This is a genomic window from Nostoc sphaeroides (assembly GCF_003443655.1).
Lineage (GTDB): Bacteria > Cyanobacteriota > Cyanobacteriia > Cyanobacteriales > Nostocaceae > Nostoc > Nostoc sphaeroides.
The window spans coordinates 2,912,501-2,970,171 of sequence record NZ_CP031941.1 but is presented as its reverse complement, the minus strand read 5'-3'; the positions used below and the strand labels follow the sequence as shown (position 1 = coordinate 2,970,171).

Here is a 57,671-nt window from a genome sequence, read left to right as displayed (position 1 = left end):
GATCGCTTCTCCCCCTGATGCTAACAAAGGTATACCTGCATAAAATCTTATGCAAATTTCAGTATAAGTAACTAGATGATTCGGAGCAAATCGTTCATCAGCTAAGGTATCGGGAATAATTAAAACTTCGCCACTTTCTATACAAATCGGGCAGAAACCAGTATCTCGTGGGATTTCCTGTACATCTAACCCTACCTTGGCTTTGAACCACTGACGGTTAGCGTCAATTAGATTAATCAAGGCGATCGGTGTGTTACAAATCTGTGCGGCTAAGAATGCAATATCGTCGAATGCTTCTTCTGGTGGAGTGTCGAGAATCTGGTACTGACGCAGAGCCTCAAGCCTCGCGGCTTCATTGTTACACACTAAAGATTTCATTAAATCCTTCCTAACTCTTGTTGAATGACAGCTTGCCCTCGTTTTACTAAAAAATGTCCATTTACAGCGCTTTCTCTAAGGGATTCATCTTACTGCACTTGATAGCTCAATGAAGTCATTATCAGATTATTTAAATAACTGAGCAAGCATATAGCTTGATGGCTTTAATTATACTAGTATGCCTTAAGAGGGATGAACAAGAATTTTGCTAATTTTAAGTTAATTTTAGAAGATTTACAGCTTTATAATTTTTTGTAAACAAAGAAAATTACTTCCACTAAGATTAAGTAGGCGGTAATATATGCAACTATGTTGATAAATTTAAATTGTCAGGTGCGATCGCAGTAAGCACGATATAGGGGACTTCCAAGTAAAAAAATATTCCATTGCTATTGTTCACTGTTGACCGTTGACGGTTCACGAGTTTTTAGTCAACAGTCAACAGTCAACAGTCAACGACTTGAATGTGGAATAATTTATTTTTTGGAGTTCCCTAGGACTAATATTTGATTTCTGAAAAAGCTCCGTACAGATCGAAAAGCCTAATTCCCTACTCCCTACTCCCCACTCCCCGCCCACATAGATAATTTCAAAAATCAATCAAATACGATTCCTATAATATCACTAATTTAGTTTTACGTATTTTCATTTAGCATAAAAAATAATAATTATACATTAAAATCCGTAGTTTAGATTTTTCTTGCCCACTTAACTTATGGTGCTTTTATCCTAAAAAATCCTTGTTTTGCCTAAAACCATTAGCAAGAGCAAGTAAACATACACCAGCAGCGTTTTGTTCAGGGACAATAGAAAAAGCCTACATAATACCAACGCAGTTATGACAACTACACTTACCTCTGCTGTTAAACCAAAAGCCGAAGATAGTTTTGCCATTAGCTTTGCACCATTGTCTCTTGAAGAAATCTATGCTTTGTCTGACGATCCAGCCAACGGTGCTGTGGTTATGATGAGTGGCGTAGTTCGCAATCAAACTGATGGTAAACCTGTAGTTGCTCTAGAGTATCAAGCTTACGAACCTATGGCATTGCAGATATTTTATCAAATTGCTGCTGATATTCGTTTATCTACGCCTGATGTGAATCGGGTAGTGATTCATCATCGCACTGGACGTTTGCAAGTTGGAGAAATTAGCGTTTTAGTCGCAGTCGGTTGTCCTCATCGGAGTGAGGCGTTTGAAGCTTGCCAATATGCTATTGATACCCTCAAACACAATGCCCCCATTTGGAAAAAAGAACATTGGGAAGATGGTTCTAGCTGTTGGGTAAGTATTGCTGCTTGTGAAACATCAGGAGAGAATTGTTAAAATAATTCGTAGGTTGGGTTGAGGCTTTACGTTACCCAACAAACCCAGGAAAATGTTGGGTTTCGTTCCTCAACCCAACCTACACATTTCTATTTTTTATGCAAAACCTACGCAGTATTGACAGTGTACTAGCTTTTTTGTATTAATCAACATTTTAACTTTTGAACTTTTAGTTTCCCCGAAGATAGTAATATCAACCAATACAGTTCAATTAACCCCCAAATGCAATGCAAGAGACGAAGAAAAGTAACGTCTCTACATACCTATCAATACCAAAAATCCTTAACTGAACCGTATTGTAATATTAACGACAAAAAGTTCTTGGACAAATACTGTGATTTACTTTTAGTGCAAAAACGAACTGAGGCAATTTGCAATGTGTTTTTTGATTTGCGTAAAAAATACGTGACTTTTTTATTTGTCCAAAATCTAAACCAATTAGTTAGTAATCTCTAATTCTCAAATCCCTACTTAACAAAAATATTTAATTATTATTAAAAATATTTATATTTGCAAAACAACAATTTATGTTGCATTTGTTTACAGAAAAGGCATGACTCTATTGAGGTTTGTAAATAATTTGTATTTCTATAAGTAATATTCCTTTAGACTGATTTTCAACAGGAAAATGTGGGAATAAACACAAATGCATTCGTTAAATATATTTTGTCACGAATTTGTAGTTGCTGTTTCCTTTGTAGCTTGCATTGTTGGGCTGGTGTTACTGTGGGACAGTAAGCAGCAAAAAAATGATGTAGAAGAAACAGAGCGGATTTTATTTAGAATGAGCTTTACTTACTGGCTAGTTTACTGTGTAGCCTTTGGTATAGAAAAAATAGTTTTACCCGACTGGGAATCTATAGTCATGACTTTGAGAATAACTACAGCTTTGTCATATTTCTTAACTTTTTCTTGCATTGTTAGTCTGCCACTACACAAATTTGCAGTCCACCGTGTCGAAGAATAGTTATGGGGCATGGGGAATTGGGAATTGGGCATGATTATTTCATAGCGATCGCTAATGCCGTTTCCAATTCTGACTGCACCAAAGGGGTTAAAATAAACACCTCTTGTACCGTCTTCCCCTGCCGTGCGATTACTTTATAGCCGCCGCGAATCGGTACTGAAACGCGCAGTTGCATTTTCGGGCAATGGCCTTTTGCCCGCCCAATCACTCCTGGTGTCACTGTTTGGATGCTATCTTGTTGACAAAGACGTTCTAAAATGGGGATAAGACCATCAAGGTGGGTCGAGTGATTCCAAACCAGTCTGCCAGCTTTTTGCGTTCGCGTAGCGTCTCTAAGAGTTGCCGTTCGGAGAGAATCTGCGGTGGGTTTGCCCATGATAATTAAGCTGCTTCTAGAGGTGCCATTGTCAAACCTGCTCGGTGCAGCTGCTGGTGATAGAGTTCCGCAGGTTCTTGGGGCCCGACCCAGACGATCGCTTGACCTTCATAGTGTACCTGATTAGTTAGATCCCATGCGCGATCGCCAGTCATCCCTGGAATATATTTCATCAAACATTCACTCACATGTTGGAATGTATTAAAATCATCGTTTAATACAATCACTTTGTAATTCGGATAAGTCTTACGGGTAACTTGATTAGACCGTTCAGGAGCTTTAGTTGGTGCTGTGGCCATCCCGTAAACATCTGCTGAAAGTATCATAACCATAGAACAATTAGTCAAGATAATTTTACAAAACTACACTACAAAGAACTAGTTTAGTTCATTGTCAGTTGTCATTCGTCATTTGTCCCTTGTCCGTTGTCCTTAATAAATGACCAATACTTCTCTTCTTAGGCTGTGCCCTAAGCGTAGCTGTGCCGCAGGCTTTACGGCAGCTCTTAGAGACGCACTCGCGTTCACTCAGTACAAATGACAAATGACAAATGACAAATGACTATCTATCGCCAATTATCCCAGTTTTCGTTAAAAATGGATGTATCGGGGAAGGCTGTGGGGTTACCATTTTGTTGCAAAAGCCGTTTGAGAGCTTCGAGTTGTGGCTCTTGTTTGGGTAAATTATCGACTAATTGGTAGGGTGCGATCGCATTTTTAAGGGCAAAACTAGCAACAGTTCCCGCAGCTGCGCCAGAAGACCATTCAAAGGAATGGACTCGATAGGCAGCAGCAGCAATATGACTAGTAGCAATGCTTTTGCCACCTACTAGTAAATTATCAATTTTCTGGGGAATCATTGCCCTCAAAGCAATTTGGAAAGGATAAGCAAGGCCAGCACCACGCCTTTCACCTGGACGTTCTGTATTACCAGGGGCTTCTGGGGGACTATTCACCATACAAGGATGGAAATCTATAGCGTAGTGACCAATACCCACAGCATCGGGGAAGATGGTAGAACGAGTCCGTCGCATTGCTTTGTCTGGTGAAACTTTACCTTCAATTACTGATACTGCTTCCAAACCTGCAAGTGCTGCTCGTAGTCTGCGATACATATCTGCTGGTAGAGTCTGGGAGTAATACTGATCATTGTAATCGCGGCGAGAAATATCAATTTCCCAAATACCAAAGCCACCAGGTTGTCCCCAACTGGGGCGGCCAATGATGCGCCGTCCTTCGCGCATATAGGGATATTTCGATAAGCCATGCACTGTCCCCATTGGTGAATTTAACCCGGAAACAAAGCGGTTATTGCTTTGCTGCTGCTTTACACCCTCCCCCAACTGGGAATCTGTAGTCCCAGCTACCAACCAATAATAGAAAGAAAGGGCATTTTCTTCAGCATTGCGGAGGGTTTCTGTTCGCAATCCTCCCATCCAACCACCTGGTTTTAACTGCCCAGTACCTTGTAACTGTTGGCGACTGTAAACTAAGTTATCCTTAGCTGTTCCGGGGCGGTAGTCGTTACCCCAAGTCCAGTTTTGCATGGAAATATCCCCTGGTGTAGCAGCAGTAAAACTGACACCGCCAAATTTTACTGGTTTCCCTTTGTTTGGACTCCAAATGCGCCGATAGGTGAAAACTAAGTCAAAGTTCGCCAGTCGCTTTAATTCATAGCTAAAATATGGTGCGTATTGTAAATAAAATGGGGGCATCGTCTGCGGTTGCGGTTCCTTAGTTGCCTCCATTGCAAAGGTGTAGGTAAAGCCTTGAGGGCAATAAGGATCATTGTTGGCGCCAGAAGCAGAAGGTTCTAGGTAAGAACGGGCATCAATACCCAATCGATAGGGAACATCAGCAAGGGCAATAATTTCTCCAGTTTCGCTCGCGTCTACGACATACCATTTAGGAGCATCCCCTTTATCTGCCTTGGGGAGGAAACGGAGAATAGTTTTGGTAAACCGAGATGAGTTTTCGTAGCTGTAAGAATCTTCAATACTTTGAGATAAAGTAAAAGTATTGAGCGGTGGTGCTAATTTTGCTGGTTGATGTTGAATTGCGATCGCACCATTAATTATTTTGCCATCAGTAGCGATTTCCAAATCCTTAATTACGGTGTTGGGAAACCATTGCAACTTCCCTTTGCCTTGCTTCTCGGCATCTTTGAGCATCTGAACCAAAATGGCGTGAGCATCGCGGGGAAGAAAGCAGGAGTCACTTACCCAACAGTCACCTGGGTTAAGTTCACCGTATTTGCGCCCAATGCGGTTTCGCAATTCCATGTAGCCACGAGAATAGAATTTGAGGGCACGCTGAGTTGGGCGTTCGTCTAACGCAGATGTCCCTTGAGAAGAAATTTGTCCTCCCAGCCAGTCGGTAATTTCTGTGAGACAAACCGTTCGTCCGGCTAGTAACCCCTCGTAAGCTGTGGCAGCACCGGATAGTCCACCACCCACAACTAAAATCTCGCAATTGACAGTTTTATCTGGGGTTCTTGGTGGTGTTGCGATCGCTCCATCAAATCCAACAAAAGTAGATATTAAATTGAAACTGATCAGCGATGTCAAACTAAAAGCTATTTTGTGTCTACCGTTCATGGTTAAAGAAACCCCTTCAACTTCTGTTCCATTTTGTAGACGGTAGCATCTAGCAAATGTTTAACTCAAGCAATTCTTTACAAGGTAATCTACGCAATATAGTGTGGGATTAAAGTTTTTGAAGCTAATAGCACGCTCGACAAGTGAAAATTTTAAGAAAATAAGTGTGAAACCTTGTTGAATTCCTCACTTCACCCCAAGTCTTGAATATGAGCAGCATTCAGCTATTCAATTGTCAGAGTCTCGTTTAGCTTAAGCAGCCATTGATAACATGGCTCATCAATTGGGGCAATGTCCCTACGTCGCTGCGCTAAAGATTCTGTGTAAGCTATGAGCCAAGCAGATGCAAGTTCTTGCTCAGTTGTAGACTCTTGTCCCAATGTCCGAGCAAATTGTAGCTCTACCCATTCTTTAAAAGTAATTATTTCCAGGGATATCCCAAATATTTCTTCAATTTCATTACATCTAGGCATCAGTTCATCAATTCGTTCAGCTTCAACACTTGTAACGAAACCAGCCTTTCTAAGGGCGGGATGTACTTCCAATTTTTCTGATAATTCCTCAATCTCATCTCGCAAGTATGACTTACCATACTTGGCATCCCAAGCTTCCACAATTTGTCTATCCTCTAAAAGCTCAATATCACCAACATTGCCATGCTTCTTATTGGCTGAACGCATTTGTGAAAGTGGTTTTAGCAACCTGTGGGGAAAAACTTGGTATTCTTGCATAGCCTGCATTAAGCTATGCATTGCTATCTCCATTAAACGAGCCGCATAATCAGATTGATTAATGTGACGCAGTATGATACTTAATAGAATGCCTTTATCAACAACTGTTGCTCCCAGAAATAAGGTCAGAGTCTCAAGAGTTTGTAAAGCTAATCTTCTAAAGTTATCTGCTTGATTGAGTAGTTGCGAAAGAAGATAGCGCAGTGCTACTTCAGAAACTACTTCGTCTTTCTCAATTGCCTCAACAAGACTTACCCACTCAGAACGTGCGCCTCTCATGTTGGCTTTATATACAGATGAATACGGGTAATTTTCTGCTAAACTGCGTGTCATCATGAAACCATCCGCATTCAATCTCAGTAGTTCATATTTTCGTAACACAGGTGTAATGTATTGCTTATCGAGAGAACGCATAGAGATACCATCACGCCAAGAAAAGTCTCTTGTAGCCGTACTCCCTTTGTGTAACCTAATACTCTGCTCTGGCTCAATTGCTTTAATGCACAACTGTAGAATTGACAAACCTACTAATGCTCTACCAACTTCGCTGGTCACTGACTGTACAAGTCTATCTAAAAGACATTTATGCGTTTGGTTCAAAATCAAGAAATCAAGATTCGATGAATAATCTCTGCAAAATAAAATCTGTCTTTCCAAGTAACCTGTAGATAGTTCTACTGCTATTTTCTTGTACCGTATCTTTGCAGCCTGACTCATTCCTCCTTCTTGAAAGTATTGAATTGTTCCATCAGGTAAAACCAACTCACTTCTATTTGTATAAACTCTCAGGTGTATCTCATTCATAATCTGTTTATAGACTTTTGCGAAGTTGCACGCTTTTAGGGTTTAGTGTGGGAAAGGCGTAAGGAATCAAATACTCACCTTTGGAAATTTGTGAGTTTGTGTTGTGATTTCTAACTTCGTAGCCCATAGTTCGCAGAGACTGAAGATAGGAAAAGACATCTTCTGCTTTCACACCCCATCGGTCTGCAAGCTCTGTGGCTGAAAGTTGAGCAGCAGTACCAATACACCTCGTCACACATTGGATTACACGCCAAAGTGGTTTAACTTTCAACTGAGGATGAAAAGTTATTATTCCACTAATTTGGGCATTGTATTGATAATATCCAGATAACTGAACTAAATCCGCTTTTCCTGTAACTTCAGTTAACTTTTCTTCAAAAGCTTTCCAAAGAGATGTATATAACTGTGTATCAAGAGCCTTAGCACAAAGCTTAACTGAACACGTTCCCAGAACCCATTCATCATGACCACAAGACGGATTAACATCTACCACATATTGATCTTCTTCTTCGCAATTATCATTGATACCTGCTGTGAACAACCAGCATGAATCATTCAAATCGTAAGATATATAAATTTTTACACTTTCATAAGTTTGTTTTGTTGTCCAAGAAAAATCAGCAGATAAAAATCTGATCATTTTTCCTTTGTCTTCATATTTAAAACGAGGTATAGATAAAATTTTTCCTGCTTGACGTAAATCTGCAATTGCAGATTTAGCCTTCTGAGAATAAATTTCTGTTAACTTTCTTTTTCTCTGCCGAAAACCTAGTTTTTTATTTTCAGGTAAGTAACTTATAGGGAAAGGTAATTTAAATTTAATTACTTGTTCTAAAATACTAAGAGCTAATATTCGCCCAAGTTGAGGAGGCACTGAATTTCCAATTTGTTCAATAGAAACCTGTCTATTCCCAATAATTTCATAGGCATCAGGAATAGTTTGTAATCTCTTTAACTCTGCAATAGAGAATTTCCGATTTCCCCAACTGAAAGGCCCGGTATATTGTCCTCCCTGCGCTTTAATTGTCCGTACTGGATTTGTTGGATCTGCTTTATACAAGAAATCTGAAAATTTTGATCTCCAGCTAAAGATTGGGTTAGGATAACCCATTTCTTTTGTATAAAAACTATAGTTAAGTCCAGGTGGAATATGTTCGAGTAGATGTCCAAAACGTCCGCCTAGACCTGTTTCCATTTCTGAAATATCAGCGCCTTCTACAGCTTCTCCTGCTGAATAATAAGGATTTTGATTTAGAGAATCTGGGCCATGAGTAGGATAGGGAAATAAATATTCCCCTTCTTTTAATCCAACAATAAATAAACGTTCTCGATGTTGAGGTACTCCATAATCAGCAGCATCAAGAATCCGAAAATAAATATTATAGCCAACTTCTCTAAAAGCTTTTTGAATTTCTTGCCAAGCTTTCCCTCCATTAGCACCAGTTATTCCATATACATTTTCAAATAAGAATCCTTTAGGCTTAAGTATATTGAGAATACGAACATATTCTTGAAATAATGTACCTCTAGCATCAGTTGTTCCAGACACTCCAGCAGCTCTACGTCCGGCAGCAGAAAAAGTTTGACAAGGGGGGCCTCCAATAATAAAGTCTACTGTCAGATGAGATTCAGGTAAATAATCTCTAATATCAATGCAGACAGCTTCAGAGCCTTCTAGCCATTTCTCTGGTAAAGAATTCCTTTGTAAAGTTTGAACATACTTAGCTTCAAGCTCTACCATTTGAATGATTTCAAAGCCAGCATCATGAAATCCAATGTCTAATCCACCACCACCTGAAAATAAACTGAGTGTTTTAATGGGAGTATGTCCCTGTTCCATCAGCCATTGGCGGAGAAATTTACCAAAATTGTCAGTCCATGCTGGTTCTTGCCTGACTTTAAGAATGGCTAAAATATCTTGGAACCAAGTTGTATTAATTGGCTCGGAGCTAGACAAATTGAGGAAAAGAGACAACTGTTGCATTGCGTAATCTAAATATAGCGGTTGGAGGTTGTGTACAATATTCTTTGGTAACACAAAGTTGCCTAAAAACTAGAATAGTGTATTCCATCCATATACCCGTGAAAAATCTGCCCAAGTTCAATACCTATCCAAAAGATCAACCGATTTTTGTTTATTTCGTCTCTTTTTCTGAAATTAAAAACTGCTCTTGCTAAAAGTAGACAAGAGCAGTTTTTAATCGCAAAGCCCAAAATAAGAATTTAGGCATCTTCAAGTTCAAACTGAGCCACCGTAACGGCGTTAAAAGCAAAAGCCAAAACTAATGGCATTGGTGACTGCAACCAAAAGGTACAGAGAACAGCTAAAATTGTGCCAATTACTGCGGACATCGACCACAATCGTTCTTCAAAAGTCAACCCCTTCTCGGCTTTAATCACCCTGAGAACGTGAACTGGAATTGGTTCCGGCATTACCCCACCCGGCGGGAAAGCCCAGAAGTTGTTACGTCGCTCTACAAATAAATCTGTCCAGCCATTTTCTTGGCACCATGCCTCAATCCATTGAAGTGAGTAATGATTCATCATCGGGTTTGGGAGTTCGGTTTCTAGAAGTTGTGTACTTGGAGAATGTAAGCTCTTGGAGATTCCTGAACAACTAACTAATCGCTATAAAATTAACGCTAATTATCCAACTTTTAAGCTTTGTTAAGCAGTTGAAACGCATATAATTACGCTCAAACCGTGCTTTCATTAATTAAAAGACTAACAGTTGATGGGGGCTGTTGAATTTAAAAGACAATAAACTTTACTTGAAACATTGAAAATCAAGAATTGTAAATAAGCCCATGAGTATTACTGCTTAAGAAAACTCTTTATATCCTGAAATTTAAATCTAAAAATGAATAATTGTAAACAAATATCTGAGCGTAGGCTCAGTTAAAGGGGAAATAGAATTGCGGGTAAGCACAAAAGGTAAATTTTTAATTAATTTTCCTTCTCAAGAAAGATGATTTAAATTTTTAGACATCTCTGAGGGTAAATAGAATCAAAGTGAAGCTAGGAGTAAAATATCTAAAGAAATAAAAACTTACTTGATTGAAATCAAATATATGTTAAGTATACTTTGGGGTATTGTTGTTGTACTGATTGCTTTTTGGGCATTAGGACTGGCACTTCATATTGCCGGAAATTTAATTCATGCAGTGTTGCTTTTAGCGATCGCTCTTGCTATCTATAATTTTTTCAAAGCGCGTGATGTGTAAATATAGTGGTTCCCAATCTGGTAAGGTAGGTTTTCAAAGTTACTAACCTTGGTAAAAAAGATTTGAGTGTACCTAAGTTGCTTAGGCAGGGAGTAGGGAGTAGGGAATAGGGAATAGGGAATAGGGAATCAGCCTTTTCGAGTTGAGGGCGAGTTTTCTCACGCACTCAAATAGAGTCCTATTATCTATTTAAGTGCGAACGCTCCTAATATTGCCATTCTCTAGCTAAGGGTGAGAAGCGATGTCTACTAAAGGCTACGCATCCACCCTTTTTGCGTTACAAAATATTAAGCTAGGGAAATACATGTTCACCAAGTCCAGTAGCAAGGCTGGGAGTCTTAATTAAGATGAGCCAGTCTTGCTAATATTCAAATGCGGTAATTAAATGCAGCGATTAGACACCAAATTGACTCTCGATATGTTATGGCGGCAAGGGTTGGCGTTCCTTCTAGGAATTATTATATGGTGCGTGGCTGATCCCGCACTGGCAGTAGACTGGACTCATCCGCTTTCATTTAGCAATGCAGAGTTGTCAAGACGTGATTTTTCTGGTGACAGCTTGCAAGCTGCGGAGTTTTCTAACGCCAATATGGAACTGGCTAACTTTTCTAACGCTGACTTGCGGGGAGCAGTGATGAGTGCTTCAGTGATGACAAATGCAAATCTCCACGGAGCAGATTTAACTAATGCAATGGTTGATCAGGTAAACTTGACTAAGGCAGATTTGAGCGATGCAGTTTTCAAAGAAGCTCTTTTGCTCCGCGCCATATTTAATGATGTGAATATAGACGGTGCAGATTTTACAGATGCAATTTTGGATAGAGCGCAAATCAAAGAACTGTGCGGTAAAGCCAGTGGTGTGAATTCCAAAACAGGCGTGCAAACTCGTGATTCTTTAGGATGTCAATGAAACGTGTTGGTGTAATTGGTGGCGGACAACTTGCCTGGATGATGGCGGATTCAGCACAGAAGCTAGGAGTAGAATTAGTAGTACAAACTCCAAGTGTTCACGAGCCGGCTGTGTCAATTGCCAAAGAAACTGTTTTCGCCCCAGTTGATGACGCAATAGCTACGAAAATATTAGCTCAAAAGTGCGATGTCATCACCTTTGAAAACGAATTTGTTAACTTAGATGCTTTATCTGTTTTAGCACACCAAGGCGTTTGTTTTCGTCCCAGGTTAGAAGCCTTAGCTCCTCTTTTAGATAAATATCATCAGCGTTGCTATTTACGCGACTTGGGTTTACCTGTCCCCCAATTTGTCGCCCTTGACGAGGTAGAAAATCTCCAATCAAAAATAGAATATCTAGGTTTTCCAGTAGTCCTCAAATCCCGTCGCCACGGTTATGATGGTCAAGGTACTTTCATAATTCAGGATTTTGCTACTTTAGAGCAAACCCTAAGTGATGAAACCACAACAACTTTAAATCAATCACTTTTTTTGTTAGAAGAATTTATCCCTTTTGAAAGAGAACTAGCAATTATTGCAGCTCGTTCTGTAGAGGGAGAAATTGTAACTTATCCAGTGGTAGAAACCCAACAAGAACAACAAGTGTGTCGGCGGGTGATTGCGCCAGCCGAGATTACGCCTAATCAAGTAGCAGAAATTCAAGCGATCGCACATACTCTATTAAATAGTCTACAAGTAGTAGGCATTTTTGGAATTGAGCTATTTCTGGGTACTAATGGCAAAATCCTGGTAAATGAAATTGCACCCCGTACCCACAATTCTGGGCATTTTTCCCTTGACGCCTGTGAAACTTCGCAGTTTGAGCAGCACCTCAGAGCAGTTTGTGGTTTACCTTTAGGAAATCCGGCTTTGCAATGCGCCAGCGCTGTGATGGTGAACCTACTAGGGTATGAAAACTCTCACAGCGACTACCAAAGCCAGCGTCAACAAATAGCAGAAATTCCCCAAGCGCACGTTCACTGGTATGGAAAGACTCAATCACGTCCTGGGCGGAAGTTAGGACATGTTACCGTTTTGCTAGATAATCAGAATCGAGAGCAAGCGATCGCCATCGCCCACAGCATAGAATCTATCTGGTATCCCAGGTAAATTTTCAGAAACTTTCGATGTTGAACACACAACATCTTTTTGAAAGCTATAATGAGTGAAGTTGCACTACGACGTTGGTGACTGCCATCAAGTTTTTTGATCTATGCCTTTAATGACAAGGGAGTCAACTGTTCTCGTGGCAGTAGACCGGGCATGTACCCGGAAACTTCAAACGAGGAATTTAGGTTCCCACCTGGATAAACCCAGGTCATAAACTTAGGTAAAACGGCGTCGCGGTGAACTTAAAATTATTAGCTCCCAAAGTCAGTTAGAACTTGGGAGCTTTAATTATTTAAATCAGTTTAAAATAAGCGAACTAACAGTAAAGATTGCCATGTTTTTGGGAAACCTAGATACTGAGGTCTCAAGAATTAAACCCTATGGTCAGCATTCCCGGATATCATGTTAGCAAAGAACTCTACAACGGTTCTCGAACCTTGGTTTACCGCGCTAATCGAGAAACTGACCAAAAATCTGTAGTGATTAAGCTGATGAAAACCGCTTATCCCAGTTTCAGCGAATTGGTACAGTTTCGCAACCAGTTCACCATCGCCAAAAATTTGAATCTACCTGGAATCATCCAAACCTACAGTCTGGAATTCTATCAGAATGGCTATGTGTTAGTGATGGAAGACTTTGGGGGAATTTCTCTCAAAGATTATTTGACCTCTGTAGAGACGCGATATATCGCGTCTCTGATGGAGTTTTTACAAGTAGCGATCGCACTGTGCAATACATTAGATATTCTAATTCGTTATCGGATCATTCACAAAGATATTAAACCTGCCAATATTTTAATTCATCCAGAAACTAAAGAAGTTAAGTTAATTGACTTTAGTATTGCATCTTTATTGCCACGAGAAACTCAAAGCCTCATGAGTCCTAATGTCCTAGAAGGGACACTCGGCTATTTGTCTCCAGAGCAAACTGGACGAATGAATCGGGGAATTGATTACCGGACTGATTTTTATTCTCTAGGTGTAACTTTTTACGAGTTATTAACAGGGAAATTACCATTTCAATCACACGACCCGATGGAATTGGTACATTGTCATATTGCCAAACTTCCGCCTTTAGTGCATGAGATTAACCCACAAATTGCACCTGTACTCTCATCTATTGTTAGCAAATTGATGGCAAAAAATGCCGAAGACCGCTATCAGAGTGCATTTGGGCTGAAATATGATTTAGAAAATTGTTTACACCAGCTAAAAGAAACGGGGGAAATTGTAAGTTTCCCAATTGCTCAACGGGATGTGTGCGATCGCTTTATTATCCCAGAAAAACTTTATGGTCGTGAGCATGAAGTTAAAACCCTACTCAAAGCATTTGACCGCGTTACCAACAATCAGACAGAATTAATGCTGGTAGCTGGTTTTTCTGGTATTGGTAAAACTGCTTTAGTTAACGAGGTTCATAAACCTATTGTCCGGCAACGGGGCTACTTTATAAAAGGCAAATTTGACCAATTTAATCGGAATATTCCCTTCTTTGCTTTTGTACAGGCGTTTCGAGACTTAATGGGACAATTACTGAGTGAAAGTGATGTTCAATTGTCAACTTGGAAAAATAAAATTTTACAAGTGCTGGGCGACCAAGGGCAAGTCATTCTTGAGGTAATTCCTGAATTAGAAGAAATTATTGGTCAACAACCACCTGCAACGGAACTTTCACCAAGTGCAGCACAAAATCGCTTCAATTTACTCTTTCAAAAGTTCATTCAGGTATTCACCACCAAAGAACATCCATTAGTAATTTTCCTCGATGATTTGCAGTGGGCTGATTCTGCATCACTCAAATTGATGCAGTTGTTGATGAGCGAGTCAGGAAGTGGAGCTTTACTTTTAATTGGGGCTTATCGAGACAATGAAGTATCTACCACACATCAGTTGATGTTGACTTTAGCGGAGATTCGCAAAGCCAATGCGACAATTCACAGCATTACTTTAGCTCCGTTAAGTAAAGCTAGTTTAAATCAATTGGTGGTTGATACCTTGAGTTGTTCAGATAAAACTGCCCAACCTCTAACGGAACTCGTCTATCAGAAAACTCAAGGAAATCCATTTTTTGCAACACACTTTCTCAAAGTATTATATGAAGACGGACTGATTAGTTTTAATTTTGCTCAAGGTTGCTGGCAATGTGATATTGCTGCGGTAAAGGCACTTGCCCTTACCGATGATGTTGTAGAATTCGTAGCGTTACAGTTGCAAAAGTTGCCAACAACAACGCAAAATGTGTTGAAATTAGCTGCGTGTATTGGCAACCAGTTTGATTTGCAAACCTTAGCAATTGTTTCTGAACAATCGGAAACCGAAACGGCAGCATCTTTATGGAAAGCTTTGCAGGAAGGATTAATTTTACCTACTACTGAAGTTTATAAATTCTTTCAATACAGTGGTCATGATTCTGACTCAAACCCATTAAATTGCAATTTCCAAGTCCCCATCTACAAATTTTTACACGATCGAGTACAACAAGCGGCTTACTCTCTAATTCCAGAGAAAGAGAAACAATTTACCCATCTTAAAATTGGTCAATTACTCTTGCAAAATACCTCTGAGTCACAGCAAGAGGAGCGAATTTTTGAGATTGTCAGTCAGTTAAATCGGGGAATATTGCTAATTACCCAACTGACTGAACGTCAACAATTAGCTCAGTTAAATCTGAATGCCGGTCGAAAAGCGAAAGAAGCTACCGCTTATAGTGCAGCAATTCATTACTTCTATTCTGGAATGCAGCTGCTACCGATTAATAGTTGGGAAATCGCATACAAATTGACTCGAAGTTTATACGAAGAAGCTGCCGAAGCCGCTTTTCTCAATAATGAATTTGAGCAGATGGAATCTCTTATCCAGTCCGTCATCGAACAAACAACCACCTTACTGGATAGAGTCAAAGTTTATGAAGTTCAACTCCAAGCCGATCAGGTGCGGAATCAATCATTTAAAGCGATCGCAATTGGGCGTGAACTTCTGGCTCAACTTGGGGTAACATTACCTGAATCAGTAACACCTCAAGATATTCAGCAATCTGTAGTAAACACGCTCTCCATCTTAGCAGGCAGAAGTATTCAAGGCTTAGTTGATTTGCCATTGATGAATGATCCCAAAGCTTTGGTTGCTTTGCGGATTATGGCTAGCATTGCTCCCGCCATCCATCAGGCTGCGCCTTATCTGTTCCCAATTATTGCCTGCGAAGAGGTGAATGTATCTCTTAAATACGGCAATGCACCACTTTCTGCACCAGGGTATGCAGATTTTGGAATTGTACTTAATACTTGTAACCAACTGGAGTCAGGCTCAGAATTTGGCAAACTAGCTTTAATGCTTGTGGATAGATTTCAAGCAAAATCTGTTCAAAGTATGACTATATTTAAGGTGGGTGCATTAAATCAATTTAATCAACAACATATTCGCACCTCAATTAGTTTATTACAGGAATCCCATAGTCTTGGATTAGAAACAGGCGATTTTTTTCATGTGCTAGCATCGATGATTTTCAAGTTATTCTATGTCTATTTAAGTGGCACAGAAGTTTTGGAAATTCTCTTAGCAGATATCAAAGCCTACGAGTCTAATTTCGCTCAAAATCAGCGTTTATTAAATTGGTCGAATATAATCTGTCAAAGCATTAACAATTTAACCGAATCTAGCGATAATTCAGAGTGCTTCATTGGTGAATATTATCAAGATGAACAACTATTATCTGCGCTCATTAAAGAAAATGACGAATTAACACTCCATGTATTTTTCTTAAGTAAGTTAATACTCAGTTATTTGTTTGAGAATTTTCCGGCGGCAGTTGAAAATGGAAATCAGGGAGAGCAATACCTCAACGGTGGCGCAGGAATGCTATCTGTGCCTGTTTTCTACTATTACGATTCTTTGTCTCGGCTGGCTGTCTATCCAACGGCTGAACCATCTCAACAAGAACAATTACTCTTAAAGGTTGGCGAAAATCAGGAAAAATTGCAGTTTCGAGCCAATTTTGCACCGATGAATTTTCAGCACAAATTTGATTTGGTGGAAGCAGAACGCCATCGGGTTTTAGGCGAAAAAATAGCAGCAATAGAATTGTACGATCGCGCCATAACTCTAGCGAAAGAAAACCAATATATCCAAGAAGAAGCGTTGAGCAATGAACTAGCTGCCAAGTTCTACCTCGACTGGGGCAAAGAAAAAATCGCTCAGGCTTATATGCAAGAAGCTTATTACTGCTATGCCCGTTGGGGCGCTAAAGCCAAAACTGACAACTTAGAAAAACACTATCCTCAACTTCTTGCTCCCATCTTACAAGCGCAACTTAATCACTTTCAACTGAGTTCAACCGTCGATGGATCATCATTCCCACATCAAACCATCCACACAAACCTTTCTAGCAGCAGTATTTCTCAAGCCCTCGATTTTGCCACCATCTTTAAAGTCTCACAAGCTCTCTCCAGTGAAATTCAATTAGAGCAATTGCTCACTACCCTCTTGCAAGTGGTGATGGAAAATGCTGGAGCGAAAAAAGCTGCCCTACTTGTACTCGAACAGGGCAACTTAGTGGTTAAAGCTGTAGCCACCATCAATGAAGGGGTGACTCTAGTATCTGTACCATTGTCAAGCAGCCAAAACATTCCGATCGCATTGGTAAACTATGTCAAACACAGCTTAAAAACTGTGGTGCTTGATGATGCAACAGTAAAAAACGATTTTATTACTGACCAATATTTGATGCAGCAACAACCCAAAAGTGTGTTGTGTACGCCGATTTTGCGTCATGGCCAATTAATCGGGTTATTATATCTGGAAAATAAGTTGACGATTGGCGCATTTACGAGCGATCGCCTAGAAGTTATCCAACTGCTATGCGCTCAAGCCGCCATCTCTCTAGAAAATGCTCGTCTTTATCAAGAATCTCAAAATTATGCCCATCAACTAGAGCGATCGCTACAAAAACTTGAGCATACCCAACTACAAATGGTGCAAAATGAAAAAATGGCAACCTTGGGCAATTTAGTTGCTGGGGTGGCACATGAAATTAATAATCCGATTGGATTTCTCAAAGGCAGCCTTAACAATGCCAAAGAGTATACTCAAGACTTACTTGCTCATATCCAATGCTATCAACAACATTATCCCAATCCGGCGATCGCAGTCATTGAGCATGGCGAAGAAATTGATCTAGAATTCCTGACTGAAGACTTACCAAAGCTAGTAGACTCGATGAAGGTGGCAAGCGACCGGATTGAAGACATTAGTACCAGCCTTCGCACCTTCTCCAGAGCCGATACAACCGAAAAAGTTGCTTGTAACCTCCATGAAGGGATTGAGAGTACCCTGTTGATTTTGAAGTATCGCCTCAAAGCTAACGAAAAACGTCCAGCAATTGAAGTCATCACCGAATATGGAAAATTACCACCAGTTAAGTGCTTTTTAGGACAGCTAAATCAAGTATTTATGAACATCCTTGCTAACGCAATTGATGCCTTAGATACATCCGGCGAGGGGCTTTCTTTTGCCGAAGTGGAAGCTGAACGTCAGCAAATATTAATTCACACCGAAGTATCCAGTGAGCAAAACATGGTGTTAATTCGTATCAAAGATAACGGTCAGGGAATACCAGAGGAGATTAGATCGCGGATATTTGACCACCTATTTACAACAAAAGAGGTTGGGAAGGGAACAGGATTAGGATTAGCGATCGCTCGTCAAATTGTCGAGGAAACCCACAATGGGCGGTTGAGTTGCAATTCTGTGCTTGGCGAAGGAACAGAATTTGTCATTGAGATTCCAGTATTTTAACTAATTTGCGATTTTTCTCTCAATGCATAACGCTTCTAATTTAGGACTTACGCATGAGTTACGGAATAACGAACCGCTCCAGGCGCAGTATTTCGACAACTCTTGGAGACACTACGCGAACGCTCAATAACCGGGCACAGAGAAATGAGAGTTTGAGAGATATTTTGCGTAAGTCCTATAATTTTTCGGTAATCTGGAGGACAGGAATAGCATAATTCTACTAAATCTGTATAACTTGATTCTAAATTAGGTATCGTTCAGAGTTAAGATGACAAAATTATCTGAAATTGTGGTTAAAGCTACAGAAAATTGTCACAAAAACTAACTAATACAGTATTTCCAGCCTCGGTCTTCCGACTAGACAGTGGTTTAACTTTTATTCATCAAGAGATTCCCACTACTCCTGTAGTTGTGGCGGATGTTTGGGTACGTGCTGGAGCAAGCCTAGAGCCAGAACCGTGGTTTGGCATGGCGCACTTTTTAGAACACATGATTTTTAAAGGTACGGCGACGCTACCCCCTGGAATGTTCGATTCTAAAGTTGAAAACCGGGGTGGCGTGAGTAATGCGGCGACAAGCTATGATTATGCTCATTATTCTCTCACCACAGCTGCCCCTTATTTAAAAGATACTCTGCCCTACTTGGGAGAGCTACTGCTGAATGCGGCAATTCCAGAAGATGAATTTAGCCGCGAACGAGACGTGGTGCTAGAAGAAATTCGTTCTTGTCAGGACGATTCTGACTGGATAGGCTTTCAAGCGCTGATTCAAAGCATCTATCCGCATCATCCTTACGGACGTTCGGTGTTGGGTACTGAGCAAGAACTGATGCAGCAATCGCCAGAAGCAATGCGCTGTTTTCACCGCACTCACTATCAACCGGAAAACATGACGGTGGTAATTGCAGGAGGTATAGCCCAGCAACCAGCTTGGGAAATGGTAAATCATTCATTTACTGATTTTGCCGAACGCTCGAATTGTCCGCAGTTTGAGAAAGTGGCGAAGCCAGTAATAACAGGTATTCATCGTCAAGAACTGTATTTACCACGCATAGAACAAGCGCGATTATTGATGGCGTGGCTGGTTCCTGGAGTAGAAGAAATTCGCGCCGGCTATGGTTTAGATTTGTTGTCAGTGTTATTGGCAGAAGGGCGAACTTCGCGTTTAGTGCGTGATTTACGAGAAGACTTGCAATTGGTACAGGGAATTTACAGTAGTTTTTCTCTACAACGGGAATCGAGTTTATTTACAATTACTGCCTGGTTGGAACCAGAAAATCTGGAGGAAGTTGAGTCCTTAATTTGCGCTTATTTGGATGATTTGCAGACTACAGGAATTAGTGAACAGGAACTTGCTCGTACACGCAGACTGCTATGTAATGAGTATGCGTTTTCTACCGAAACGCCAAATCAGCTTACAGGGCTTTATGGGTATTACAATACCATCGCCCAAGCTGAATTAGCTGTGACATATCCCCAGCAGATTCAGTCTTTTGATGCCAAAGAACTGCAAAAATTAGCTAAAGAGTATCTTTCCCCAGAGAATTATGCGGTTACTGTACTTAAACCGTGTTAGTCATTAGTTATTAGTCATTAGTCATTAGCAAAAGACAAATGACCAATGACAAAGGACAAATGACAAAGGACAAAAGATAAATGACAACCTTGCTGCAAAAATCGCCTATCCATCGTACCGTATTGAATAATGGCATTGTCGTGCTGGTGGCAGAAAATTCTGCTGCGGACATTATTGCGGCGCGAATTTTTGTGCGTGCTGGCAGTTGTAATGAAAACCGGGAGCAAGCAGGGTTGGCACATTTGCTATCAGCAGTGATGACAAAGGGATGCGATGGTCTTTCTAGTTTGGAAATTGCAGAAAAAGTCGAGTCTGTAGGAGCGAGTTTAAGTGCAGATGCTGGCACTGATTATTTTTTGCTATCTTTCAAGACGGTAACATCCGATTTTGGAGAAATTTTAACATTAGCAGGGCAGATTTTGCGATCGCCTACTTTTCCCGAAACTCAAGTGGAACTAGAACGGCGTTTAGCACTCCAAGATATTCGTTCCCAAAAAGAGCAACCGTTCAATGTCGCCTTTGAACAAATGCGGCAGGTAATGTACCAAAATCATCCTTATGCTATGTCAGTGCTGGGAGATGAAACCACTATGAGCCGCTTAACCCGTGCGGATTTAGTGGATTATCACCAAACTTATTTTCGTCCAGATAATGTAGTAATTAGTATTGCAGGTAGAGTCACACCCACAGATGCAGCCGCGTTGGTAGAAGAAGTTTTTGCTGATTGGCAAGCGCCAGCCCAAGCACTACCAATACTAAATTTACCTGAGATTAAGGTGGAACCACAGGTAAGGCTGAAGCCAGTACAGACACAACAATCAATCGTGATGCTTGGTTATTTGGGAACATCGGTTAATTCTGTTGACTACGCCGCCCTGAAGTTACTGTGTACCTACTTGGGAAATGGGCTTTCTAGCCGCTTGTTTGTCGAATTGCGGGAAAAGCGCGGTTTAGCTTACGAAGTATCCGCCTTTTACTCCACAAGGCTATTTCCAGCCTCGTTTGTGGTTTACATGGGTACAGCACCAGAGAATACCAGCATTGCCCTAGAAGGACTGCGTACTGAAGTAGATTTGTTATGTACCACCGAAGTATCTGATAGCGCACTCCAGGCTGCTAAAAATAAGATTTTGGGGCAGTACGCTTTGGGTAAACAAACGAACGGGCAAATTGCTCAGATATACGGCTGGTATGAAATTTTGGGCTTAGGAATTGATTTTGACACCAAGTTCCAAGAATTGATTGCGGCGGTGAGTGCCAAGGATGCCATCGCAGCAGCTTGTAAGTATTTAAAAGAGCCTTACTTGTCTTTAGTTGGTCAAGAAGAAGCAATTAATGGTGCGATCGCATAACTGAAAATGTAGATTCGTAAAATGCAGCAGCTGTTTTTTAGACCAAGCGGCTGTACTATTAGCATGAGAATATTCTGGGAGTAAATTCCATGCAAAGCAGCCTGACAGCAAGTATTTTGAGTTACTTAAAATTACTAGACCCAACTGTAAATCGCTGTAGAATGGAAAAACGGCCAAAGAGGTCTAAATCTTTCTCAGCCATTGAAATACTCTTGTTCTCCACTACGCCTCTTTTGATTGCCTCAACGGCTGTAGTATCAATAGCAGCGCCACCAAAAATTGCCCAAGTAAATCCTGGAAATAGCATTAACCGCCCTATCCTCAAAGTTGGTAGTCAAGGCGAACGCGTATCTGAACTCCAGGCAGCTCTAAAACTTTTGGGTTTTTATTCTGGTGCTGTAGATGGTACATATAGTGAGAATACAGCCAATGCTGTTTCCCGGTTTAAACAAGCTGCTGGTTTGAATCCAGATGGCATTGTGGATGCTAGCACTTGGCAACGACTTTTCCCTAATCAACCAGTAGCAGCATCAACCATCCCTTCATCCCAGCCAAGATTTAACTCAGCTACTAATTTTCCTGTTCCAACCCAGGCTAGCAATGTCACCAAGGTTATAAATTCCAACCCTCCAAGACAAGCTGTAACACAAGTTCCGACTAACCCCGAACCAAGACCTACTACCCCAAGACAAGCTGTAACACAAGTTGCGACTAGCCCTGAACCAAGACCTGCTACCCCAAGACAAGCTGTAAGAAAAGTTCCGAACAGCCCTGAACCAAGACCTGCTACCCCAAGAAGAACTACAACTTCAAGCACACAGAAAATGCCGAATCGGACTACATCAACTACTCGAACTCAGTCAACTACACGCACTCGGCAAACTACTCGAACTCAGCCAAACACAACTACTAAGCGAACCCCTGGTATTCAATACACCTCAGAAGGATTGCCAATTTTGCGTAGAGGATTACGTGGTTCTGAAGTTGTTAAGTTGCAACAACAACTGAAAAAGCTTGGTTTATTGAAAGGCGATGTTGATGGAGACTTTGGCGAGACAACCGAAGCTGCTGTGAAAGCTGCACAAAAGCGCTATGGTTTAGAAGCTGACGGTGTAGTTGGTGGTTCTACTTGGGAAGTTCTTTTGCGGCGTTAACCTTATCCCTACCTTCAAGCTTGCTAATTGACATCCTCCCCACCCTACTTCGTTGAGGGTGGGGATTCCAAAGATCGCTCTCTGGGTTTCCTCTTTCCACGAGTTGACTTGCTTGAAGGAGTTTCCTCACTCAAGTATTGGTCAGTCTCTCCAGAGGCGTTAGTTCCGACGTGACCCGCCGTACTCAATCCTTTTTCTAATATGTTCCGCGCTGCGTTCCAATCCCTGTCTTGGGTATGCCCACAATGAGGACAAACATGAGTTCTGGTTAAGAACGTCTTTTTGACAACCTCGCCACAGTTAGAGCAATTCTGACTGGTGTAGTGAGGTGGAACGGCAACCGTGACCACACCAAACACCTTACCGAAATACTCAACCCAATCACGAAACAACGACCACGAAGCATCACTAATAGACTTAGCCAAGGGGTGATTTTTCACCATATTCCGCACCATCAAATCTTCATACGCTACAAGGTCGTTAGACCTCACCACGCACCTTGCTGTCTTAACGGCAAAGTCTTTACGCTGGCGACTTACTTTGAGGTGTTTCCGTGCAAGTTTATTTCTAAACTTAATTCTGTTTTGAGAACCTTTTTTAGTCTTAGACATCCGGCGTTGCAACCGCCTCAAAGACTTCTCACTCTTGCGAAGATGTCTAGGATTGGGGACTGTCTCTCCGTTACTATCGGTGTAGAAATGGTTCAGTCCAACATCAATACCAATAGTTTTTCCTGTTGGTTCTCGTCTTTCAACTCGCTCTTGGTCAATGCAAAATTGGCAATAATAGCCATCTGCACGACGTACAACCCGCACCCTTTTAAACTGTTTAAGCTGGTAGAAATGCAGGTCACGAGTTCCCCAGAGTTTAAAGGTTCCTGCCTTAAATCCATCCGAGAAAGTGATATACCTGCGGTCATCAGAAAGTTTCCATCCACAGGTTTTGTACTCAACAGAACCATGCGTTTGTTCTTTCTTAAACTTTGGAAATCCCTTTTTCCCTGGTTTACCTTTTTTGCAGTTATCAAAGAACCGAGCGATTGCAGACCACGCCCTTTCAGCACTGGCTTGTCTTGCCATTGAGTTCAGCTTGTCAACCCAAGGAAACTCAATACTGGCTGCAAGTACAGCGCAAAATTTATTTAGGTCATAGCGTCCAATGCCCTTATTGTCCATCCAGTATCTCAGGCAGCTATTACGCACAAAACGAGCAGTACGAATCGCTTCATCAAGCGCTCGATACTGCTCGTTTTGTCCTTCAAGTTTTGCCTCAAATACGATCATTTATGTCTATTCTTGCTACATAAATAGTAGATCATGATTGTCAAAAACTCAACTACCTTCTTCCCTAATTTCGCTTACGCTCAATTTTGGTCAGAAGGTGTTTCGTTTTTGACCGCTTTACATCCACGAACTACGAAGCGTTGAGGCAGGGGTATTACAGCGATTTGATAAACCATCTCACCTCACGCGCCCGTAACCATAAGCTGCATTTCTTGAAAATCCCCAAAGTACAGAGGTTTTTCAACTTTGAGAAACCTCTGTAAGGGTTTCGCGCTTCACAGCATTTTTTATGAATTCATTGCGGTACATCCTGCAATACGATAAAGATACGCTGATTAAAAATATCTTTTTATGCCTGCACTAAAAAATTACATTGCTTTTGTCCTAAAAAAGATGATGGCAACTTTAAAAGTCAAGCACAATGACACCTAATCGTGTTACAGATCACAGCTGTAAATAGTGAAATTAATTAAACTTACTGTTAATTCCTCTAAAAAAACTTATGAAACACTTTTTATTAACTTGGCTCGGTACTGCGGTGGCGTTATTTCTGACTGCCAATATCGTTCCGGGATTCTTTATCAAGAATTTTGTGACTGCCTTGATAGCTGCCCTTGTTATTGGTCTGGTTAATGCTTTTGTTAGACCAATTTTACAGATTTTGACTTTTCCAATTACCTTGCTCACTTTTGGTTTATTTACGTTGGTAATCAACGCTTTAACCCTTTGGTTAGCAAGTGCCTTAACTCCTGGTTCTGGTTTTGAGATTCGGGGGTTTTTACCTGCTTTGTTAGGTTCAATTGTGCTAGCTATTGTTTCTAGCATAATTAACTATTTTTTGAGAGTTGTTGACTAGAAAATTAGTTAAGTTTTGTAATACTCATAATAAGCTGTTACGCAAATAATATTGTACATTTACCTGATGACTGATGACTGATGACTGATGACTGATGACTGATGACTGATGACTGATGACTGATGAGTGATGAGTGATGACTGATGACTGATGACTGATGACTGATGACTGATGACTGATGACTGATGAGTGATGAGTGATGACTGATGAGTGATGAGTGATGAGTGATGACTGATGAGTGATGAGTGATGACTGATGAGTGATGAGTGATGACTGATGAGTGATGACTGATGAGTGATGAGTGATGAGTGATGACTGATGAGTGATGAGTGATGACTGATGACTGATGACTGATGACTGATGACTGATGACTGAAAACCCGTCAACAGTCAACAGTCAACAGTTAACCACATCAAAAGTGTTTATATAGTTTAGACGCGCATCAGCTTATTTGAGGCTTGGGCAACAGCTAGCGTTACCGCTCCTGGTTGCCCTTTTAGCTGGAAAATTTGTTTAGGAATTAGGAATCTCACTCCCAATGCTTCTGTATTCGTAAAAGGGGAAGCAGTCAACAACGGGATTTGAGTGGCTGCAAGAATAGCAGCTGCCTCTGCTACGCTAGGTGTACCTACTTTATGGTCGATAATTGTGGCAGGGTTGGGGACACAGACACAACGAAGGATTTGGGCAGAAAAGGTTTTTAGGGGGAAATTGCGTAGGTTGCAAAGTTCAACTAAACCAACTTCTGAGGCTTTAGTGTCAATGGTAGCAAGACCTGCGATCGCACTTTGAAAAAGTTGATTTTCTCGAAAGACTTGCTCAATTGCCCCATCAATCAACTGCCATGAGGTTCCCCGTTTACAACCGATTCCTACCCATAAAACCTGTTGCACTTGGTGTATTTCCTTATTCAATTCTTCAGGATTTGATTTACTCCAACAGCCAACCAAATAAATCTCCTACTGTCAGCCTCAACTCACTTGCAAAATCTGGCACAGGCAGTAAACCTTCTAATTCATCCAACATGACTGGCTGTTGATTGCGGATGTATACAAATACCGTTTGTTCTTCTGGATCGATCAGCCAACCCATTTGTGTTTCATAATTCAGACAATGGAGAATATTTTTTGTAACTTTCGTTTGTCTTTGGTCAGGTAATAAAATCTCAATAGTCCAATCGGGAGCTGCTGAAAATAAATTTGCTACCCTGCCATTTTCTTTGCGAGGTATTCTCTCCCAAGTAAATACCGCTACATCCGGGATAATTGATCTGCCACCAAAAGTACACCGCAGTTCTGGATATGCTCGTGCAACTTTTTGGGGTTTCAAGACAGCATTAACAGTAATAATCAGTTCGCCTTGAATAGTGCTATGTTCACCCTGTGCCATTGGTTTTTGAATAATTTGACCATCGATGTATTCACTAGCGGGCTTTGTTTCTGGTAACATGAGAAACTCTGCCAAAGTTATGCTTTTTGATGGTGTCCGTACCATTTGCGCTCGCCTCCAACTCAACTAATTTAAATTACGAATTACGAATTACGAATTACGAATTAGTATTACATCCTCTCCAATACCTCAATTCCCAACAACTCCAATCCCAACTTCAGAGTTCTAGCAGTCAAATCACACAGAATCAAGCGTGATGTCCGTTGCGGTTCCTGTGCCTCCAAAACCTGAACTCCCTGATTGCGATCATAAAACTGATTAAACTTCTTACTCAGTTCATACAAATACTCACATAAACGATTGGGCAGCAAATCTTGCTCTACACTATTAATAACTTCATCCAATTGAAGTAAATATTTTGCCAGCGCTAATTCTGTTTCATGCTCCAACAAAACAGCATTATTTCCCAACTCCTTAAAGTTAATATCACCCTTACGGCTAATTCCCTGAATCCGCGCATAAGCATATAACATATAAGGCGCAGTATTCCCTTTGAAATCCAGCATTTTGTCGTAGCTGAAAATGTAGTTACTAGTGCGGTTTTGGCTTAAGTCTGCATATTTAACTGCACTGATCCCAACTACCCTAGCAACTTCATTAATAAAGTCTTCAGTTTCTTGGCGTTCTTCTTCTTGTAATCTAGTTTTTAGGTCAGCATGGGCACGAGAAACAGCTTCATCCAATAAATCCCGTAACCGCACAGTATCCCCAGAACGAGTTTTCAATTTCTTCCCATCTTCTCCTAACACCAACCCAAAGGGCACATGCACTAATTCCACATCATCGGGAATCCATCCAGCTTTGCCTGCTACCTGGAAAAATTGGGCAAAGTGGTTTCCTTGTCCAGAATCTGTTACATAAATTATCCGCTTTGCTTGATCCTGCTGAATCCGGTAGCGAAGTGATGCTAAATCAGTTGTGGCGTAGTTATAACCGCCATCTGATTTCTGCACAATTAAGGGCAAAGGTTCACCTTCTCTATTTGTAAATCCTTCCAAGAAAACGCATTTTGCGCCTTGATTTTCTACCAGTAACCCCGATTTATCTAAATCTTCCACAACTTTTGGTAACAAGGGGTTGTAAAAAGATTCGCCCCGTTCAGTTAACTTGATATCCAGCAACTCATAAATTATTTGAAACTCTCGCCGTGATTGTTCGCACAGCAGTTTCCAAGCATGAAGTGTATCTTCTGCACCTGCTTGTAATCTTACGACTTCTTGCCGTGCTGTTTCTTGAAAAGCTGCATCTGTATCAAACCGCAGTTTAGCTTTGCGGTAAAAAGAGACTAAATCACCAATATCTAAAGCATTAGCGGTAGTAAGCGCGTCTGGGTAAACTTCCCGCAGATAGGCGATTAACATGCCAAACTGCGTACCCCAGTCACCCACATGATTTAACCGCAAAACATCGTGTCCTTGAAATTCTAAAATTCGAGCGATCGCATCACCAATAATTGTAGAACGCAAGTGTCCAACATGCATTTCTTTGGCAATATTCGGACTGGAAAAATCGACAATTTCCCGCTTGGGCGTTTTCGCGGCGGGAACTCCCAACCTGGGATCAGCTTGAATCGCATTCAGTTGTGCTTCTAGGTATGCCGTTTTCAGTTTCAGATTGATAAATCCTGGCCCAGCGATTTCTGGCGGTTCGCAGATTTCGGATACATCTAGTTTATCAACGATCGCACCTGCGATCGCTCTTGGTTGCTTGCCTAACTTTTTACTCAGGGATAAAGCCACATTCGCCTGATAATCACCAAATTTAGGATTGCTAGCAGAAACCAAAATTGGATCTACTCCAGCCAAATCAGCGCCAAAAGCCGCAACTATTGCGGCTCCTAGCTGAACTTTTAGTTTTTCTTGTGTAGCGTTCATATATAAATTTTATCTGGGAGAGAGGGAATGTAGCTCTGCAAAAGCTTGATTATTAACTTTAGCATTTCATTTTGAGCCACTCGATTCATGAAGCGATCGCTCCCCATCACTTACTCCCCAACGCTAGTAGTCTGGTAAGCCAAATGTGGATGTGTCAATTGGTACTCTTAAAAATATCTGGAGACAAGCTCAATTGGAGGAAGAGTAATGCGTTATACAGTTGTGATTGAAAAGGGAGAAACTAGTTACGGCGCTTATGTCCCTGATTTACCCGGTTGTGTAGCTGTGGGTGAAACTTTAGAAGAAGTCAAGCAGATGATTGCAGCAGCGATTGAATTTCATCTAGAAGGAATGCTAGAAGATGGTTTACCTATCCCTAAACCTACAAGCATTGCTCATGAGGTTGAAGTTGCAAACTACATCAAAATATAATTATAAGACCTCTTGCAAAAGTCTATCCCCTTTTCCACATCCCGTCAAAAGTCAGGTTATGCGATCGCATTTGCTTGTTGAGCGATCGCATTTGCTTGTTAAGCGACAGCATTTGCTTGTTGAGCGATCGCATTTGCTTGTTAAGCGATCGCATTTGCTTGTTGAGCGACAGCATTTGCTTGTTGAGCGATCACATTTGCTTGTTGAGCGATCACATTTGCTTGTTGAGCGATCGCATTTGCTTGTTGAGCGACAGCATTTGCTTGTTGAGCGATCGCATTTGCTTGTTGAGCGATCACATTTGCTTGTTGAGCGATCGCATTTGCTTGTTGAGCGATCGCATTTACTTGTTGAGCGATCGCATTTGCTTGTTAAGCGATCGCATTTGCTTGTTGAGCGATCGCATTTACTTGTTGAGCGATCGCATTTGCTTGTTAAGCGATCGCATTTGCTTGTTGAGCGATCGCATTTGCTTGTTGAGCGATCACATTTACTTGTTGAGCGATCGCATTTGCTTGTTGAGCGATCGCATTTGCTTGTTGAGCGATCGCATTTGCTTGTTGAGCGATCGCATTTGCTTGTTGAGCGATCGCATTATATAATTATAGAAAATCACTAAATTAGCGTTAAACAATCCTTATAATAGACTCTGACAAAAGTTCGCACCGCACTTTTGGCTTACAATTTCACACCGGATACACAGCAGCTATTTGGTGTTGATGCTGGTGCTGGAGATTTTAAAGCACAAACAGCATTAGCACCTTGTAATCCTGGTCGAACATAGGTGTAAGCGGCACATTTGCTATCATTAATACAAGCCTCCTGGCAAACTGAAGCGGATGGTGAAGTCGTCACAAAAGTTGTGTAATCGCTACCTCCTCTATCTCTACCAAATTCAGCAGTTACGACATAACGTGGAATAGTGGTTGAGAGTGGACCCAGTTGAGCTATGGCAGGTTGAGCCAATGGTGTGAAGTTTACAGCCGTACTAAAACCTAAAATCAGTAAAAGTGCTAACCCAAAGAATATTATATTTTTTGGGAAAACAAAATTTTTCTTTGCATATTGCCAAGCTGCGACTATTGTTAATTTCATAAATCTCTCTTGGGTACACAGTATTATTAATAGCTGTATACATTACAGTTATTTGCTACCAAATACCAAAATTGTTAATAATTTTACATAGTTCATTCACTGTGTAGCTATAGCGATTCCCATTCAGATGCAGTACAACATTACATCACCAGGTGTAGGGGCACGGCACTGCCTATAGGTGTCAACTTAAGCTAAAAATAGCTTATCTGTTGGCTTCCACGCCCGCCTGGGAATAAATTCCAAGGCTCATAGCTAAAGTCTACTGAAGTAGACTAAAGATTTTTCGTATTATTTAGCCCAAAAACCTTGGTAGAGACGCGAAATTTCGCGTCTCTACAGGTCTAAAATCAGTACCAAAAATCCTTAACCCAACCGTATTGCCTATAGGTGTCAACTTAAGCTAAAAATAGCTTATCTGTTGGCTTCCACGCCCGCCTGGGAATAAATTCCAAGGCTAATAGCTAAAGTCTACTGAAGTAGACTAAAGATTTTTCGTATTATTTAGTCATCAATAGAAGACTTTCGCTATTATTCTTGGAACTTCAGTTCCTTGCGGGACATGGCTTTTACGTTAAGTTGACACCAATGGGCACTGCCGTGCCCCTACAGGTGTACCTCACGTAAACGATAACCGCTATACAGCTAAGGCAGAGGAGATGAAAGAATCGAGTTGTATTGAAGCTTCTCTGTTTCCGCCCAAGCAAGGCACAATTGACGGAAGCGATCGCCCCGCACCTCAAAATTCGGGTACTGATCGAAACTCGCGCAAGCCGGAGATAGCAACACTACACGCGCTTGATATTCTTTAGCTAATTCCGCCGCTCTCGGAACTGCCCTTTCCATCGTTTCCACAATTTCGTAAGAATGATACCCCACCTCTTGGAGACGTTGGGCAAATGTGGGTGCAGCAGAGCCAATCAATAACACAGCAGCAGCTTTGGTTTGAATTTGTGCAAGCCAGCCAGTATCATCACCTGCTTTAGCTTCTCCACCAGCAATTAAAATCGCTGGACTGTTAACGGATGCTAAACCAACTTCGGCAGCATCGTAGTTAGTAGCTTTGCTGTCGTTAATGAAATCAATACCTTCCCAAGTGCAGATATGCTCCAAACGATGAGCAACACCGGGGAATTCAACAATAGCATGTGCGATCGCATCACGATTAATTCCCGCTAATCGTGCCGTTGCTACTGCCATTAAGAGATTTTGCTGGTTATGCTCTCCCACCATCCGCAAAGTCGATACTTTCACAATCGGTTCTGGTGCAGAAGTTGCAGTCAATTTTTCTACAACCCAGTCGTCCTCAATGTAAAAGCCTTTTTCGCTAATCAGGAAATCTTTTCCTTTGACACTTGTCCAATAAGCATCAGGCCAAGCACTTAAACCTTGTTGCCTCAAGTAGGCATCATCGCCATTGAACACTTGCAACTCAGACTGACGCAACAGCTTGGCTTTGATGTTGTAATAGTTCTCTAAAGTCTTATGGCGACTAAGATGATCTGGTGTAAAAGTCGTCCAAACACCGATACGTGGTGCAAGAGAACTCGAAGATTCTATTTGATAACTGCTAATTTCCGCAATCACCCAATCGAGTGAGGAGTTAGGAGTTAGAAGTGAGGAGTTAGGAGTTAAAAGTGAGGAGTTAGGAGTTAGCAGTGAGGAATTATCAAATGCTTCCCCTGCTCCCCCTGCTCCCTGCTCCCTGCTCCCTGCTCCCCCTGCTCCTCTCCCCTTCCAAGATAGGGCAACTTCACTTGCAGCGTAGCCAATGTTACCGCAGGCGGGGGCATTTAAGCCTGCTGCTTGAAAAATGGCAGCAATTAAAGCTGTGGTAGTAGTTTTGCCGTTAGTGCCTGTAATTCCTACCCAAGGTAGAGATTGCAAATTTCGCCAAGCGAGTTCCATTTCCCCAATGGTTTCAATACCTAATTGGCGTGCCTTAATTAATACGGGAATATCCCAAGGCACGCCAGGACTAACGACTATTAATTCGGGTAAATTAGCACCATTCAATTCTAGGGATTGGCCTAGTTTCACGGTTATTTGCTCGGCGGCGAGTTCTTGTTGTTGTAGTCGGAGGGTTTCGGAGGTGTTGCTATCACTTAGCTCTACCTCCCAACCTTCCCGTTTCAACAATCTCGCCGCAGCAACACCGGACTTTCCCAATCCAATTACAGTAGCTCTGGACATAGATTGCAGCAGAGTGTCCCTGGTTAAGCACTCCCTATAGTAGCGTCTATTGGCAAAAATTACACAACTTTTTGTTGACCTACGCTACAGATTTTTGACGATCGCCCCAAAGTCAGCTAAAACACGGGCATGATTGCGAACTAATCCCAGTAAGTGCAATCGATTACGTTTAACTTCTGGATCGGAGTCCATAACTAATACGCTATCTGGCCCATCAAAGAAATTACTAACTGTCGGAGCAATTTTTCCTAGTGCTGCTATCAACAGTTGATAATTTCGTGTCTGCTGTGCTGCTGAAGAAAGCGGTACTGATTCGATTAAGGCATTATACAAGGCTGTCTCAGAAGGCTTTTGGAATAATTCTTGACGAACTACGGTTGTTGGTTCTAGCTGTTTTGTATCCAAATCACCTTGAGCGGCTAATCGTGTGGAACGGTTAACGGTTTCGTAGATGTTATCTAAGGTACTGTCGTTGCGGATTTGTTGTAAGTATAAGGCGCGATCGCGTACATCCAATAAATCTTTTAACGCCCGTTCTGTGTATTCTGGATCATTTTCTCCCAAAACTGCATTTACTAGGTCGTAATCAATCTTTTCTTCTTGTAGTAAGGTGCGGATGCGTTGCAAGAAAAACTCTTGTAATGCTGCGGTTAATGATGCCTGATCTTTATGATATTTTGCTGCAAAGTCTGTGGATATTTGCGCTAATAAATCATCTAATTTTATTGGCAAATTATAAAACCAAGTAATTTTAACTACAGCATTAGCCGCACGGCGCAAAGCGAAGGGATCAGAGGAACCGGAGGGAATTAAACCTAAACCAAAGATACTTACTAAAGTATCTAATCTATCTGCCAAAGCGACAATTTGACCCGTCAGCGTTTCGGGAAAATTATCACCGGCTCCCGTTGGCAAATAATGTTGATAAATTGCCTTTGCGACTTCTCCATCTTCACCACTGGCTAAGGCGTATTTTTCTCCCATAATGCCTTGTAATTCAGGGAATTCATACACCATTTGAGTTACCAAATCTGCTTTACATAATAAAGCAGCACGTTGGATTTTTTGGCTTTGGTTTTGGGCTAATTCTAATTGGGTGCTTATTTGCTCGGCAATCTTGACTACTCTATCTACCTTGGTACGCACCGAACCCAATTCTTCTTGGAAAGTAACTTTTTCTAACTGTGGTAAAAAGCTTTCTAACGGCTTAGTTAAATCAGCTTCGTAGAAAAATCTGCCATCAGCTAATCTGGCACGAATTACCCTTTCATTCCCGACAGCAACAATATCTGATTTCTGGGGATCAGCGTTAGAAATGGTAATAAAATTGGGCAATAATTCTTGCTCAGAACTATCTGGTTTGAATACAGGAAAATAACGCTGATGAGTAACCATAACTTCAGTAATTACCTCAGTTGGTAATTCCAAAAATTCTGGTTCAAATTTACCGACAACTGTAGAAGGATATTCTACAAGATTGGTTACTTCCTCTAACAAATCGGGGTAAATTACTGTATACCCGCCTAAATTCTCTGCTACTGCCTTTACTTGCTCTTTGATAATATTTGCCCGTTCTTCTGGGTCAACGTTGACATAAGCAGACTTGAGGGCGGTAACATAATCAGTAGCTTGGGCAATTGTCACAGTATCAGGATGTAAAACCCGATGACCTTGAGAAATGCGATCGCTCTGAATCGTTTTAGAACCATTCACTAATTCTAAAGGCAGCACCGTATCATCTAACAAAGCTACCAGCCAACGAATCGGTCGTGAAAACCTCGCATCTCCATTTCCCCAACGCATCAACCGCTTACCTTCTAAACCCCAAATCCATTGGGGAATAAGTTCTGTCAAAATTTCCGCCACAGGACGACCAGGAATTCTTTTTTGTAAAAATACAAATTCCCCTTTGTCAGTGGGACGAAGGAACAGCGCATCTATTTCCACACCTTGCTTTTTGGCGAAGCCGATAGCAGCAGCAGTAGGCTGACCATCTTTAAAGGCGGCTTGGGCGGGGGGCCCTTTAATTTCTTCTTCTCGGTCTGCTTGCTGGGATGGTAGACCTTTAATCACTACCGCCAAACGCCGGGGAGTACCGTACACCTGGACACTTTCACCCTTAAGGCTGTTTGCTTCCAAGCTTTGGGGAATCCGTTCCTGCCATTGCACTAAAGCATCACTGAGAAAACTTGCAGGTAGTTCTTCTGTACCAACTTCTAATAGAAACGCAGGCATATAACACTGTTTTCAACTTTGCGTAGCTCAACTTTATCAGTTATTCTCAAGCGATCGCTCGTGATTTTTAGCTGAATCGGTCAGCCCGCTTGTCGTAAGACATCGCTAGAGACTTGGCATTTTATGCAAAACTTCACAAAAAAAGTGTTCACTTCATTGATTCATTACATTTGGTCACGTAGTTTTATGCGCTATTTACGTATATATATTTCTATCGTAAGCTTAGTTTTGTTTGATGCATTGATATGTGCATCATTTTAATCAACTTTAGAGTTATAACCATGAAAAACATTTTCGCCAAAATCGCCGCGATCGCAGCAACGACTGCTGCTTTTAGTGTTACTGTTGCTGCTAACAACCCAGCCCAAGCTATTGATTTAAACTTTAGCTGGCAAGGTGATGCTGGTTATTCAGCAATAGGTTCATTTAGCTACGATGAAACTACAGCACCAACAATCATTTCAGAAGCTGGTAGTGGAAAAACCAACTTTTTACAATCCTTGAATGTCTCCTTTTTAGATCCATCTAAAAATCTTCTGGGAACTTATAACACCCTTAGTGGTGGGGTATCACAATCTGATTTCTTTGTTTTCAACTTTAATACTTCCACTCAGACATTGTTTGGTGGACTGGATATAGGAGGAGGAACGGGTGTAATTGGAGAATATTTCTTCAATGGAACGGTTGGCGACTCTTTGCGATTCCGTCAGGATATTAATCAACAGGGAACGTCAAGAACAGTAGATCAAAATTCTGCCTCTATTCAGGTATCCAAAGTCCCTGAACCTGCTTCTATGCTGGGTTTGCTAGCATTTGCTGGGTTGGGTGTAGGTTCATCTTTGAAGAAAAAACAAGCCACTTGCTAGAAATTAGGACTTTCTAGTTCAAAGGCAATACCGTCTCATCTAACAAAGTTAACAGCCAGCGAATTGCTCAGAAAAACCTCCCATCCCGATTATTCCTACAGACTTAACAAGAACAGCTCCAACGCTTGTAGCGTTGGCTACGGTGTACACACAAGTCTTCTAACATTGCTTTATCAGCTTTTGATCCTCCCAACTTATCGGGGAGCCAGTGGGGTCTTCTCCCAAGGGGAGACGCCAAGGGCGATAGCGAAGCGGTAGCGAGTCATCGAGCGTCTGGGGGTTTGCCCCATGAGCAACTGGCGTGGATTTAGGGGTATCTATAACGATTTTTTGTACAGAGATGTGTGTATACCTTAACCTTTTAGGAAAGAGGAATGGAAGTTAGGTGAGAGTGTATTGCATACATAGACGCGTAGTGCCTTCCCGCAGGGTAGGAGCGTAGACGCAAAGCGGCTTGTCGTCAGACATCCCTATCAACTCGGTATTTTATAGCAAACTTCACAAAAAAGTGTTTATCTTCATTGATTCATTATATCTGATACCCTAGTTTTATGCGGTATTTACGTATACATATTTCTATCGTAAGCTTAGTTTTGTTTGATGCATTGATATGTGCATCATTTAAATCAACTTTGGAGTTATAACCATGAAAAACATTTTCGCCAAAATCACAGCGATCGCAGCAACCACTGCTGCTTTTAGTGTTGCTGTTGCTGCTAACAACCCAGCCCAAGCTATTGATTTAAACTTTAGCTGGTTAGGTGATGCTGGTTATTCAGCAACAGGTTCATTCAGCTACGACGAAACTACAGCACCTACAATTATTTCAGAAAGTGGTAGTGGAGCAACCAACTTTTTACAATCCTTGAATGTCTCCTTCTTAGATCCATCTAATAATCCTCTGGGAACTTATAACACCCTTACTGGTGGGGTGTCGCAATCTGATTTCTTCAATTTCAACTTTGATACTTCCACTCAAACATTGTTTGGCCCCTTGAATCTAGGAGGAGGAACGGGTGTAATTGGAGAATACTTCTTTTCTGGAACGGTTGGCGACTCTTTGCGATTACGTCAGGATGTCGATCAACAGGGAACGTCAATAACACTAGATCAAAATTCTGGCTCTATTCAGGTATCCAAAGTCCCTGAACCTGCTTCTATGCTGGGTTTGCTAGCATTTGCTGCCTTGGGCGTAGGTTCAACTTTGAAGAAAAAGCAAGCCTCTTGCTAGAAATTAGGGCTTTCTAGTCAGAGCTTGCCAATTTTACTGAATCTCTATTCTAGCCCTACTAGTTCACTGAACTGGTAGGGCTATCATTAAAACTCATTAATTCTCATCAACACTATGTGCCAGTTTAAAGGGCGGAATGCGGATTATATGCACGAGCTTGAATATGATGGTAGAATCCCCCAAGTTGTAAATTTAGGCATTAGTTCAGAAACAACCAGGACAAATATTGTCATAAATAACCAGAAACTAAAAACTATATCTAAAAGAGGATGTTTTAAAAGGGTATTTTACTCTCATGCTGAACACAGCGAAGCATATCAGTACATAACTGAAAGCTGATGTTTTCGTTATAGTTCATCCAAGTCAGAACCAGAAAATTATATCTTCTGGAACTTTTAAAACGACTTCTAAAAACCTAAGCTGTTTACACAAGGTGATATTTTAATTTTTAAGTGCTTTATGCAGTAGAAAAAATTTTTTAAAATAACTAAAAAATTCATCAGCAATGTTTAACGCACTGTTAATGAAGCAAATTTATAAATTTGAATAAGTAATAAAAGTAGCAGCCCCTACTGAGTATTAAGGAATAAATCCGATTATATCCGGGTGTCTTCACAAAATTCACAAATAGCTCATGCACATACTGATTTATTCCTACAACTATCATCCAGAGCCGATTGGTATTGCTCCGTTAATGACTGAATTAGCAGAAGGACTAGTAAAACGAGGTCACCAAGTGCGGGTGATTACGGGAATGCCCAACTATCCTCAGCGCGAAATTTACGATGAGTATCGGGGTAAGTGGTATGTTACTGAACAAAAAAATGGCGTTACCATTGAACGAAGTTACCTGCGAATTAAGTCTAAACCTAACCTTATAGATCGGCTATTACTAGAGTTGAGCTTTGTTTTCACGAGCTTACCCCAAGCCTTTAAAGGCGGACGCCCCGATGTGATTATCTTAACAGTACCGCCTCTTTTCGGTACTTTACCAGTAACAATATTTGGTTGGTTATACAACTGCCCAGTAGTTCTGAATGTGCAAGATATTCTACCAGAAGCTGCGGTACGGATTGGGCTATTGAAGAACAAGTGGATGATCCGAACTCTTGCAGCCTTAGAGAAATTTGCATATCGATCTGCACACACTATTAGTGTCATTGCCGATGGGTTTCGTGAAAATTTAGTGAATAAGGGAGTACCTGTTAATAAAATCGTTTGTATTCCCAATTGGGTGAATGTAAATTTCATCTGCCCCTTACCAAAACAGAACAACTCCTGGATATCGAGCCATCAACTTGATGGAAAATTTGTAGTACTTTATTCGGGCAACATTGCTCTAACGCAAGGTTTAGAAACAGTAATAGAAGCAGCAGTTTGCTTACGTCATATCAAGGAGATTGTCTTTGTTATCGTTGGCGAATCAATAGCATTACAAAGGTTGCAGAAATATTGTCTTTTAAATGGAGCAGATAATGTTTTGTTGTTACCGTTGCAGCCACGAGAAAAACTCCCCGAAATGCTAGCAGCATCTGATGTTGGGTTGATTGTGCAAAAGCGTAATGTGATTTCGTTTAATATGCCTTCAAAAATACCACTGCTATTGGCAAGTGGTCGCCCAATTGTGGGTTCAGTTCCCGCCACTGGTACTGCTGCAAAAGCAATCCAACTCAGTGGTGGTGGGATAATTGTTGAGCCAGAATCACCCGATGCAATGGCTGCTGCGGTGCATCATTTATATGCTAATCCTACTCTAGGGGCGAGGCTAGGTAATGCAGGAAGACAGTTTGCCGAAGAAAACTATTCTTTGGAGCAAGCACTTAATCGATATGAAGGGCTGCTTTCTCATATTGTTGCTAACCGAAAATCAACTTTAGGTATCTTGCCGAAATTAAATTCCAAGAAATCAGTTGTAGATGGGTAGTTAGGAAAAATTAAATCACCCATTCGGGTGAGTTGAAAATCAACCGATCGGGTGACCTAAGTGTAGGAAGTTGAGACTCCTCAAAAATAGGATTCTAGAGAACACTGATTGATTGCACGTCGTTCTTGGTGAGGATAACTCGATGAAACTTGCAACCTTGTTTATGCTCAATTAACAGCGTAGGCGTAGCCCGCACTTCGGCTGCGCTCAGTGACCACCGTTGGCATCGCTTCATACTTTTCTCTTCCCTAAGATCAGTATTCACTAATACTTAAGAGCGATAAACTCATCTGTAACTTATATTATTCATCTCAATCTTTTATGTGGTTAGAATGCAGGCAAGCACTTGCAAACGCTTATGGAAAACTTAGCATCAAGGACGGCACATCATGCACGCTTGATCAAGGCAGCAACTCAGGTGTTTGCAAGAAAAGGGCACGGTATCCTCAGATATAGATTTAAAAGCATCTGTGGATAGTTTCACGGGTATATTGCTTCACGATATGCTGCGTTTTACCGATATCCCCACCGCACTCTTTGTACAGTAGTGAATGCTATATGGAAACTTGTGTGAATTTATTTGTGCGCGGTATTAGCACTTTGCCGTTGCAGAATTCAGGAGGTTTAGTTGATTAGTCTGCAACAAAATTAACTCTGTTTTCTTTTTCAACTAAGGCACTGGGTTGATACTACCTAAAAAAAGTTTTATAAATTACACTTTGAAAATGATTAGAGCCAAGTAATTTACAAAATAACCATAATGTGCTAAACGATATTTATTTCAGGTGTTAGACAACGTGAGCGATCGCCCAAATACCCAAAGACCCAAATATATATTTGTCACCAACATCACAACCATGCTTTTTTAGCGAAGAGTAGATTGCCCAAGTCTAAATCCACAAGACGAGAAACCGAATATGTCCCATTCTGAGTTCCCTGATTCTACCCTACCCATTGAAATAGAACAGCCTACTGTTACTGATTCTAATCAAGAGTCGCAACCATTGCCAGAGCGATCGCCTAAGCCACCTCAAAAACGGCGTTGGCCCCTGCTGTTGGGAATCGTCCTATTAATTGCAGGTGTTGGTTTTGGTTGGCGTTGGTGGCAAACTACTAATGCTAGCAATGCACCACCGGGCGGGCCTGCTGCTGGTCAACCTATGGCAATTCCCGTCAAGCTAGCGACTGTGCAAACTGAAACTGTGCAGGAAAGCTCAGAGTTTATTGGCTCTCTAGAAGCTCCAAGTTCGGCAATCATCAAGCCACAGGTTGAAGGACGAGTAACCCAGATTTTCATCCAAGAGGGCAACCGTGTTCAACAAGGACAAGTTATTATTAGCCTACAAAGTGATAATGTCCAAGCTCAATTATCACAAGCCAAAGCCGGACTAGAACAAGCCCAAGCACGTCTTGCTGAAGTTGTTGCAGGTACGCGACGAGAAGAAGTTGCCCAAGCTAGAGCGCAGTTAGCCCAAGCCCAAGCTCGTCTTCGAGATGCCCAATCAGGATCGCAACCACAAGAAATTGCTCAGGCTGAGGCTCAAATTCAGTCAGCTAAATCTGATGTGGAGTTAGCACAGTCACGAGCCAAGCGATACTCACAATTGAGAAAAGAGGGTGCAGTTTCTCAAGATACCTTAGAAGGATATGTCAAAGAACAGCAAAGTGCTGAAGCTGCCCTTGTCGTAGCCCAGAAACGCCTAGACCAACTCCGCCAAAGCAGAACTTCTAGTATCAATGAGCTAGCTGGAGCCTTAGAACAACAGAAACAAAACTTAAGGCAACTAGAAAATGGTTCCCGCCCAGAAGAAATTGCCCAAGCGCGATCGCAAGTAAGTCAAGCAGCTGCCCAAGTCCAAGCTGCCCAAGTCCAAGTACAATACACAAAAGTTCTAGCACCTTTCACTGGCATTGTTGGTGATATTCCCACAAAGGTGGGAGATTATGTGGAAAAAGCAGATCAACTCACTACACTGACTAGAAACGATTCTTTAGAACTGAATATAGACATTCCCCTAGAAGAAGCCAAAAAGCTGCGCTTGGGATTACCAGTGCAAATGCTGAACGCCCAAGGTCAACCCACAGCAAGGGGTAAGGTGAGTTTCATCTCTCCAAATGCCAGTTCAGATTCGCAAACAGTTTTGGTAAAAGCCAACTTTGGTAATTCTAGAAATCAACTGATCAATCGCCAGTCAGTCCAAACCAAAGTGATTTGGAATGAACGTCCAGGAATTTTAATTCCAGTTACAGCAGTATCTCGCCTGGGTGGAGAGACTTTTGTGTTTGTAGCTGAAGCGCCAACAGAAAAGAAAGCTGAAGCGCCAGCAGAAAAAAAAGCTGAAACACCTAAACTCGTAGCTCAACAAAAACCTGTGAAATTGGGAGTTATTGAGGGGAATAATTATCAAGTTATCGAAGGACTAAAAGCTGGGGACAAAATTGTTGTTTCCGGTATTCTCAACCTAACTAATGGCGCTCCCATCACTCCTGCACCTGAACAAGTAGGTAGTCGAAAGCTTTAAGACGGGAGCAGAAGGAGAAGGGGAAGCAGGGGGGGTAGGGGAAGCAGGGGGAGAAAGAATAACTAATGCCCCATGCCCTATGCCCACTTGCCCTATGCCCAATGCCTAATATTAAATACCCAATGCCCAATTTTTTAAACTATGTTTGTTGACTTCTTTATTAAGCGGCCAATCTTTGCATCGGTCTGTGCGATCGTTATCCTTTTAATTGGATTAATTAGTATTCCTACACTACCGATCGCTAGGTTCCCAGAAATTAGTCCTACCCAAATAACTGTAACTTCCAACTATAGCGGAGCTAGTGCCGAAGTTGTAGAAAGCGGGGTGACAAATATCTTAGAAAGGCAAATCAACGGGGTTGAGGGATTAAGATATCTCACTTCCAGCAGCAGTAACGATGGTACTAGTACCATTACAGCCACCTTTGATTCATCACGGGATAAAGATATTGCGGCTGTGGATGTGCAAAATCGGGTTTCTGTTGCCCAGCCACAACTACCAGACTCTGTACAACGCACGGGAGTGCGAGTATCGAAAGAATCTAGTAACATCCTCTTAGCGATTGGTTTATTCGCTGAAAATAAAGAGTACGATAATACATTCTTAAGTAACTATGCCGACCTTTACTTAGCAGATGCCTTAAAAAGAGTCAAAGGTGTGAGCAACGTTCAAATTTTTGGCGAACGCCGCTATGCAATGCGCCTGTGGTTAGATCCAACTCGCCTTGCCAATCGGGGGCTAACAACTCAGGATGTAGCGAATGCTTTATCTGAACAAAACTTGCAAGTTGGTGCAGGGAGAATTGGACAAGAACCGGCTCCTGAAGGACAAAGGTATCAACTTGATGTGCGTGCTGCTAGCCGATTAGCAGAACCATCAGAATTTGAAGAAATTGTCCTCAAAACTGGAGATGATGGCACATTAGTCAAGCTCAAAGATGTCGGTAGAGCAGAACTGGGTGCAGAAAACTACAGTTCATTTCTGCGATTTCGTGCTAAAGATGCTGTCGGTTTAGGGATTTATCAGATTCCTGGTAGTAATGCCTTGGATGTAGCCAAGGGAGTCAAAGCCGAAATTGAGCGATTGGCTCCAAGTTTTCCCCCAGGAATGCAATATCAGGTAGCTTTTGACACGACATCGTTTGTCGAAGAGTCGATGGCAGAAGTGCTTAAGAGCCTGATTGAATCGGTGGTGCTGGTTGTAATTGTAATTTTTGTGTTTTTGCAGGACTGGCGAACTACTTTAATTCCCGCAATTAGTATTCCGCTTTCCTTCATTGGGATATTTGCCTTCGTCAAAGTTTTTAACTTTTCGATTAATAGTTTGACTTTGTTTGGTCTGACTTTAGCATCAGGGATGGTGGTAGATGATGCGATCATTGTAGTAGAGCAAATCAGCCGTTTTATTCAGGATAAAGGTATAAATCCTCGTCAAGCCGCCAGTGAATCAATGAGGGAACTGTTTGGCGCGGTTATTGCCACTTCACTAGTATTGATGGCGGTGTTCATACCAGTGGCGTTTTTTCCGGGAACCACAGGCGCACTTTATCGGCAATTTGCGCTGACGATCGCCTTTTCCATTGGGATTTCGACTTTTTTGGCTTTGACTCTGATACCTTCTTTGTGTGGGGTGTTGCTGCGTCAAGGACAAAGACCTTCAGGCTGGCTGGGTTGGATTTTTGGCCAGATAAATCGCTTTCTCGACTGGCTACAGCATAGTTATAAGCGATCGCTTACCTTTCTCGCACGCATCAAAGGTATTGTAATTGGGTTGTTTATTGTTTCCTTGGGAATGACTGCTTGGCTGTACATGACAGTACCGACAGCTTTTCTACCCGATGAAGACGAAGGATACTTCATCACAATTATCCAAGGGCCGCAAGGGGTTTCGTTGCAATATACCAGCGATGTGATTGCACAGGTAGAAAAAGAAATTCTGCGAATTCCTGAAGTAGTGGGGACTTTTGCGATCGGAGGATTTGGTTTTAGTGGTAACACAGCTAACAGTGGCATCATATTTACAACTTTAAAATCATGGGATGAGCGCTCAAAACCCGATCAATCAGTACAAGCGATTATTGGCAGCTTGCAAGGGAAGTTGATGGCAATCCCAGAAGCCAGAGTTTTCCCAGTGAACCCGCCCCCAATTCAGGGTTTAGGCAACTTTGGCGGCTTCGTCTTTCAACTGCAAGACCGCAGAGGTAGCAGTGGCTTAGAAAATTTGGTGCAGTCGATGGGTAAGTTGCTAGGTAAAGCTAATCAAACACCTGGATTACAAGCTGTATTTAGTACTTTTGCCGCAGATACACCACAATTGCTTGTGGAAGTAGACCGTAATAAAGCCAATTCATTGCAAGTTTCTATAGATGATATCTTCAGTACTTTACAAACTGCTTTGGGATCACAATATGTAAATGATTTCAATCTCCAGCAGCGCAATTACCGGGTGTATATCCAGGCAGATCAACAGTTTCGTTCTAACCCCAAGGATATTGGTAAACTATATGTTCGTTCTCAAAAGAATCAAATGATTCCTTTGAGTAACTTAGTCACAGTTACTTCGAGGGTGGGAGCGCAAACTATCAATCACTACAATCTGTTCCGCTCAATTGAAATTAATGGTGCTGCCGCCCCTGGCTCTAGTTCTGGAGACGCAATTAAAGCAATGGAACAAGTTGCTAAAGAAGTTTTACCAGCAGGTTATGGCTATGAATGGTCAGGGACTGCATTAGAAGAAATAGATTCTGGTGGTTTAGCACCCCTAATTTTTGGATTAGGATTGGTATTTGTATTTTTGGTATTAGCTGCTCAATACGAAAACTACATTGACCCCTTTATCATTCTGTTATCAGTTCCCTTAGCTATTTTTGGAGCGCTTGTAGCTCAATCGTTACGGGGTTTTTCTAATGATGTTTACTGTCAAATTGGTCTAGTAATGTTGATTGGTTTGGCTAGTAAAAACGCTATTTTAATTGTGGAGTTTGCTAACCAATTGCGAGATCAAGGTCTTTCGATGACTAAAGCAGTAATTGAAGCTTCACAAGAACGGTTACGTCCAATTTTGATGACTGGCTTTTCTACTCTTTTAGGAATTTTCCCCTTGGCTAATTCCACGGGTGCTGGTGCAGGTAGTCGCCAATCTTTGGGAACAGCAGTTTTTGGTGGGATGTTAATTGCGACTTTCTTGAGTTTGTTTGTAGTGCCAATTTTGTATATCGTTATCAAGACGGCGACAGAGCGATTTATCAAACCAAATCGACATCAAGAACTGCAAACAGAAACAGTTTCCTTGGATGGAAAAACTGTTGCATATTCAACAAAAGTTAAGGATTGAGTCTCTGTTTTTTGCAGTGTATTTTACCTAATTGTAGCGGCAGTTTATCACCCTCTTAACTGCCGCTATATATTCTTAGATAAAGTTTTAATTGTGCCACCGCTTTTGCAATTAGGTTATACCAATTTGAAAACATAATGCGACAATTAGACCATTTGTAGAGACGCGATTCATCGCGTCTTTACCCAAGGATGTGTTGCAATCATCAAAAGAAAACTAAAACAGATATAACAATTCAAAATTCAAAAATAAATAGTTAAATATAAAAAACGTAAACTGAGGGCAGTTAAAGAGAGAGGAATACTGCCCTCTACCTCCTGTCTCCTGTCTTCTTTAGCCAACCGCAGAGGCGCAGAAGACACAGAGAAAAGAGGAGTGCTTTATTTCAGCAATCTTAGACCACTCAGGGTAACTAACACTGTAGAACCTTCATGCCCAATCACGCCGATGGGTAGGTTAATATTGCCTAGAAAGTTGCCTACCAAAAGCAAGATAATAAAACCCAACGCTACGAATATATTCTGTTTGACTATGGCTTGCGATCGCCTTCCCAAATGCATCGCTACGGCAATTTTTTCTAACCTGTCTGCCATCAGTACTATATCTGCGGTTTCTAATGCGACATCGCTACCAGATACACCCATCGCTATACCTACAGATGCTTGCGCTAAAGCTGGTGCATCATTAATTCCATCGCCTACCATTGCCACAGTTTGATATTCTTGCTGTAGACTGCGAATAACATCAAGCTTATCTTCTGGTAAGAGTTGAGCATACACCCGATCAATTCCTACTGCTTTGGCGACACTGTGAGCAGTTTCCTGATTATCCCCGGTTAGCATGACAATTTGTTCAACTCCCAGTTTCTTTAACCGGGCAATGGTTGTGGCTGCTTGTGATCTTACTTCATCTGCGATCGCAATTACACCCATCACTTCTGCTATATTTCCCTGTGCTACCCAAACGACAGTTTTACCTTCTTGCTCTAAAGATTGAGCCATTTCTCGCAACTCTTCAGGTAAATTTGTGACATACTTTTGCACAAAAACAGCATTCCCCACAATTATCTGTTGTTCTTGAGCAATTCCTACAATTCCCTGTCCCGGTATAGCTTGCACTTGAACTGCACCAACCCAATCCAAATCACCAGCCGCCTGCACAATTGCCTTACCGATGGGATGTTCGGAAGATGATTCCACACTAGCTGCGGCTTTTAATACATCTACTTGAGTGTATTCACTAACTGAAATTGTCTGGAATACCTGCACCTGTCCTGTTGTGAGAGTACCAGTTTTATCAAATGCGATCGCTCGGACTTTGCCAATCTTCTCCAACTGCGCCCCATTCTTAAACAAAATCCCCTGTCTTGCACCATTGGCGATTCCCGAAAGTAGGGTGGGCATAATTGCAGCCATCAGCGCACACGGAGAAGCAACCACAAGGAAAGTAAGGGCGCGATAAATCGTAGTTTCCCAATCCCAACCCCAGAAAAATGGCGGTAAAGTTGCCAGCAATATACCAGCTACTACAATGACTTTTGCATATCCTTTCTCAAAGCGAAGGGTAAACTCTTGCGAAGGAGGTGCTTGAGTCTTTGCCTCTTCTACCAAGCGAATCACACGCACAATTAAACTACTTTGGGCTGGTTTGTGTACCTTAATTTGCAATGCACCGTAGCCGTTGAGTGTTCCAGCAAATACTTCTTCGCCCACTGTTTTCTCTACAGGTAAAGACTCGCCTGTAATTGCAGCTTGATTAAGGGTGCTGTAACCAGATAAAATTATCCCATCAGTAGGAATTAGCTCTCCGGGTTTGACGACAATCTCATCACCCACTTTTAGCTGACTAATAGGAATTTCTTCTTCCCTTCCCTGAAGTAAAACCCTTGCTGTATCTGGTGTCAAACTCATCAAACTCTTGATACTCCGCTCAGTTCGTTGCATGGCGTAGCCTTCTAGTGCGCCACTGATGGCAAAGATGAGTATCAAAATTGCTCCATCAATAATTAGATGATATTCTCTTCGCCATAAGCCGAGACTAGCAGCACCAATGGCGGCGACAATCATCAGCAAATCTACATCAAGTTCTTTTTCTTTGAAAAGGGTAGTCAATCCTTCCCGCGCACTTTCGTAACCACCAATTACATAAGCAGCAGGTAGCAGCAGAAATGCTAATCCCAACCAACCGAGATGCAAGGCGAACCATCCGAGAAATAGCAATAAGCCACAAAGTAGGGCTGCTAAGGTATCTGCGTGTTCTCTGGTGAATTGGCTAAAACGTTGGGGGTAGAGCATGAGAGGTGAATTAACAAGGACTCTCTTACGCTAAACCTTGACATTAATGTTAATGTCAAGGTTTATAATTAAAAACTTACAAGCAGACAAAGGTTCTAAGTTTAACAGGACTTACGCAAAAATTGCCGAAAAGCTTAATTTATCGAACCGCCAAGACGCCAAGAACGCCAAGAATTCGTAGAGTGTGCGTAAGTCCTATTTAAATGTAAGTAGAATTATTTTGCAAATTTTAAAAAAAGGTGATTGATAATCAATTAATATCTATTGCTCTGTTTGCGGGAGCTTTTGGTCTAGATTTAGGTATAGAAGAAGCAGGTGTTTATACTGTTAGTGTAGTTGAAATAGATGCTGATGCAACAAAAACTATTGTTCTGAACCGCCCTTATCTTTCTGAAAGTGCTGTACCACGCGATATTAGACAGGTGTCACAATAATTCGTAATTGTTAATTCGTAATTCGTAATTATTACCCCATGCATAAATGCAGGGGCTTGTAGTAATGGCAGCTACTAGGTCAATTGTTACATCTATGGGATTCTTTATTGTTTGAGGTTCTACGGAAATCAGCACATCAAATACTTCATCAAAATTCTCTTTCTGAAGAGATAGATAGTTGTGCAACGAGAGTAACTGATGAATTTATCCAAGAGTTTAGAGATGGTGTTCAAGGAGTGTCGAATTACATTAAGGTAACTCCAAAAAATAAACTATTCCACATTCAAGTCGTTGACTGTTGACTGTTGACTGTTGACTGAAAACTCGTGAACCGTCAACGGTCAACAGTTAACAATAGCAATGGAATATTTTTTTACTTGGAAGTCCCTAATAGTATTTTTTGAAGCTAAAGTTTAAATAGTAGTGGCTAGTATAATTATGGAAAAGTATATAAACAAAATAAAGACTCCATCTTAATATCTTAAATTTGTGGAAATCAAAAGTAGCGATCTGACAATTAAGCAGTTAACGTACTTAGTAGGCGGCGGTTTAACTCCGCGCATGGTGCGCCATTACCATCAATTGGGACTACTACCACAACCAGTGCGATCGCCTAGCAATTACCGTCTCTATACCAAAAAAGATGTCCTCCGGTTGCAACGGATTGTAGCACTCAAGCAGCAAGGGTTTCAGCTAAACCATATCCGCAATATTTTGGAAGCCGAACCAGAAGCCGACACAAGTATTAACTTGATGGGACAACTTCAGCAGCAATATCGGGCGGTGATGCAACAAATTTCTCAACTGCGACAAACTGCATCAGCATTAGAAGGATTATTGGGGCGCGAATCGCCATTGTCAAATTATGCAGGCGGAAGTTTTGGCACAACTCAAGTTACTTGATGTCGAAACTCAAGCTGGATTGGGCGGATTGGAAAATCTCTGGAGTGGTTTGGATGCAGAAATTCATACCCATTCGGAAGCTTTTTCAGAATCACTACAACGCTTATTACCTGATTTGTCTCAACGTTCGGAAATTGAACAACACTTAATTTCTCAGTTGGTTTTGGCTTGTGGCGATGTGAGTTTGGTGTCTTTTATTAAGTTGAGTCAAGGTGCGATCGCAGCTAGTCGAGAAGCTTTATCTTCAAGGTGTCAAATTGTTGTCGATACCCAAACGGTTGCTGCTGCTTTAGATCAAACCCGATTATTTTACTTGGGATGCCAAATTGAAACCTTGATTGATAATCCCCATATTACCACCGCCACAGAGGCAGAAGTTGCCTTTTGGCAGCATCGAGAATGGCGATCAAAATTACAGCAAGTAAGTAAGGGTTGTGTCCTGGTAGTTGGTTATGCTCCCTCAGTACTTGTAGAAGTTTGTGAGGCGATTAGCAACCAGAAAATTCAGCCTGCACTAGTAATTGCAATGCCCATTGGCTTTAGCCATGCTCCCGCAGCCAAGCGACAACTGATGCAACAAGAGACACCTTTTATTACAGTTGCAGGCACTTTGGGAGGTGGTGCTTTAGCTGCTACTGCCCTAAATGCCTTGGTGGAGTCATTGATTGATAAGCCAAATTGTCATTGTTATCTCAAAAATGCAGTCACAGGAGACTGCTGAAACCGAGGGTTAACAAACTTGATTAAGCTAAAACACATTTAATTTGCATATCAAAATTTTATCAATATCTTGTGGGGTGGGCATCTTGCCCGCTCCGATTATGCAACTTAAATGCCGATTAGCTTACGGGTCGTGATGCGTAAAGCCCCTTGCCTTCAGGCAGGGGATATAAGTTTCGACTACGCTCAACTGCCGCGAGTGACCGAATTTATTCGGTCGCAGCATAATATAATTTACGTTAGTGTACATGACGTAAATTATATCATGCTGGTATTTGAGGCAAAACTTGAAGGACAAGACGGACAGTATAAAGCGCTTGATGAAGCGATTAGAACTGCTCGTTTTGTTCGCAATGCAAGCCTTAGATACTGGATGGATAACAAGAATATTGGGCGATACGACCTGAGTAAGTTCTGCGCTGTGCTTGCTGCTAATACTGAGTTTCCTTGGGTCGCCAAGTTGAACTCGATGGCAAGACAAGCTAGCGCTGAAAGGGCGTGGTCTGCAATCGCTCGGTTTTTTGATAACTGCAAAAAAAATAAACCAGGAAAAAAGGGATTTCCAAAGTTTAAAAAAGAGCAGACACATGGTTCTGTTGAGTACAAGACCTGTGGATGGAAGCTTTCTGATGACCGTAGGTATATCACTTTCTCTGATGGTTTTAAGGCGGGGACTTTCAAACTCTGGGGAACCCGTGACCTGCATTTCTACCAACTTAAACAGTTTAAAAGAGTGCGGGTTGTGCGTCGTGCAGATGGCTATTATTGCCAGTTTTGTATTGACCAAGAGCGAGTAGAAAGGCGAGAACCAACGGGCAAAACTATTGGTATTGACGTGGGATTGAACCATTTCTATACAGATAGTAACGGGGAGACGGTTGCTAATCCTAGACATCTTCGCAAGAGCGAGAAGTCTTTGAGACGCTTGCAGCGTCGGATGTCTAAAACTAAAAAGGGTTCCAACAACAGAGCTAAGTTTAGAAATAAACTTGCCAGGGCGCACCTCAAAGTAAGTCGTCAGCGTAAAGACTTTGCTGTAAAAACAGCAAGGTGCGTGGTGAGGTCTAACGACCTCGTGGCGTATGAAGATTTGATAGTGCGGAATATGGTCAAGAATCATCGCTTGGCTAAGTCGATTAGTGATGTGTCGTGGTCGTTGTTTCGTGAATGGGTTGAGTATTTTGGTAAGGTCTTCGGCGTGGTAACTATTGCAGTTCCACCCCACTACACCAGTCAAAATTGCTCTAATTGTGGTGAAGTTGTCAAAAAAACTCTTAGTACCAGAACTCATGTTTGTCCTCATTGTGGACATACCCAAGATCGTGACTGGAACGCGGCGCGGAACATATTAGAAAAAGCATTAAGTACGGCGGGTCACGTCGGAACTAACGCCTCTGGAGACATCGACCTCTGCGTGGGTGGGGAAACTCGCTCTTTGTAAGTCGGGTCGTGGAAAGAGGAAACCCAAAGAGTGATCTTTGGAATCCCCGTCACTTTTAGTGCGGGGAGGATGTCAACGAAACTTTTCAAGCCTTTACAAATAATTTTGCTGAGTTATACTCGACTGGATAATTGATTCCATATTGCGATGAATCATAAGTTACCAGCTATTTATTTTTATATTCCCCAAAACCAATGGCCTAGCGATCGCATATTAGAAAGTTCGGATCTTTACTGGCAATGGCAAAATTCTCTACGTTACGGTCAAGGGCGATATAACTGGACTCTACAAACCTATCTTCACCTCAAACATGATGGATTTCCATGTCAATTGGTAGGAACTTTACCTACTGAAGGAATTGTTTTAGCCCATCGCGATTTTTTGCCAGACAACTTACAACCAACACCACAATTATTGATTGTTTGTTTGCGTGCAGATAGAAGTCATCATCCTTACGCACAGCTTCATATTATCCAAAATACTCAAGATGAAATTACAAGATATTCTGCAAGCCTTTGGCAAACCTATTATATGCCCCATTGGCCCCAGTCTGGATTGATCCCTCGCGATCGTCAGCGTGGTGATACATTTGAAAATGTTGCCTACTTTGGTCAAGTAGACAACTTGGTTGCCCAGATGCAAGCAGATGCCTGGAAACACCAAGTCAATGCCTTAGGTTTAAATTGGAATATTGTGGATTTTGAACGCTGGCACGATTACAGTGATGTGGATGTTGTCATTGCTGTGCGTAGCTTTGATAAAAATAGATATAACATTAAACCAGCATCTAAATTATATAATGCTTGGCAAGCTGGAGTTCCGATCATTCTTGGTCGTGAATCTGCTTACCAATATGAACGTAAAAGCGAACTCGATTATATAGAAGTAGCTTCTATTGACGAGATAATTACATCTCTGAAACGCCTGCGCGACAACCAGAAATTACGTCAAGAAATGATAGACAATGGTCGTATTCGATCAACAGAAACGGGGATTGAGGAATTAACTGCACGGTGGCGTAGCTTTTTAACAAAGGTAGCCTCTCCCACCTATGAACGCTGGCGAGATGCATCAAGTTGGCAACGCAAAATATTTTTACAACGCCGTTACTTCACTTTGAAGACAAGTAATATTAAATCTCGCCTAAATAAGCTTTTACCAACCCAGAATTAGTTGAAATCAGTCCTTTGTAAAGACGGCGATTTATCGCGTCTCTTGCCTTAACCAAACCGTATTGCCTTATCAGCATAAAAAAATAGCCCCCTGAATTCAGGAGGCGCATCACCAGGGTGGTGGAAAGACGCGGCATTTCGCGTCTCTCATTTTAACTAGCAACGTATTCTTGGACATGGGCACGACGGCGACGCAGATGAGCCAAAGCTTGATGCTCTAACTGGCGGACGCGTTCACGGCTGAGATTCAATCTCTCACCCACTTTCGCCAATGACATTTCGTTACCATCTTCTAAACCAAAGCGCAGAGCTAAAACTTGTCGCTGTTGCGGAGTCAGTTCTGCTAGCAGGTTGTTCAAGTCTTGGCGTAAGAATTCCTGGTTGGTGTAATACTCTGGTGATGGCCCATCATCTTCGAGCATTTCTTGCAACTCAGTATCCTGGTTATCGCCAACTTTAACATCCAAAGAGACTGGTTGACGCGCCATGTTCAGGTACTCGCGGATTTGAGCCGGTTCTATTTCCAGTTCTTTGGCAATTTCGGCTGGAGTAGGCGATCGCCCCAAGGTTTGAGCCAATTCGCGCTGCACTTTTTTGATTTTATTCAGTTTTTCGGTAATGTGAATCGGTAATCGGATGGTACGACCTTGTTGAGCGATCGCACGAGTAATCGCTTGGCGAATCCACCAATAAGCATAGGTTGAGAACTTATAACCCCTCATTGGGTCAAATTTCTCCACACCCCGCTCTAATCCTAGTGTTCCTTCCTGGATTAAATCCAGAAACTCCATATTCCGCTTTTGGTATTTTTTGGCAATAGCAACAACCAAGCGTAAATTCGCTTCGATCATTTTTTGCTTTGCCCGCTTACCTTGCGCTACCGTTTGTTGAATCTCGGTTTCCGATTGTTGAACGTGGTCAGCCCATTCTGACATATCCGGTTCGCGGTGCAGTTTCTTCGCCAAAACTTCTTTGGCGTCGATGAACTTCATCATTTGTTGCACCTGCTTTCCATAGACAATCTCTTGTTCACGGGTTAGCAGTGGTACACGACCAATTTCTCGCAGATAGGTTCGCACCATATCAGCCGTGAATTTGGTGTTGAGGTTTTCCGTTTGGGTGTTGACAGTAGGCATTGATGTGTTATCCTCTACTCCGTAAACACAATGTATGTTTTCTTACTAAAATCAATGCAGAAAGGTAGTACATCTATCACGAAATATCGGGAGCTATCAAAAGTAATTATCAATTGACCTAGCCGTTGTTCAGACGTAAACTCCCAATGATAGGTTCCCCTACCTTCCCTAAATTTTCAATCTCTTAAATTTTCAATTTCTATATAAGCACGCTGGTTGCTTTTGAGAATTTTTCTTTTAGGCAGTTACTGATAGCAACTGCGAATCCGAAGTCGGTATGAGTTCCATTTACTTTATAGTACGATAAATCAGGCAAATAGTAAAGTATTTTAAGATGAAATGTTTAATTATAATTCAAAATTGCCGATTTGCAAAAAAAAATTAAACTTCCTTTAAATTACTGACTATATCTATAGTGACGCTAAAAACTCCTCTTCTGTTGCCTAAACTAGCCGGATAACCGAACTTAATTTCCTGCGATAATGGAGGGATGTTACGAATTAGGGATTTGTCATTTGTCATTTGTCATTGGTCATTTGCAAAGGACATAGGACAACTGACAAATGACTATCTAGAATCCCAAGTCAGCTTTGGCTAGTTCAGCAGCAGCGAATACTTCTGCGTCAGGTTTTTCTTCCCAGGCTGGTTCACCAATTTCGTTGTAAAAAGTTGCGTCGTAAGGGCGGGTACGTACTACTACTGGCATAGGAACAGCATGACCCAAAATTAAAGCTTGTTGCTTAGAGTCTAACTTTGCCAATACCGATCGCAGTCCGCCACCACCAGATACACCTGTAAAAATCGCGTCAATGTCTTTTTCGTCATTAAGCAAAGCGGTAATTCGAGTTCCAATCTGGGACATGACTTCATTATCAATACCCGATGGACGTTGATCAACTACCAAAAGTGTGACGAAATACTTTCGCAGTTCCCTGGCGATAGTCCCAAAGATAGTACTTTGTACGATAGCCGGGTCAAGGAAACGGTGCGCCTCTTCAATAGTAATCATCAATGGCGTGGGGCGATCGCAAGGATTTTTGCTTTGCAGGAATCTATCAGCTTTTTTGACGTAATGCTCATGAATACGTCGGGTGATCATATTCGTCACCAACATATAAGAGAGCATATTAGACTGGGAACCAAATTCTATCACAACATTCTTCCCAGCTTCCAGACATTGCACAATTTTATCAATGTAATTCTGGGGACAAACCGCCCGCATATACTTTAAATTATCCATACGCATCAGTTTGCGCTGTAACGCCATAATCGAGCCTTTGTGTCCCCGCTTCTCCTCGCAGAACATCTCGATTTCTTCGTTAGTCATATTCAGCAACTGCACAATCCAAGACTTGCGATACTCGCTATATAGAATATTGGCGTTATCCAGGGCTGCGTCAGAGAGTCCTAAATCTCGGCTACATAACTTAATATCTTCAACTTCAATTTGCTCATAACTCAAATAAAGTTCTTGAGCATCACGCACACCCCGGCGCTTTGTCGATTCCGGGTCGAGGGTGTAAACTTCTACCTTGCTGGGAAATAATTGCTTTAAACCCTTAACAGTATTTACATTCTTCCCTTCTGCAACGGCTTCCCAGCCATACTCAGAGTGCATATCAAAAATCAAATTTACTGCTGCATTTTTACGGATAACACCAGCTAAAAGTAACCGTGTCAGAAAGGATTTACCAGTACCAGATTTGCCAAAAACCCCATTACTCCGTTCCACGAAGCGGTTTAAATCGATGCAAACGGGCACATCCATATCCAAAGGTTTCCCAATGGAAAAATTACGCCTTTGGGGGTCATCTTCCCAACCAAATACCCGGCGAAAATCGTCAACACTGGCATCGTAAACTTGGCTAAAGTGGCTAGGAATAGTTTTAACAGGCAACAATTCCATTGTAGTACTGGTTTGTGGCACAAATGAGGCCAAACCCGTCACCGATCGGAGAAAGGGATTTGTCGATTTGCCATTTGTTGGGGAAAAAGATTCTTCAGTTTCGGGAGTGAACATCAACATCGGCGCGAGGTTGATAGTACCATAAGTACCACTTCCGGCTAAAACATCTCGTAAAAAAGTGTCTTCCCAACTAGGGGGATTAGCAATAATTCGGGCATTAGCAGCTCCTAATGCTACATCTGTCAGCATACAGAAAAAGCGCGATCGCATCCCTTGCACAATGAGAAACTTACCCACCCGCATATCTTCTACAGAAATGTCAGGATGCAATCGTACTTCTAAGCCTTCAGTTAGAGAACCTTGAATAACCGAACCTAATGGCTGTTCTGAATTCATGTTATTAGTCATTAGTCATTAGTCATTAGTCATTAGTCATTAGTCATTAGTCATTAGTCATTAGGAACTGGCTATTAATTCTTCTCCTCTTGCCTCCCCTGCTCCCCCTGCTCCCTGCCCCCATGCCCAATGCCCCATGCCCCATGCCCCATGCCCAATGCCCAATGCCCAATGCCCATTACCTAGTCAATCTGAATCGAAGTTGGCGCACTTCCCGTTGGTGGAGTGGTACTGATTAATGGTTTGCGGAATTGGGCGTAAAGGCGATCGCGCCAGGTAAAGAATGGTTCATAATCTATATTCTCGGAAAAGATTGGTAATCCTTTACCTCTAATAGAAGCTGGTAAATCTAGATAGGGCCCAGAGGGGAACTTGAGCAATATCGATAAGCTAGCTACTGCCAAGTCGGCTAAAGTTGGCTCATCTCCAGTTAAATAAGGACTATCTGCCAATAATAACGTTACCGCTTCCAAGTCTTGTTTTAAAGATGCGATCGCTGACTGGATAATATCTGGACTATAACCTACGCCAAAACCTAGCACTGTCAGTAAGTCAGTGGGTACTCCTCCAACCAGACTTTTAAATATATCTGGTGTTGAGGTGGGTAATAAAGACTTGCGGAAATTTTGATCTTGACTTATGGCTGCAAATAGTGCTTTGCGACCTTTGATGCCTATAGACTCATCCGCCCATTCTTCTATTAATAAAGTTAAACCCCGTTTTTTGGGATCTTGCGGTATTATTGGGCGATCGGGATACTCTAAGTCTAAATACTTAGCTATTTCCGTAGAATCCGCAATATATCGATTACGATCCTTTAATACCGGGACTTGTTTCTGACCAGTCAGCCGGAATAGTTCTACCTGTCCAATCCCAGGTGTAACCTCTATTTTGCGGTAATCTAGTCCTTTAAAATCTAGAATTAGGCGCACTTTCTCTGAGTATTGAGATAGTTCCCATTGGTATAATTCCAGCATGTTGTATACCTTATAACTGGCTCAACTTCTTAACTTTACAATTGTATCTTTAGTTAAAGTAATTTTTCTTTACATTATTTGCTTTTTATCTATCTAATTGAGATTGTGGTTGAACTTATGCCTGATTTTTAGCAAAATCATCGAATTAAAAAGGATTATTTTCTGATTATTAAAATATCGAATAATTAAATAATTTAATTTAGCATACATAGATAAACCTGACTTTTCCCGTTAAGTCTCTTTTGCAAGCTGCCAACCCTCTCTACGAGACGCTACGCGAACACAGAGGTCATGCAATTTTAACCAGCCTCGCCACAGTACCTGGATACCAATAGGAGTTTTATGGGAACTCCAAAAAATAAATTATTCCACATTAAAGTCGTTGACTGTTGACTGTTGACTGTTGACTGAAAACTCGTGAACCGTCAACGGTCAACAGTGAACAATAGCAATGGAATATTTTTTTACTTGGAAGTCCCTATGTCGATGTTCTAAGTAGCCCCCTAAAGGAGCGATGCCTACGGCGGGCTTCGCCAACGCTTGCACAGGCCAACGGCTCTCTTCGGAGCTTCGCGTTCTAATTTTTTAGCCAATTGAGGACTGTTGTATGTGCGTGGTTCTTTCTTAAGGCACTCTTCCAAAAACACTATGTCTTCTTCTTTCCACTTAGTCTTCCCCCCTCGACCAGGTAGTTCCCAAAGCCCTTCTAGGCCAAGATTCTTCCATTTGTGCAAAACCTCTCTCACTGTCTGTGGAGTCCAATTTAAATGACCCGCTATTTTTTCCACATACCAGCCATAGTGCTTACTACAAACTTGTCCAATACAGACCTAATGCTACAACGGTTGGGTGAGGTTTACGTTTCCCCACCAACCACTACATCTCGAATTCGGAGACTAGGGCCACCACAACCTACTGACAAACCGTTTTGCCCTCCTTTACCACAACCGCCAGATTCATCCCAGTAAAAATCATCACCAATTGCCTCAATATCCGCTAAAGTTTGGAATACATTTCCCGAAAGCGTTACATCCCGCACAGGTTCAGCAATTTTGCCGTTTCTAATCATCCACGCTTCCCCAGCACTAAAGGTGAACATTTCCCCATTCGTCATCCCACCCAACCAATTACGGGCATACACTCCTTCTTTGATATCGGTGAATAAATCTTTGACTGGTGTTTTACCCCGTTCAATCCAGGTATTTGTCATCCGCACAATCGGAGTAAAGTGATAGTTGAGACACCGAGCGTTCCCAGTAGGCGCTTCTTCCAATTTGCCTGCGGTTTCACGAGAATGTAAACGTCCAACTAAAACTCCATCTTTAATTAGTTGAGTAGTAGTAGCAGGCGTGCCTTCATCATCATAAAAATAGCTACCGCGATGTCCCTCTGGAGCAGCACCATCAAAAATTTGCAGTTCTTCTGGGCCAAATCGGCGTCCAATGGTCATGACTTCCAGCAGATCGGGGTTTTCATAAGCCATATCGGCCTCAGAAAGATGTCCAAAAGCTTCGTGGACAAACAAACCCGTGAGAATTGGGTCAATGACTACGGTGTAAGTATTGCCTTTCATCGGTGGCAGAGATAAAGCTGCGATCGCTCTTTGAGCAGCGCTTTTTACCTGTTCATCCAAATCAGTTAAATCTTCATAAGCTTTGCGAGAGCCGGTAGTTTCCCGTCCAGTTTGTACGGTTTCGCCATTTCTGGCGGTAGCCGCAAAGCGCATTTCCATATCCACCCAAGATTGCTCGATCAAAGTCCCTTCTGAGGTAGCTATGATCACTTTTTGGGCGCTGTCACCGTAACGCACCGAGGTAGTGGTAATCCGGGAATCAACGCTTTTGAGCAATTCAGTATAGCGATCGCATAATTGTTTTTTCTGCGAGAGTGGAATTTGTCGCGGATCAGTACCTTTTAGGGGTAGAATGCATACTGCCTGCACTGGGTCAATAGGTGCAAGTAAAGTTTCTTCATCACCAACCATCCGCGCCGCAGCGATCGCTTCTTCTATGCGATCTTCGATTGTCGCCAGTTGGTTAAAGCAGCTCAAACCCCATCCACCTTTATAACAAGCGCGAATATGTCCACCAATGGAGATGCCAACGCTTAGGGTTTCTACCTTGTCGCCACGCAACAAGATATCAGTCCCTTCTGCTTCTTCAAGGCGAATCATCAGATAATCTACGCGCTTAGAGTAGCGGGCGATCAGGTCAGAAAGTAAATTTTGTGCGTCAGCAAGTGGACTCGGCATTTCCAGGTAGTAACAATGACGAACTGATTTATTTTGCAATTATTTGGGGAATATCTGCTACTCAATGTTAGAGTTGCCTATGAATTTGTGACTTGAAGAGGATGTTTGAGAAGTCCTGCTGCGATCGCTGGCTCTTAATACTTCCTTTTTTACGGTGGGTAAGAACTGAATGATGTGCTAAGGTAATTAGGTGAGAATAAAATTCGGTTACAGCGTTTGTTTTTAGTATTGACAGGCTTTTCCCTTTTGGTCTTAACAAGCTTGTCTCCGAAATCTAAATCTCTACACACCTATGATTTTGGAGATAACGCATGTCAATTTATGTAGGTAATCTATCCTACGAGGTCACACAAGAAGACCTCACATCCGTTTTTGCTGAACATGGTTCTGTAAAACGCGTTCAGTTGCCTACTGACCGTGAAA

The 57,671-nt window shown here is 41.8% G+C and carries 45 protein-coding genes, 1 other RNA gene and 2 pseudogenes (2 of these 48 running past the window's edge); 23 read left to right on the top strand and 25 right to left on the bottom strand.

All coding sequences use genetic code 11. From position 1 onward, the window contains the following. On the bottom strand, positions 1–378 hold the 5' end (the start) of the coding sequence (locus D1367_RS13135; RefSeq protein ID WP_118166846.1) for a hybrid sensor histidine kinase/response regulator. The gene continues 1,662 nt to the left of window position 1, outside the view; 378 of the gene's 2,040 nt are visible here — the first part of the coding sequence; it begins with the start codon at positions 376–378; its stop codon lies off the left edge, out of view. 838 nt (positions 379–1,216) lie between these two features. Between D1367_RS13135 and D1367_RS13130 the strand changes: the two genes are divergently transcribed. Both D1367_RS13130 and D1367_RS13125 read left to right on the top strand, forming a co-directional pair. Beyond that, positions 1,217–1,702 (top strand): molybdenum cofactor biosynthesis protein MoaE, encoded by a 486-nt coding sequence (locus D1367_RS13130; protein WP_118166845.1) that lies wholly within the window; start codon positions 1,217–1,219, stop codon positions 1,700–1,702. Between the two features lie 646 nt (positions 1,703–2,348). After that, on the top strand, positions 2,349–2,669 hold the full coding sequence (locus D1367_RS13125; protein WP_118166844.1) for a hypothetical protein: 321 nt from the start codon (positions 2,349–2,351) through the stop codon (positions 2,667–2,669). Between the two features lie 34 nt (positions 2,670–2,703). On the opposite strand, the gene D1367_RS13120 is transcribed toward D1367_RS13125, so the two are convergent. The 6 genes from D1367_RS13120 to D1367_RS13095 form a co-directional block, all read right to left on the bottom strand. Continuing rightward, a complete protein-coding gene (locus D1367_RS13120) occupies positions 2,704–3,045 on the bottom strand; it encodes a DUF2103 domain-containing protein (protein ID WP_118166843.1) in 342 nt (113 codons plus the stop codon). Positions 3,046–3,050: 5 nt separating this feature from the next. Beyond that, positions 3,051–3,377, bottom strand: a complete 327-nt coding sequence (gene clpS / locus D1367_RS13115; protein WP_118166842.1) for an ATP-dependent Clp protease adapter ClpS — start codon at positions 3,375–3,377, stop codon at positions 3,051–3,053. Between the two features lie 233 nt (positions 3,378–3,610). After that, positions 3,611–5,641 carry an FAD-dependent oxidoreductase gene (locus D1367_RS13110; protein WP_118166841.1) on the bottom strand — a complete coding sequence of 677 codons (2,031 nt, stop codon included), beginning with the start codon at positions 5,639–5,641 and terminating at the stop codon, positions 3,611–3,613. 224 nt (positions 5,642–5,865) lie between these two features. Then, on the bottom strand, positions 5,866–7,176 hold the full coding sequence (locus tag D1367_RS13105; protein ID WP_118166840.1) for a hypothetical protein: 1,311 nt from the start codon (positions 7,174–7,176) through the stop codon (positions 5,866–5,868). A 7-nt stretch (positions 7,177–7,183) separates the two neighbouring features. Further along, on the bottom strand, positions 7,184–9,016 hold the full coding sequence (locus tag D1367_RS13100; RefSeq protein ID WP_225892262.1) for a DNA cytosine methyltransferase: 1,833 nt from the start codon (positions 9,014–9,016) through the stop codon (positions 7,184–7,186). Between the two features lie 383 nt (positions 9,017–9,399). After that, positions 9,400–9,723, bottom strand: coding sequence for a slr1957 family protein (locus tag D1367_RS13095; RefSeq protein WP_181373898.1), 324 nt, complete (start codon positions 9,721–9,723; stop codon positions 9,400–9,402). Between the two features lie 524 nt (positions 9,724–10,247). Here D1367_RS13095 and D1367_RS13090 point away from each other — a divergent pair. The 8 genes from D1367_RS13090 (at position 10,248) to D1367_RS13055 (ending at position 22,328) form a co-directional block, all read left to right on the top strand. Next, on the top strand, positions 10,248–10,400 hold the full coding sequence (locus D1367_RS13090; protein WP_096607063.1) for a lmo0937 family membrane protein: 153 nt from the start codon (positions 10,248–10,250) through the stop codon (positions 10,398–10,400). 418 nt (positions 10,401–10,818) lie between these two features. Continuing rightward, complete coding sequence (locus tag D1367_RS13085; RefSeq protein WP_118171397.1) at positions 10,819–11,310, top strand: pentapeptide repeat-containing protein; 492 nt, start codon at positions 10,819–10,821, stop codon at positions 11,308–11,310. Then, positions 11,307–12,458, top strand: a complete 1,152-nt coding sequence (locus tag D1367_RS13080; RefSeq protein WP_118166839.1) for a 5-(carboxyamino)imidazole ribonucleotide synthase — start codon at positions 11,307–11,309, stop codon at positions 12,456–12,458. Before D1367_RS13085 ends, D1367_RS13080 begins: the two co-directional genes overlap by 4 nt. A 60-nt stretch (positions 12,459–12,518) precedes the next feature. Beyond that, positions 12,519–12,702: non-coding RNA, 6S RNA (gene ssrS, locus D1367_RS13075), on the top strand. Between the two features lie 136 nt (positions 12,703–12,838). Then, the gene (locus D1367_RS13070; protein WP_181985167.1) at positions 12,839–18,247 is read left to right on the top strand and encodes a trifunctional serine/threonine-protein kinase/ATP-binding protein/sensor histidine kinase; all 5,409 of its coding nucleotides are present in this window, start codon (positions 12,839–12,841) and stop codon (positions 18,245–18,247) included. Between the two features lie 309 nt (positions 18,248–18,556). Continuing rightward, positions 18,557–19,822 carry a M16 family metallopeptidase gene (locus D1367_RS13065; RefSeq protein WP_118166837.1) on the top strand — a complete coding sequence of 422 codons (1,266 nt, stop codon included), beginning with the start codon at positions 18,557–18,559 and terminating at the stop codon, positions 19,820–19,822. A gap of 80 nt (positions 19,823–19,902) precedes the next feature. Next, the gene (locus tag D1367_RS13060; RefSeq protein WP_118166836.1) at positions 19,903–21,174 is read left to right on the top strand and encodes a M16 family metallopeptidase; all 1,272 of its coding nucleotides are present in this window, start codon (positions 19,903–19,905) and stop codon (positions 21,172–21,174) included. Positions 21,175–21,263: 89 nt separating this feature from the next. After that, positions 21,264–22,328: a peptidoglycan-binding domain-containing protein gene (locus D1367_RS13055; RefSeq protein WP_118166835.1), complete on the top strand. Its 1,065-nt coding sequence runs from the start codon at positions 21,264–21,266 to the stop codon at positions 22,326–22,328. A gap of 44 nt (positions 22,329–22,372) precedes the next feature. Here D1367_RS13055 and D1367_RS13050 read toward each other — a convergent pair whose 3' ends face one another. Continuing rightward, the gene (locus D1367_RS13050) at positions 22,373–23,611 is read right to left on the bottom strand and encodes an RNA-guided endonuclease InsQ/TnpB family protein (protein ID WP_118164787.1); all 1,239 of its coding nucleotides are present in this window, start codon (positions 23,609–23,611) and stop codon (positions 22,373–22,375) included. Between the two features lie 502 nt (positions 23,612–24,113). On the opposite strand from D1367_RS13050, the gene D1367_RS13045 reads away from it, so the two are divergent. After that, positions 24,114–24,467 carry a phage holin family protein gene (locus tag D1367_RS13045; RefSeq protein ID WP_118166834.1) on the top strand — a complete coding sequence of 118 codons (354 nt, stop codon included), beginning with the start codon at positions 24,114–24,116 and terminating at the stop codon, positions 24,465–24,467. A gap of 24 nt (positions 24,468–24,491) precedes the next feature. On the opposite strand, the gene D1367_RS30120 is transcribed toward D1367_RS13045, so the two are convergent. The 4 genes from D1367_RS30120 to argS all read right to left on the bottom strand — a co-directional run bounded on the left by D1367_RS30120 (position 24,492) and on the right by argS (position 27,790). Then, positions 24,492–24,860 carry a hypothetical protein gene (locus D1367_RS30120; protein WP_147337362.1) on the bottom strand — a complete coding sequence of 123 codons (369 nt, stop codon included), beginning with the start codon at positions 24,858–24,860 and terminating at the stop codon, positions 24,492–24,494. A gap of 38 nt (positions 24,861–24,898) precedes the next feature. Beyond that, entirely contained in the window at positions 24,899–25,360 is a 462-nt protein-coding gene (locus D1367_RS13040) for a cobalamin biosynthesis protein (RefSeq protein ID WP_118171394.1), read from the bottom strand. Between the two features lie 37 nt (positions 25,361–25,397). Then, positions 25,398–25,961 (bottom strand): Uma2 family endonuclease, encoded by a 564-nt coding sequence (locus tag D1367_RS13035; RefSeq protein ID WP_118166833.1) that lies wholly within the window; start codon positions 25,959–25,961, stop codon positions 25,398–25,400. Positions 25,962–26,026: 65 nt separating this feature from the next. Then, positions 26,027–27,790 carry an arginine--tRNA ligase gene (gene argS, locus D1367_RS13030; RefSeq protein ID WP_118166832.1) on the bottom strand — a complete coding sequence of 588 codons (1,764 nt, stop codon included), beginning with the start codon at positions 27,788–27,790 and terminating at the stop codon, positions 26,027–26,029. Between the two features lie 207 nt (positions 27,791–27,997). Here argS and D1367_RS13020 point away from each other — a divergent pair, with 207 nt between their 5' ends. Continuing rightward, positions 27,998–28,222, top strand: a complete 225-nt coding sequence (locus D1367_RS13020) for a type II toxin-antitoxin system HicB family antitoxin (RefSeq protein WP_118166831.1) — start codon at positions 27,998–28,000, stop codon at positions 28,220–28,222. 22 nt (positions 28,223–28,244) lie between these two features. Here D1367_RS13020 and D1367_RS30800 read toward each other — a convergent pair whose 3' ends face one another. Next, on the bottom strand, positions 28,245–28,397 hold the full coding sequence (locus tag D1367_RS30800) for a hypothetical protein (protein ID WP_181985166.1): 153 nt from the start codon (positions 28,395–28,397) through the stop codon (positions 28,245–28,247). Then, entirely contained in the window at positions 28,363–28,521 is a 159-nt protein-coding gene (locus D1367_RS13015; protein ID WP_181985165.1) for a hypothetical protein, read from the bottom strand. Before D1367_RS13015 ends, D1367_RS30800 begins: the two co-directional genes overlap by 35 nt. Here D1367_RS13015 and D1367_RS13010 point away from each other — a divergent pair. Continuing rightward, positions 28,510–28,824, top strand: coding sequence for a hypothetical protein (locus tag D1367_RS13010; protein ID WP_147337361.1), 315 nt, complete (start codon positions 28,510–28,512; stop codon positions 28,822–28,824). The two genes, D1367_RS13015 and D1367_RS13010, sit on opposite strands and share 12 nt — an antisense overlap. Before the next feature lie 76 nt (positions 28,825–28,900). Here D1367_RS13010 and D1367_RS13005 read toward each other — a convergent pair whose 3' ends face one another. The 3 genes from D1367_RS13005 to glyS all read right to left on the bottom strand — a co-directional run bounded on the left by D1367_RS13005 (position 28,901) and on the right by glyS (position 33,742). Further along, complete coding sequence (locus D1367_RS13005; RefSeq protein ID WP_118166828.1) at positions 28,901–29,317, bottom strand: PAN domain-containing protein; 417 nt, start codon at positions 29,315–29,317, stop codon at positions 28,901–28,903. A 642-nt stretch (positions 29,318–29,959) separates the two neighbouring features. Then, positions 29,960–31,507 (bottom strand): UDP-N-acetylmuramoyl-L-alanine--D-glutamate ligase, encoded by a 1,548-nt coding sequence (gene murD / locus D1367_RS13000; RefSeq protein ID WP_118166827.1) that lies wholly within the window; start codon positions 31,505–31,507, stop codon positions 29,960–29,962. Positions 31,508–31,591: 84 nt separating this feature from the next. Next, the gene (gene glyS, locus D1367_RS12995) at positions 31,592–33,742 is read right to left on the bottom strand and encodes a glycine--tRNA ligase subunit beta (RefSeq protein ID WP_118166826.1); all 2,151 of its coding nucleotides are present in this window, start codon (positions 33,740–33,742) and stop codon (positions 31,592–31,594) included. A 281-nt stretch (positions 33,743–34,023) separates the two neighbouring features. On the opposite strand from glyS, the gene D1367_RS12990 reads away from it, so the two are divergent. The 3 genes from D1367_RS12990 (at position 34,024) to D1367_RS12980 (ending at position 37,763) form a co-directional block, all read left to right on the top strand. After that, the gene (locus D1367_RS12990; RefSeq protein ID WP_118166825.1) at positions 34,024–34,608 is read left to right on the top strand and encodes a PEP-CTERM sorting domain-containing protein; all 585 of its coding nucleotides are present in this window, start codon (positions 34,024–34,026) and stop codon (positions 34,606–34,608) included. A 646-nt stretch (positions 34,609–35,254) separates the two neighbouring features. Further along, entirely contained in the window at positions 35,255–35,839 is a 585-nt protein-coding gene (locus D1367_RS12985; protein WP_118166824.1) for a PEP-CTERM sorting domain-containing protein, read from the top strand. Between the two features lie 634 nt (positions 35,840–36,473). Then, positions 36,474–37,763: a glycosyltransferase family 4 protein gene (locus D1367_RS12980; protein WP_118166823.1), complete on the top strand. Its 1,290-nt coding sequence runs from the start codon at positions 36,474–36,476 to the stop codon at positions 37,761–37,763. A gap of 94 nt (positions 37,764–37,857) precedes the next feature. Here D1367_RS12980 and D1367_RS30795 read toward each other — a convergent pair whose 3' ends face one another. Further along, positions 37,858–37,998: a hypothetical protein gene (locus tag D1367_RS30795; RefSeq protein WP_181985164.1), complete on the bottom strand. Its 141-nt coding sequence runs from the start codon at positions 37,996–37,998 to the stop codon at positions 37,858–37,860. Positions 37,999–38,680: 682 nt separating this feature from the next. Between D1367_RS30795 and D1367_RS12975 the strand changes: the two genes are divergently transcribed. Continuing rightward, positions 38,681–40,285, top strand: coding sequence for an efflux RND transporter periplasmic adaptor subunit (locus tag D1367_RS12975; RefSeq protein WP_118166822.1), 1,605 nt, complete (start codon positions 38,681–38,683; stop codon positions 40,283–40,285). 141 nt (positions 40,286–40,426) lie between these two features. Then, positions 40,427–43,618, top strand: a complete 3,192-nt coding sequence (locus D1367_RS12970) for an efflux RND transporter permease subunit (RefSeq protein ID WP_118166821.1) — start codon at positions 40,427–40,429, stop codon at positions 43,616–43,618. A 380-nt stretch (positions 43,619–43,998) separates the two neighbouring features. Here D1367_RS12970 and D1367_RS12965 read toward each other — a convergent pair whose 3' ends face one another. Beyond that, entirely contained in the window at positions 43,999–45,912 is a 1,914-nt protein-coding gene (locus D1367_RS12965; protein WP_118166820.1) for a heavy metal translocating P-type ATPase, read from the bottom strand. Positions 45,913–46,151: 239 nt separating this feature from the next. Here D1367_RS12965 and D1367_RS12960 point away from each other — a divergent pair, with 239 nt between their 5' ends. The 4 genes and pseudogenes from D1367_RS12960 (at position 46,152) to D1367_RS12940 (ending at position 50,583) form a co-directional block, all read left to right on the top strand. Then, complete coding sequence (locus D1367_RS12960) at positions 46,152–46,346, top strand: DNA cytosine methyltransferase (RefSeq protein WP_410477527.1); 195 nt, start codon at positions 46,152–46,154, stop codon at positions 46,344–46,346. Positions 46,347–46,841: 495 nt separating this feature from the next. Beyond that, a pseudogene (locus D1367_RS12950) lies at positions 46,842–47,970 on the top strand (precorrin-8X methylmutase). 264 nt (positions 47,971–48,234) lie between these two features. Then, positions 48,235–49,444: pseudogene (locus tag D1367_RS12945) on the top strand (RNA-guided endonuclease InsQ/TnpB family protein). Between the two features lie 113 nt (positions 49,445–49,557). Further along, positions 49,558–50,583, top strand: coding sequence for a glycosyltransferase (locus D1367_RS12940; RefSeq protein ID WP_118166818.1), 1,026 nt, complete (start codon positions 49,558–49,560; stop codon positions 50,581–50,583). A 151-nt stretch (positions 50,584–50,734) separates the two neighbouring features. On the opposite strand, the gene D1367_RS12935 is transcribed toward D1367_RS12940, so the two are convergent. The 6 genes from D1367_RS12935 to D1367_RS12915 all read right to left on the bottom strand — a co-directional run bounded on the left by D1367_RS12935 (position 50,735) and on the right by D1367_RS12915 (position 57,248). Then, the gene (locus tag D1367_RS12935) at positions 50,735–51,718 is read right to left on the bottom strand and encodes an RNA polymerase sigma factor, RpoD/SigA family (protein WP_118166817.1); all 984 of its coding nucleotides are present in this window, start codon (positions 51,716–51,718) and stop codon (positions 50,735–50,737) included. A gap of 381 nt (positions 51,719–52,099) precedes the next feature. Continuing rightward, positions 52,100–52,240: a hypothetical protein gene (locus D1367_RS30790; RefSeq protein WP_181985163.1), complete on the bottom strand. Its 141-nt coding sequence runs from the start codon at positions 52,238–52,240 to the stop codon at positions 52,100–52,102. Between the two features lie 49 nt (positions 52,241–52,289). Further along, the gene (locus D1367_RS12930) at positions 52,290–54,020 is read right to left on the bottom strand and encodes an ATP-binding protein (protein WP_118166816.1); all 1,731 of its coding nucleotides are present in this window, start codon (positions 54,018–54,020) and stop codon (positions 52,290–52,292) included. A 182-nt stretch (positions 54,021–54,202) separates the two neighbouring features. Beyond that, positions 54,203–54,997, bottom strand: a complete 795-nt coding sequence (locus tag D1367_RS12925; protein ID WP_118166815.1) for a glutathione S-transferase family protein — start codon at positions 54,995–54,997, stop codon at positions 54,203–54,205. 518 nt (positions 54,998–55,515) lie between these two features. Continuing rightward, positions 55,516–55,785, bottom strand: a complete 270-nt coding sequence (locus D1367_RS33315; protein ID WP_181985162.1) for a helix-turn-helix domain-containing protein — start codon at positions 55,783–55,785, stop codon at positions 55,516–55,518. Positions 55,786–55,853: 68 nt separating this feature from the next. Continuing rightward, complete coding sequence (locus tag D1367_RS12915; protein ID WP_118166813.1) at positions 55,854–57,248, bottom strand: TldD/PmbA family protein; 1,395 nt, start codon at positions 57,246–57,248, stop codon at positions 55,854–55,856. 311 nt (positions 57,249–57,559) lie between these two features. Between D1367_RS12915 and D1367_RS12910 the strand changes: the two genes are divergently transcribed. Then, positions 57,560–57,671, top strand: partial view of an RNA recognition motif domain-containing protein gene (locus D1367_RS12910; RefSeq protein ID WP_114085123.1) — the start only. The gene runs 212 nt beyond the window's last position; only the first 112 of its 324 coding nucleotides appear in the window; it begins with the start codon at positions 57,560–57,562; its stop codon lies off the right edge, out of view.

Coding starts and splice junctions, on each gene's coding strand:
- D1367_RS12930 (WP_118166816.1), bottom strand. CDS start 54,020: ATGAATTCAGAACAGCCATTAGGTTCGGTTATTCAAGGTTCTCTAACT.
- D1367_RS30795 (WP_181985164.1), bottom strand. CDS start 37,998: ATGAAGCGATGCCAACGGTGGTCACTGAGCGCAGCCGAAGTGCGGGCT.
- D1367_RS13095 (WP_181373898.1), bottom strand. CDS start 9,723: ATGATGAATCATTACTCACTTCAATGGATTGAGGCATGGTGCCAAGAA.
- D1367_RS13085 (WP_118171397.1), top strand. CDS start 10,819: ATGTTATGGCGGCAAGGGTTGGCGTTCCTTCTAGGAATTATTATATGG.
- glyS (WP_118166826.1), bottom strand. CDS start 33,742: ATGCCTGCGTTTCTATTAGAAGTTGGTACAGAAGAACTACCTGCAAGT.
- D1367_RS13045 (WP_118166834.1), top strand. CDS start 24,114: ATGAAACACTTTTTATTAACTTGGCTCGGTACTGCGGTGGCGTTATTT.
- D1367_RS12925 (WP_118166815.1), bottom strand. CDS start 54,997: ATGCTGGAATTATACCAATGGGAACTATCTCAATACTCAGAGAAAGTG.
- D1367_RS30800 (WP_181985166.1), bottom strand. CDS start 28,397: ATGCTGTCGCTCAACAAGCAAATGCGATCGCTTAACAAGCAAATGCGA.
- argS (WP_118166832.1), bottom strand. CDS start 27,790: ATGAACGCTACACAAGAAAAACTAAAAGTTCAGCTAGGAGCCGCAATA.
- D1367_RS12915 (WP_118166813.1), bottom strand. CDS start 57,248: ATGCCGAGTCCACTTGCTGACGCACAAAATTTACTTTCTGACCTGATC.
- murD (WP_118166827.1), bottom strand. CDS start 31,507: ATGTCCAGAGCTACTGTAATTGGATTGGGAAAGTCCGGTGTTGCTGCG.
- D1367_RS13120 (WP_118166843.1), bottom strand. CDS start 3,045: ATGGGCAAACCCACCGCAGATTCTCTCCGAACGGCAACTCTTAGAGAC.
- D1367_RS13060 (WP_118166836.1), top strand. CDS start 19,903: ATGACAACCTTGCTGCAAAAATCGCCTATCCATCGTACCGTATTGAAT.
- D1367_RS13050 (WP_118164787.1), bottom strand. CDS start 23,611: ATGATCGTATTTGAGGCAAAACTTGAAGGACAAAACGAGCAGTATCGA.
- D1367_RS13090 (WP_096607063.1), top strand. CDS start 10,248: ATGTTAAGTATACTTTGGGGTATTGTTGTTGTACTGATTGCTTTTTGG.
- D1367_RS13130 (WP_118166845.1), top strand. CDS start 1,217: ATGACAACTACACTTACCTCTGCTGTTAAACCAAAAGCCGAAGATAGT.
- D1367_RS13005 (WP_118166828.1), bottom strand. CDS start 29,317: ATGAAATTAACAATAGTCGCAGCTTGGCAATATGCAAAGAAAAATTTT.
- D1367_RS13110 (WP_118166841.1), bottom strand. CDS start 5,641: ATGAACGGTAGACACAAAATAGCTTTTAGTTTGACATCGCTGATCAGT.
- D1367_RS12975 (WP_118166822.1), top strand. CDS start 38,681: ATGTCCCATTCTGAGTTCCCTGATTCTACCCTACCCATTGAAATAGAA.
- D1367_RS12970 (WP_118166821.1), top strand. CDS start 40,427: ATGTTTGTTGACTTCTTTATTAAGCGGCCAATCTTTGCATCGGTCTGT.
- D1367_RS12990 (WP_118166825.1), top strand. CDS start 34,024: ATGAAAAACATTTTCGCCAAAATCGCCGCGATCGCAGCAACGACTGCT.
- D1367_RS30790 (WP_181985163.1), bottom strand. CDS start 52,240: ATGACAAATGACAAATCCCTAATTCGTAACATCCCTCCATTATCGCAG.
- D1367_RS13100 (WP_225892262.1), bottom strand. CDS start 9,016: ATGGAACAGGGACATACTCCCATTAAAACACTCAGTTTATTTTCAGGT.
- D1367_RS12985 (WP_118166824.1), top strand. CDS start 35,255: ATGAAAAACATTTTCGCCAAAATCACAGCGATCGCAGCAACCACTGCT.
- D1367_RS12935 (WP_118166817.1), bottom strand. CDS start 51,718: ATGCCTACTGTCAACACCCAAACGGAAAACCTCAACACCAAATTCACG.
- D1367_RS13125 (WP_118166844.1), top strand. CDS start 2,349: ATGCATTCGTTAAATATATTTTGTCACGAATTTGTAGTTGCTGTTTCC.
- D1367_RS12940 (WP_118166818.1), top strand. CDS start 49,558: ATGAATCATAAGTTACCAGCTATTTATTTTTATATTCCCCAAAACCAA.
- D1367_RS12980 (WP_118166823.1), top strand. CDS start 36,474: ATGCACATACTGATTTATTCCTACAACTATCATCCAGAGCCGATTGGT.
- D1367_RS12965 (WP_118166820.1), bottom strand. CDS start 45,912: ATGCTCTACCCCCAACGTTTTAGCCAATTCACCAGAGAACACGCAGAT.
- D1367_RS13105 (WP_118166840.1), bottom strand. CDS start 7,176: ATGAATGAGATACACCTGAGAGTTTATACAAATAGAAGTGAGTTGGTT.
- D1367_RS13070 (WP_181985167.1), top strand. CDS start 12,839: ATGGTCAGCATTCCCGGATATCATGTTAGCAAAGAACTCTACAACGGT.
- D1367_RS13035 (WP_118166833.1), bottom strand. CDS start 25,961: ATGGTACGGACACCATCAAAAAGCATAACTTTGGCAGAGTTTCTCATG.
- D1367_RS13080 (WP_118166839.1), top strand. CDS start 11,307: ATGAAACGTGTTGGTGTAATTGGTGGCGGACAACTTGCCTGGATGATG.
- D1367_RS13020 (WP_118166831.1), top strand. CDS start 27,998: ATGCGTTATACAGTTGTGATTGAAAAGGGAGAAACTAGTTACGGCGCT.
- clpS (WP_118166842.1), bottom strand. CDS start 3,377: ATGGTTATGATACTTTCAGCAGATGTTTACGGGATGGCCACAGCACCA.
- D1367_RS13055 (WP_118166835.1), top strand. CDS start 21,264: ATGCAAAGCAGCCTGACAGCAAGTATTTTGAGTTACTTAAAATTACTA.